Origin of the sequence: Rhodococcus sp. A14 (assembly GCF_011603105.1) — a bacterium.
Lineage (GTDB): Bacteria > Actinomycetota > Actinomycetes > Mycobacteriales > Mycobacteriaceae > Rhodococcus_F > Rhodococcus_F opacus.
On record NZ_JAAOQS010000020.1, the window covers coordinates 1 to 56,454 of the forward strand.

General features: G+C 67.7%; 55 protein-coding genes, 1 tRNA gene and 2 pseudogenes (1 of these 58 only partly in view). 33 read left to right on the plus strand and 25 right to left on the minus strand.

Translation table 11 applies throughout. The features are described from left to right. On the plus strand, positions 1-143 hold a 143-nt coding region (locus G9373_RS13340), incomplete at its 5' end, for a biotin/lipoyl-containing protein (RefSeq protein ID WP_164061674.1). Between the two features lie 39 nt (positions 144-182). Here G9373_RS13340 and G9373_RS13345 read toward each other — a convergent pair. Beyond that, positions 183-1,088, minus strand: coding sequence for a helix-turn-helix domain-containing protein (locus G9373_RS13345; protein ID WP_133985844.1), 906 nt, complete (start codon positions 1,086-1,088; stop codon positions 183-185). Positions 1,089-1,204: 116 nt separating this feature from the next. Here G9373_RS13345 and G9373_RS13350 point away from each other — a divergent pair, with 116 nt between their 5' ends. Together G9373_RS13350 and G9373_RS13355 are read left to right on the plus strand one after the other, a co-directional pair. Then, a complete protein-coding gene (locus G9373_RS13350; RefSeq protein WP_005563995.1) occupies positions 1,205-2,110 on the plus strand; it encodes an oxygenase MpaB family protein in 906 nt (301 codons plus the stop codon). Between the two features lie 134 nt (positions 2,111-2,244). After that, complete coding sequence (locus G9373_RS13355) at positions 2,245-2,649, plus strand: hypothetical protein (RefSeq protein WP_005263374.1); 405 nt, start codon at positions 2,245-2,247, stop codon at positions 2,647-2,649. Positions 2,650-2,679: 30 nt separating this feature from the next. Here G9373_RS13355 and G9373_RS13360 read toward each other — a convergent pair whose 3' ends face one another. After that, positions 2,680-3,357 (minus strand): TetR/AcrR family transcriptional regulator, encoded by a 678-nt coding sequence (locus tag G9373_RS13360; protein ID WP_005263375.1) that lies wholly within the window; start codon positions 3,355-3,357, stop codon positions 2,680-2,682. Positions 3,358-3,393: 36 nt separating this feature from the next. Next, entirely contained in the window at positions 3,394-4,239 is an 846-nt protein-coding gene (locus tag G9373_RS13365) for an SDR family oxidoreductase (protein WP_005563991.1), read from the minus strand. 41 nt (positions 4,240-4,280) lie between these two features. Here G9373_RS13365 and rraA point away from each other — a divergent pair, with 41 nt between their 5' ends. The 4 genes and pseudogenes from rraA (at position 4,281) to G9373_RS13385 (ending at position 6,876) form a co-directional block, all read left to right on the plus strand. Continuing rightward, on the plus strand, positions 4,281-4,751 hold the full coding sequence (gene rraA / locus G9373_RS13370; protein WP_005563989.1) for a ribonuclease E activity regulator RraA: 471 nt from the start codon (positions 4,281-4,283) through the stop codon (positions 4,749-4,751). Positions 4,752-4,879: 128 nt separating this feature from the next. Next, positions 4,880-5,166, plus strand: a pseudogene (locus G9373_RS13375) (hypothetical protein); the annotation flags it as partial. A 100-nt stretch (positions 5,167-5,266) separates the two neighbouring features. Continuing rightward, entirely contained in the window at positions 5,267-5,500 is a 234-nt protein-coding gene (locus tag G9373_RS13380; protein WP_167115435.1) for a hypothetical protein, read from the plus strand. 20 nt (positions 5,501-5,520) lie between these two features. Then, positions 5,521-6,876 (plus strand): dipeptidase, encoded by a 1,356-nt coding sequence (locus tag G9373_RS13385; RefSeq protein WP_167115438.1) that lies wholly within the window; start codon positions 5,521-5,523, stop codon positions 6,874-6,876. On the opposite strand, the gene G9373_RS13390 is transcribed toward G9373_RS13385, so the two are convergent. Next, complete coding sequence (locus tag G9373_RS13390) at positions 6,867-7,094, minus strand: RNA-binding S4 domain-containing protein (protein ID WP_120660031.1); 228 nt, start codon at positions 7,092-7,094, stop codon at positions 6,867-6,869. The genes G9373_RS13385 and G9373_RS13390 overlap by 10 nt on opposite strands. Positions 7,095-7,204: 110 nt before the next feature. Here G9373_RS13390 and lysX point away from each other — a divergent pair, with 110 nt between their 5' ends. From lysX to G9373_RS13410, 4 genes are read left to right on the plus strand one after another with little or no spacing between them, the layout of a single operon-like run. Further along, complete coding sequence (gene lysX, locus G9373_RS13395) at positions 7,205-10,549, plus strand: bifunctional lysylphosphatidylglycerol synthetase/lysine--tRNA ligase LysX (protein WP_167115441.1); 3,345 nt, start codon at positions 7,205-7,207, stop codon at positions 10,547-10,549. Beyond that, entirely contained in the window at positions 10,546-11,226 is a 681-nt protein-coding gene (locus G9373_RS13400; protein WP_054247538.1) for a DUF998 domain-containing protein, read from the plus strand. Before lysX ends, G9373_RS13400 begins: the two co-directional genes overlap by 4 nt. Before the next feature lie 14 nt (positions 11,227-11,240). After that, positions 11,241-12,059: an alpha/beta fold hydrolase gene (locus G9373_RS13405; protein WP_167115500.1), complete on the plus strand. Its 819-nt coding sequence runs from the start codon at positions 11,241-11,243 to the stop codon at positions 12,057-12,059. 5 nt (positions 12,060-12,064) lie between these two features. Next, on the plus strand, positions 12,065-12,664 hold the full coding sequence (locus G9373_RS13410; protein ID WP_167115445.1) for a histidine phosphatase family protein: 600 nt from the start codon (positions 12,065-12,067) through the stop codon (positions 12,662-12,664). Here the strand turns inward: G9373_RS13410 and G9373_RS13415 are convergent. Together G9373_RS13415 and G9373_RS13420 are read right to left on the minus strand one after the other, a co-directional pair. Further along, positions 12,642-13,466, minus strand: a complete 825-nt coding sequence (locus tag G9373_RS13415; protein WP_167115448.1) for an NAD(P)-binding domain-containing protein — start codon at positions 13,464-13,466, stop codon at positions 12,642-12,644. The genes G9373_RS13410 and G9373_RS13415 overlap by 23 nt on opposite strands. After that, a complete protein-coding gene (locus G9373_RS13420; protein WP_240960484.1) occupies positions 13,463-14,359 on the minus strand; it encodes an NAD(P)-binding domain-containing protein in 897 nt (298 codons plus the stop codon). The genes G9373_RS13415 and G9373_RS13420 overlap by 4 nt, the downstream gene beginning before the upstream one ends. 140 nt (positions 14,360-14,499) lie before the next feature. On the opposite strand from G9373_RS13420, the gene G9373_RS13425 reads away from it, so the two are divergent. Continuing rightward, the gene (locus G9373_RS13425) at positions 14,500-14,877 is read left to right on the plus strand and encodes a helix-turn-helix domain-containing protein (RefSeq protein ID WP_007301385.1); all 378 of its coding nucleotides are present in this window, start codon (positions 14,500-14,502) and stop codon (positions 14,875-14,877) included. On the opposite strand, the gene G9373_RS13430 is transcribed toward G9373_RS13425, so the two are convergent. The 3 genes from G9373_RS13430 to G9373_RS13440 all read right to left on the minus strand — a co-directional run bounded on the left by G9373_RS13430 (position 14,874) and on the right by G9373_RS13440 (position 18,228). Continuing rightward, complete coding sequence (locus G9373_RS13430; RefSeq protein ID WP_167115454.1) at positions 14,874-16,097, minus strand: Hsp70 family protein; 1,224 nt, start codon at positions 16,095-16,097, stop codon at positions 14,874-14,876. The two genes, G9373_RS13425 and G9373_RS13430, sit on opposite strands and share 4 nt — an antisense overlap. Before the next feature lie 71 nt (positions 16,098-16,168). Next, the gene (locus G9373_RS13435; RefSeq protein WP_206032131.1) at positions 16,169-17,638 is read right to left on the minus strand and encodes an Hsp70 family protein; all 1,470 of its coding nucleotides are present in this window, start codon (positions 17,636-17,638) and stop codon (positions 16,169-16,171) included. A gap of 59 nt (positions 17,639-17,697) precedes the next feature. Further along, positions 17,698-18,228: a class I SAM-dependent methyltransferase gene (locus tag G9373_RS13440; RefSeq protein WP_133985839.1), complete on the minus strand. Its 531-nt coding sequence runs from the start codon at positions 18,226-18,228 to the stop codon at positions 17,698-17,700. A gap of 38 nt (positions 18,229-18,266) precedes the next feature. Between G9373_RS13440 and G9373_RS13445 the strand changes: the two genes are divergently transcribed. After that, positions 18,267-18,839, plus strand: coding sequence for a dihydrofolate reductase family protein (locus G9373_RS13445; RefSeq protein WP_054247544.1), 573 nt, complete (start codon positions 18,267-18,269; stop codon positions 18,837-18,839). On the opposite strand, the gene G9373_RS13450 is transcribed toward G9373_RS13445, so the two are convergent. The 3 genes from G9373_RS13450 to G9373_RS13460 all read right to left on the minus strand — a co-directional run bounded on the left by G9373_RS13450 (position 18,814) and on the right by G9373_RS13460 (position 20,379). After that, on the minus strand, positions 18,814-19,515 hold the full coding sequence (locus G9373_RS13450; protein WP_054247545.1) for a dienelactone hydrolase family protein: 702 nt from the start codon (positions 19,513-19,515) through the stop codon (positions 18,814-18,816). The genes G9373_RS13445 and G9373_RS13450 overlap by 26 nt on opposite strands. 11 nt (positions 19,516-19,526) lie before the next feature. Beyond that, entirely contained in the window at positions 19,527-19,820 is a 294-nt protein-coding gene (locus tag G9373_RS13455; protein WP_005249047.1) for a putative quinol monooxygenase, read from the minus strand. A 61-nt stretch (positions 19,821-19,881) separates the two neighbouring features. After that, positions 19,882-20,379: a hypothetical protein gene (locus G9373_RS13460; RefSeq protein ID WP_005263402.1), complete on the minus strand. Its 498-nt coding sequence runs from the start codon at positions 20,377-20,379 to the stop codon at positions 19,882-19,884. Between the two features lie 31 nt (positions 20,380-20,410). Between G9373_RS13460 and G9373_RS13465 the strand changes: the two genes are divergently transcribed. Next, positions 20,411-21,319 (plus strand): SDR family NAD(P)-dependent oxidoreductase, encoded by a 909-nt coding sequence (locus G9373_RS13465; RefSeq protein ID WP_005263403.1) that lies wholly within the window; start codon positions 20,411-20,413, stop codon positions 21,317-21,319. A gap of 9 nt (positions 21,320-21,328) precedes the next feature. Here the strand turns inward: G9373_RS13465 and G9373_RS13470 are convergent, their stop codons facing one another. Then, positions 21,329-22,168 (minus strand): SDR family oxidoreductase, encoded by an 840-nt coding sequence (locus G9373_RS13470; protein WP_120660038.1) that lies wholly within the window; start codon positions 22,166-22,168, stop codon positions 21,329-21,331. Position 22,169: 1 nt separating this feature from the next. Next, positions 22,170-22,613 carry a hypothetical protein gene (locus G9373_RS13475; protein WP_037206799.1) on the minus strand — a complete coding sequence of 148 codons (444 nt, stop codon included), beginning with the start codon at positions 22,611-22,613 and terminating at the stop codon, positions 22,170-22,172. 116 nt (positions 22,614-22,729) lie between these two features. Between G9373_RS13475 and G9373_RS13480 the strand changes: the two genes are divergently transcribed. Further along, positions 22,730-23,395, plus strand: a complete 666-nt coding sequence (locus G9373_RS13480) for a hypothetical protein (RefSeq protein WP_005561110.1) — start codon at positions 22,730-22,732, stop codon at positions 23,393-23,395. A gap of 32 nt (positions 23,396-23,427) precedes the next feature. Here G9373_RS13480 and G9373_RS13485 read toward each other — a convergent pair whose 3' ends face one another. From G9373_RS13485 to G9373_RS13510, 5 genes are all read right to left on the minus strand, one after another. Next, a complete protein-coding gene (locus tag G9373_RS13485; RefSeq protein WP_005561111.1) occupies positions 23,428-23,877 on the minus strand; it encodes a thioesterase family protein in 450 nt (149 codons plus the stop codon). Positions 23,878-23,899: 22 nt separating this feature from the next. Further along, positions 23,900-24,814: a cutinase family protein gene (locus tag G9373_RS13490; protein ID WP_039953080.1), complete on the minus strand. Its 915-nt coding sequence runs from the start codon at positions 24,812-24,814 to the stop codon at positions 23,900-23,902. 181 nt (positions 24,815-24,995) lie between these two features. Then, positions 24,996-26,447 carry a glutamate synthase subunit beta gene (locus G9373_RS13495; RefSeq protein WP_005263409.1) on the minus strand — a complete coding sequence of 484 codons (1,452 nt, stop codon included), beginning with the start codon at positions 26,445-26,447 and terminating at the stop codon, positions 24,996-24,998. Beyond that, positions 26,440-31,068, minus strand: coding sequence for a glutamate synthase large subunit (gltB, locus tag G9373_RS13500; RefSeq protein WP_120660040.1), 4,629 nt, complete (start codon positions 31,066-31,068; stop codon positions 26,440-26,442). The genes G9373_RS13495 and gltB overlap by 8 nt, the downstream gene beginning before the upstream one ends. Positions 31,069-31,374: 306 nt before the next feature. After that, entirely contained in the window at positions 31,375-31,923 is a 549-nt protein-coding gene (locus G9373_RS13510) for a TetR family transcriptional regulator (protein WP_005263411.1), read from the minus strand. Between the two features lie 54 nt (positions 31,924-31,977). Here G9373_RS13510 and G9373_RS13515 point away from each other — a divergent pair, with 54 nt between their 5' ends. The 10 genes and pseudogenes from G9373_RS13515 to G9373_RS13555 all read left to right on the plus strand — a co-directional run bounded on the left by G9373_RS13515 (position 31,978) and on the right by G9373_RS13555 (position 42,803). Next, the gene (locus tag G9373_RS13515) at positions 31,978-33,000 is read left to right on the plus strand and encodes an FAD-dependent oxidoreductase (RefSeq protein ID WP_054247549.1); all 1,023 of its coding nucleotides are present in this window, start codon (positions 31,978-31,980) and stop codon (positions 32,998-33,000) included. A gap of 300 nt (positions 33,001-33,300) precedes the next feature. Continuing rightward, on the plus strand, positions 33,301-34,161 hold the full coding sequence (locus G9373_RS13520; RefSeq protein ID WP_005565362.1) for a hypothetical protein: 861 nt from the start codon (positions 33,301-33,303) through the stop codon (positions 34,159-34,161). 71 nt (positions 34,162-34,232) lie between these two features. Then, the gene (locus G9373_RS13525) at positions 34,233-34,910 is read left to right on the plus strand and encodes a hypothetical protein (RefSeq protein ID WP_167115458.1); all 678 of its coding nucleotides are present in this window, start codon (positions 34,233-34,235) and stop codon (positions 34,908-34,910) included. Further along, entirely contained in the window at positions 34,907-35,674 is a 768-nt protein-coding gene (locus tag G9373_RS13530) for a hypothetical protein (RefSeq protein ID WP_133985837.1), read from the plus strand. The genes G9373_RS13525 and G9373_RS13530 overlap by 4 nt, the downstream gene beginning before the upstream one ends. A 58-nt stretch (positions 35,675-35,732) precedes the next feature. After that, positions 35,733-36,110, plus strand: coding sequence for a hypothetical protein (locus tag G9373_RS13535; RefSeq protein ID WP_167115462.1), 378 nt, complete (start codon positions 35,733-35,735; stop codon positions 36,108-36,110). After that, the gene (locus G9373_RS13540; protein ID WP_054247675.1) at positions 36,110-36,733 is read left to right on the plus strand and encodes a hypothetical protein; all 624 of its coding nucleotides are present in this window, start codon (positions 36,110-36,112) and stop codon (positions 36,731-36,733) included. Before G9373_RS13535 ends, G9373_RS13540 begins: the two co-directional genes overlap by 1 nt. Next, a pseudogene (locus G9373_RS48175) lies at positions 36,730-39,464 on the plus strand (putative T7SS-secreted protein); the annotation flags it as partial. The gene G9373_RS13540 and the pseudogene G9373_RS48175, both read left to right, overlap by 4 nt. 3 nt (positions 39,465-39,467) lie before the next feature. Beyond that, positions 39,468-41,531: an RHS repeat-associated core domain-containing protein gene (locus tag G9373_RS46395; RefSeq protein ID WP_240960485.1), complete on the plus strand. Its 2,064-nt coding sequence runs from the start codon at positions 39,468-39,470 to the stop codon at positions 41,529-41,531. After that, on the plus strand, positions 41,513-41,836 hold the full coding sequence (locus G9373_RS13550; RefSeq protein ID WP_167115464.1) for a hypothetical protein: 324 nt from the start codon (positions 41,513-41,515) through the stop codon (positions 41,834-41,836). Before G9373_RS46395 ends, G9373_RS13550 begins: the two co-directional genes overlap by 19 nt. A 613-nt stretch (positions 41,837-42,449) precedes the next feature. Continuing rightward, positions 42,450-42,803, plus strand: coding sequence for a hypothetical protein (locus G9373_RS13555; RefSeq protein ID WP_005565372.1), 354 nt, complete (start codon positions 42,450-42,452; stop codon positions 42,801-42,803). A 231-nt stretch (positions 42,804-43,034) separates the two neighbouring features. On the opposite strand, the gene G9373_RS13560 is transcribed toward G9373_RS13555, so the two are convergent. Next, the gene (locus G9373_RS13560; RefSeq protein WP_183102216.1) at positions 43,035-43,430 is read right to left on the minus strand and encodes an SRPBCC family protein; all 396 of its coding nucleotides are present in this window, start codon (positions 43,428-43,430) and stop codon (positions 43,035-43,037) included. A gap of 111 nt (positions 43,431-43,541) precedes the next feature. Between G9373_RS13560 and G9373_RS13565 the strand changes: the two genes are divergently transcribed. Next, positions 43,542-43,937: a VOC family protein gene (locus G9373_RS13565; protein ID WP_206032133.1), complete on the plus strand. Its 396-nt coding sequence runs from the start codon at positions 43,542-43,544 to the stop codon at positions 43,935-43,937. Here G9373_RS13565 and G9373_RS13570 read toward each other — a convergent pair. The 5 genes from G9373_RS13570 to G9373_RS13590 all read right to left on the minus strand — a co-directional run bounded on the left by G9373_RS13570 (position 43,927) and on the right by G9373_RS13590 (position 46,575). Next, a complete protein-coding gene (locus tag G9373_RS13570) occupies positions 43,927-44,610 on the minus strand; it encodes a helix-turn-helix domain-containing protein (RefSeq protein ID WP_054247677.1) in 684 nt (227 codons plus the stop codon). The genes G9373_RS13565 and G9373_RS13570 overlap by 11 nt on opposite strands. Positions 44,611-44,650: 40 nt before the next feature. Next, positions 44,651-45,112 (minus strand): RDD family protein, encoded by a 462-nt coding sequence (locus G9373_RS13575; protein WP_005565380.1) that lies wholly within the window; start codon positions 45,110-45,112, stop codon positions 44,651-44,653. Beyond that, entirely contained in the window at positions 45,109-45,762 is a 654-nt protein-coding gene (locus tag G9373_RS13580) for a hypothetical protein (RefSeq protein WP_005565381.1), read from the minus strand. Before G9373_RS13580 ends, G9373_RS13575 begins: the two co-directional genes overlap by 4 nt. 54 nt (positions 45,763-45,816) lie before the next feature. Continuing rightward, entirely contained in the window at positions 45,817-46,212 is a 396-nt protein-coding gene (locus G9373_RS13585; protein WP_054247679.1) for a DUF6292 family protein, read from the minus strand. Positions 46,213-46,489: 277 nt separating this feature from the next. Continuing rightward, a tRNA-Leu gene (locus tag G9373_RS13590) sits at positions 46,490-46,575 on the minus strand. A 255-nt stretch (positions 46,576-46,830) separates the two neighbouring features. On the opposite strand from G9373_RS13590, the gene G9373_RS13595 reads away from it, so the two are divergent. The 7 genes from G9373_RS13595 to pknB all read left to right on the plus strand — a co-directional run. Beyond that, the gene (locus tag G9373_RS13595; protein WP_005263441.1) at positions 46,831-48,135 is read left to right on the plus strand and encodes a DUF3662 and FHA domain-containing protein; all 1,305 of its coding nucleotides are present in this window, start codon (positions 46,831-46,833) and stop codon (positions 48,133-48,135) included. A 256-nt stretch (positions 48,136-48,391) separates the two neighbouring features. Further along, on the plus strand, positions 48,392-48,856 hold the full coding sequence (locus G9373_RS13600; protein WP_005249074.1) for an FHA domain-containing protein: 465 nt from the start codon (positions 48,392-48,394) through the stop codon (positions 48,854-48,856). Then, positions 48,853-50,322, plus strand: coding sequence for a PP2C family serine/threonine-protein phosphatase (locus tag G9373_RS13605; protein ID WP_167115468.1), 1,470 nt, complete (start codon positions 48,853-48,855; stop codon positions 50,320-50,322). Before G9373_RS13600 ends, G9373_RS13605 begins: the two co-directional genes overlap by 4 nt. Next, positions 50,322-51,776 carry an FtsW/RodA/SpoVE family cell cycle protein gene (locus tag G9373_RS13610; RefSeq protein ID WP_005249076.1) on the plus strand — a complete coding sequence of 485 codons (1,455 nt, stop codon included), beginning with the start codon at positions 50,322-50,324 and terminating at the stop codon, positions 51,774-51,776. The genes G9373_RS13605 and G9373_RS13610 overlap by 1 nt, the downstream gene beginning before the upstream one ends. Continuing rightward, positions 51,773-53,260: a penicillin-binding protein 2 gene (locus G9373_RS13615; RefSeq protein ID WP_005263445.1), complete on the plus strand. Its 1,488-nt coding sequence runs from the start codon at positions 51,773-51,775 to the stop codon at positions 53,258-53,260. Before G9373_RS13610 ends, G9373_RS13615 begins: the two co-directional genes overlap by 4 nt. Positions 53,261-53,262: 2 nt before the next feature. Continuing rightward, positions 53,263-54,648: a protein kinase gene (locus G9373_RS13620; RefSeq protein WP_005561059.1), complete on the plus strand. Its 1,386-nt coding sequence runs from the start codon at positions 53,263-53,265 to the stop codon at positions 54,646-54,648. Beyond that, positions 54,645-56,454: the 5' portion of a Stk1 family PASTA domain-containing Ser/Thr kinase gene (pknB, locus tag G9373_RS13625; RefSeq protein ID WP_005263449.1), read on the plus strand. 110 nt of this gene lie beyond the right edge of the window; only the first 1,810 of its 1,920 coding nucleotides appear in the window; its start codon is at positions 54,645-54,647; its stop codon lies off the right edge, out of view. Before G9373_RS13620 ends, pknB begins: the two co-directional genes overlap by 4 nt.

The following is a 56,454-nucleotide window of genomic DNA, read 5'->3' on the forward strand; positions in this document are numbered from 1 at the left end:
CCGAGGGCGACCTCATCGCCGTCCTCGAGGCCATGAAAATGGAAAACCCCGTCAACGCCCACAAGGCCGGCACCGTCACCGGCCTCGCCGTCGAACCCGGCGCCGCCATCACCCAGGGCACCGTCCTGGCAGAACTGAAATAGCGTGTGAGTACTTGTCAACCGCCCGCGGTTGACAAGTACTCACGGGTGGCGGCCGTGCATGGCGGCCGTCACCCGCGCCGCGGCGTCCCGGACCATTTCACCGATCTCCGCCGTGCGCACACCCGACATCGGCCGGGACGCGTCGGCGACACACAGTACGACTGCGGGTTCACCGTCACGGTCGAATGCCGCGGCATTGATCGACAGCGGCTGGTAACTGCCCTCCGGGTCGATGTCACCGACCACGGCATCCGCCGACAACAGTGTGCGGGCCTCTCGCAGCGCGACGGTCGAGCGATGCCCGCCCACACCGCGACCGCGGAGTTCCGACACGGCATCCGCAAGCGAATGCTGTTGCTGCTCCATGCATTCCATCGCGTATCCGCGCTCCCGGACGAGCGCGAGGGCCGGCTCGTACGTCGCCCGCAGCACGTCCACCTCGACACCCAGATTCTGCCCGCCGAGGGCATACCATTCCTCGCGCTGCTCCGGCGGATACCAGGCCGCGATCCCCGAACCGATGGGCGGCGCGAGCAGCACCTTGTCGCCGAGCCGCAGGCCCAGGGTTCCGCGGCGTCCCCCGACCGGTTGCACCACCTCGGCGACCACCACGTCGCTTCCCGATTGCACGAACGCGATGGACGCCATGTCCGACGCGTCGGCCAGTTCGTGCATCACCGACCGCGCGAGGTCGACGACGTCCGCGGCCGTCGTCGCTGCACGTCCGATGGGGATGAGCGCGGGACCGAGACGGTAGGTCTTGCGGGTGGGGTGCCGGATGAGCCACCCCGCCTCGGTCAGGGCCACGACCATCGGGTAGCAGGTCGCCTTCGCGACACCCAGGTGCCGGGCGATGTCGGCGAGGCTACGGGGCGTCTCCGGTTCGTCCGCGAGGAGTTCCGTCAGCATTACGATCCGGTCGGTCTGCGGTGAATTTCGCGCCATGTGTTTGCATAATGCCACTCTGGCGTCGCACTGTGAACGGCGTTACAGTCGAGTCGTCTGAACGATCGCTAAATCACGTGGACCCTCCGTCACAGCCGCTGCAGGAAGTGAAACCCATGAAACGCTTCGATCTACGTCGCCGGACCGACCGACTCGATCCCGAGACGCAGTACGAAGAGATCGCTCGCATTCTCGCCACGCAGGAATTTCCCTGGGACATCAACCAGGCCCTCAGCTTCGCGCTGTTCCGGACGTACGCCGTACCGACCATCGGGCGGTTGCTGTTCGAGACGGGTGAATTCACCGAACGCGTGCAGAAGCGCTACGACGACACCGGCCTGATCCTCGATGCCGTCCTCGAGCACGGCCTCACCAGCGATCCCGGTCGCGCCGGGATCCGCCGGATGAACCAGATGCACGGCTCCTACGACATCTCCAACGACGACATGCGGTACGTGCTGTCGACGTTCGTGGTGACCCCGGTGCGTTGGATCGACGACTTCGGCTGGCGGAAACTCACCCGCAACGAGATCGTCGGATCCACCAACTACTACCGTGCGCTCGGCAAGTACATGGGCATCAAACAGATTCCCGAGACGTTCGAGGCGTTCGAGAAATTCCTCGACGACTACGAGCGTGAACGCTTCCTCTTCGACGAGGGTGGCCGCGCCGTCGCCGACTCGACGCTCGCACTCCTCTGCACGTTCCCGCCGAACAACCTTGCGCCCGCCGCCCTGATCAAGCGATTCTCCTGGGCGCTCATGGACGATCCGCTGCTCGACGCGTTCGCCTACCGCAGGCCGTCCCGCCTCGCGCGAACTCTGTCGCGGGGTGCGTTGAAGGCCCGCGCCCGCCTCGTCCGGTTCTACCCCGTGCGCACGGTGCCCAAGTTCGCCCGCGACCTGCCGAACATTCGCAGCTACCCGACCGGGTACGAAGTGGAGAAACTGGGCACCTTCCCCAGAACCTGCCCCGTACAGCACACCAACGGTACGGTCGCGCGGGAAAACACCGCATCCTGAACCGCTTTGGAGGTGTGATCGACGGAAAGCCCTGTGTTCGAACTATTCTCGGACACTCGGCGAATGGCGGCGGGTATTACCTGGTTCTGCCGTAACGTGGCTGCGCGTAGAGACCGTCGACAGGAAGGGATTTTGTGCACTTCTCGCGAGGGACCCTGACCATTGCCGCACTGGCAGGAGCGGCCTCACTCGCTCTGGCGCCCACGGCAACCGCCGCAACCACCTATCAGATCTCCGTCGTTCCGCCGCTCGGGACCGTCTACGCCAACAATCTGGTGACGCTCGGCGCGCTGGTCACGCCCACCCCGACCGGCACCGACGGATCCACTCCGGTCGAACTCGAGATCACCGAGCCCGACGGCGACGTGAACACGCGAACCATCCCACTCACCCTCGGTGCCGGGACGGCAGCGATCCGGACGCACGAGGCCGGCCGCTACACCGCCGTGTTCACCTACGCCCCACCGAACGGCACACCCGCCGAGACGACGACGCAGTTCGACGCCGTCGCGTCACCGGGGCTGGGCCTGGGTAGCTGACCACCGGAACCTGCCGAGGCGCATCGCCGGTCAGACGCCGGCGGTGCGCCTCTTCTTCGGTTTGACGGGAGCCTCGGTGGATCCCACCGTCTTCATCGCGATCTCGACGTACTTGCGGGCCACCGCGTCCGGGGTCAGCTTGCCCTCGGCGTGATACCAGCGCGGAATCGACTGGCACATACCGAGAAGTGCCCGCGTCGTCTCCGCGGCATCCGACACGTCGAAGAGCTCCCTCTTCTTGCCTTCCTTGACGATCTCGAGGACCAGTTCCTCCACACCCTTGCGGACGGTGCGGTAACGCTGCCGGTTCTCCGGGCTCAGGTAGCGCACCTCGCTCTCGAGGGCCGCCAGACGGGATCGCATGGTCATCCGCAACACGATCGCCTCGATGACGTTCGCGAGTCGCTGCACGGGATCGTCGCCGCCGTCGGCGCTCGCGGCGTGGGCGCGCTCGAGAACGTCGCTGGTGGAGAGTTCCAGGAGCGCCAGGAGAACGGCCTCCTTGTTCTCGTGGTGGTAATAGAGGGCGGGTACCGTGACACCGACTCGGCGGGCGATGTCGCGCACCGACGTGCCGTGGAAACCGTGTTCGTAGAACGCGTCGAGGGAGGCGCTGAGGATCGGCGTCAACTTCGTGGGTTCGAGGCGGCGCCAGTCCGCTGCGTTGCCGACCTCGGTGGGCGTCGCACCCTTGGATGAGCTGACCATCAAAGACCTATCTACCGCTCGCTATGCCAGGACGGGTCAAGTGTAGCTGTTCAGATAGTCGGCGAAGGTCTGCGGCGGCCGCCCGGTGAGCGCCTCGACGTCCCCCGTCACCACTGCCAACTCACCGGCCGCGATCGCTGCGTACGAGGTCACCCACCCTGCGACCTCGAAGTCCGGCGCCCCGAAGTGGGCGCGGGACGCGTACGCCTCGTCCAGAGTCTCGTTCTCGAAACGCACCGAACGTCCGGTCACCCTCGTGATCGTCTCGGCGGCCTCCGCGAGGGTGAACGCCTCCGGCCCGGTCAGCCTGTAGGTGACGCCGTCGTGGTCGCCGTTGCCGGTGGTGAGGACCGCCGTCACGGCATCGGCGACGTCGTCGGGCGCCACCGCGCTGACCCGGCCGTCCCCGGCGGGTCCCCGGATGACGCCCTGATCGTCGGCCATCAGCGGGATCATCGACTGATACCAGCTGTCCTGCAGGAACGTGTACTTCAGCCCGCTCTCCCGGATGTGCTGCTCCGTGAAGTAGTGGTCGCGGCCGAAGGTGAACGTGCACTCGGGCGCCGCGCCGAGAAACGACAGGTAGACGATCCGCTCCACCCCGGCGGCACGGGCGGCGTCCACCACGGTGCGGTGCTCCTCGCGGCGGGTGGCGCTCTCGTGACCCGAGACCAGGAACAGCAGCCGGACGCCGTCCAGCGCGGCGGTCATCGCCGGACCGTCGGCGTACGTGGCCACCGCGAACGCGGAGTCGAAATGCTCGGCCAGCGGCTCGAGCCGCTCGGCGTTCCGCCCGATCAGCCGGACCCCGGCGCCACCGCCGAGCCGCTCGAGCACCTTGCCGCCGATCGACCCCGTGGCTCCTGTCACTGCAATGGTCATGGCCCGCATTCTCCCAGCGCCGGCCCTCTATCCTGACGCGTATGACTGAACCCGTGGCAACCGCTGACCTGGCAGACGAGATCGGACCCGACATCCGGAGCTGCGACACGCAGTTCATCCAGTTCGGCGGCCGTGAAGTGTTCTCCGGCCCCATCACCACCATCAAGTGCTTCCAGGACAACCTGCTGGTCAAGCAGACCCTCGGCGAGCCCGGCAACGGTGGCGTCCTGGTGGTCGACGGTGACGCCAGCATCCACACCGCCCTGGTCGGCGACATCATCGCCGGACGGGGCGTCGACAACGGCTGGGCAGGCGTGATCGTCAACGGTGCGGTCCGCGACTCGGCGATCCTGAAGACCCTCGACATCGGCGTCAAGGCGCTGGGCACCAATCCCCGCAAGAGCACCCAGACCGGCTCCGGTGAGAAGAACGTCCCGATCGAGATCGGCGGCGTCACGTTCAATCCCGGCGAGACCGTCTACAGCGATCAGGACGGCGTCGTCGTCCGCTGATCCGGCGAGAACCGAGCGGCGGTTCGGTATCTCTCGATGCCGAACCGCTGCGAGGCTCCGAGCGCCGACGCAATAATCCGGAGGAATTCAGCGGTCGTTCGCACGACCCGCTCCTAACTCGATGGCCGTACGGGCTGGCCTGCGTGTTCCTGTATGTCGTCCCCGCCATCGTCTTCCTGCTTCTACTACCCGACGCTCCTGGCCTACCTCGCGAGCACCTTTGCGTACGTGATCAATCCGGCGCTCGCCGCGAACGGCCTGTACACGGCCATCATCATCGTCACCCTGTTCTGGACCGGTGAACGCCGTGCACGTCTCCAGTCTGCGGCGACCGGCGAGCGAATTCCCTCGCGCGATGTTCGTCGCCATGGGGCTGGTCCTCGGAATCTTCGCGTACTGGATTCTCTCCGCCATCACCACGCAGGTGTATCTCGTGGTGCACCGGCTGATGTTCACGCTGCGCACACCGTCCTGGAAACAGGACTGGCGGCCGACCCGCTCGCGGAGGAGGCGTGATGACCACATCCGGTCGTATGGGCCCCGACGACCAGTCCGTGAACACCGCCCCGGTCGACGACCTGCACAAGAGGCCCGAAAACACCCACTGGATCCTGTATTCCGTCCTCGCCGCCGCGTTCGTCGGACTCCATCGTCGAAGTGAGCGACTGGTGATCGCCGTGCACTGCCCGGACAGGTCGGCGAATTTCGAGTCCGCCGTCGCCGATCTGAAACTCGTGGACGAGAATTAGGGGAACCCGAGGAGGCGTTGATGTCCGACGAAATCCGTTCCACAGTAGCCGCGCTGATGCCCACGGCGCGTGACGAACTCGCCGAACTGGTGGCCATGCGGTCGGTGGCCGATCCGCGGCAGTTCCCACCGGAGGAATGCGTTCGCGCCGCCGTGTGGGTCAGGGACGCCTTCATCGGAGCCGGGATCGGACACGTCGAACTGCTCGAGACGTCCGACGGTTCACACGCCGTCGTCGGACACCAGCCCGCGCCGGACGGGGCCCCGACGGTACTGCTCTACTGCCACTATGACGTGCAACCGCCCGGTGACGAGAAGCTCTGGCACACCGACCCCTTCACCCTCACCGAGCGGGACGGCCGCTGGTACGGGCGCGGCGCAGCCGACTGCAAGGGCAACATCGTCATGCACCTGCTGGCGCTGCGCGCACTCGGCACCCCGTTCCCCGTCGGCATCAGAATCGTCGCCGAAGGATCCGAGGAAATGGGCACCGGCGGGCTCGAGAACCTCGTCGAGGCCAGGCCCGAACTCTTCGACGCCGACATGATCCTCGTCGTCGACACCGGAAACGCCGCGGTCGGCAGCCCGACCGTCACCACAACGCTGCGCGGCATCGCGAACGTCGTGGTCCACGTCGAGACCCTGACCGGGGAGGTGCATTCGGGCATGTTCGGCGGACCCGCCCCCGACGCGCTGGCCGCCCTCGTCCAGATGCTCGCCACCCTGCGTGACGCGGACGGCAACACCGTCGTCGACGGGCTCGAGTCGGACCAGAAGTGGACGGGCGTCGACTACCCCGAGGCGCAGTTCCGCACCGACGCCGGCGTGCTCGACGGTGTGCGTCTCGCCGGTTCGAGTTCCGTCGCCGACGCCGTGTGGGCCCGGCCGGCCCTGACGATCCTCGGCATCGACTGCCCGCCGGTGGTCGGCTCGGCCGCCGCCATCCAGCCGCGCGCATCGGCGCGCCTCAACCTGCGGGTACCACCCGGTATGGACCCGCAGAAGGCGCAGGACGCGCTCGCCGCGCACCTCGAGAACGCCGCCCCGTGGAATGCGCGGGTGACGGTGGAACGCGAAGCGGTGGGCTCCGCGTTCCGCGCGACCACCGACGGCCCCGGATACGCGGCCCTCGGCGCTGCGATGGAGGAGGCGTTCGGGAAGGAACTCGGAACCGTCGGGCAGGGCGGCTCCATCCCGCTGTGCAACGTCTTCTCCGCCGTCGACCCGACAGCGGAGATCGCCCTGATCGGGGTGGAGGAACCGCGCTGCCTCATCCACGCCCCCAACGAAAGTGTGGATCCCGGCGAAATCGAGAATCTCGCCGTCGCCGAGGCGCTGTTCCTGCAGAGGTTCGCGACCGCCGACCGTCAGGACTGAGAACTCACCCGAGCCGTCATCCCACCGATCTCCACGACATCCCCGTCCCGCAACTGCCGCCCCCGCCGCACCTCGACGTCACCGTTCACCGACACGAGTCCGTCGGCGATCACTTCCTTCGCCTCCGCACCCGACTCGATGAGGTTGGCGAGCTTGAGGAATTGGCCGAGACGGATGGATTCGTCGCGGATCGGGACGGCGTCGTGAATGTCGGACATGCCTCTATCTTCCCTCTTGACCCAAATCGCGGCCCGACGGCTCACACTGAACACTGGAACACCTGTCTCCCGTGATCGGTACGTATCTCTCGCCGGGAAGGAAACGCTCGATGTCAGCTAGCACCGAGACACACCACGCGTCCGAGGCGGCCGTCCGCACCGCACCACGGCCCCGACCCGCACTCGGCTCGAAGAACGGGCGCCTGCACCAGGTTCCCCACATCGCGGGACTGATCCTGGGCGTCTTCTCGGTGCTCGTGTTCCTGTGGAGCATCTCGCCGGTACTGCGCTACTACGTGCACGTGCCGCGGGAATACGTCGACACCTACTATTTCGACGCTCCGGACACCAGCCTGTCGTGGGCTCTGGTGGTCGCGCTGCTCGCGGCGGCGCTGGCGAGCCGCAAACGCATCGCCTGGTGGCTGCTGACGATCTATCTGGTTCTGATCCTGATCACCAACGTGATCGTGAGCATCACCGACCGGAACGTGAACGCGATGGTCGCCGCCGTGGTCCAGGTGGTGCTGATCGGCATTCTCATCGCGGCCCGGCCCGAGTTCTACACGCGGGTCCGGCGCGGGGCGGGCTGGAAAGCCCTCGGCGTGCTCGTCGTCGGTCTCGCGATCGGCACCCTCGTGGGCTGGGCGCTCGTCGAACTCTTCCCCGGCACGCTGCCGCAGGGTGAACGTTTCCTGTGGGCGCTCAACCGCGTGACCGCCCTCGCCGCGGCCGACAACGAACAATTCAGTGGGCGCCCGCACGGATTCGTCAACACCCTCCTCGGCCTGTTCGGCGCAATGGCGCTGCTGGCCGCCGTCATCACCTTGTTCCGCGCCCAGCGCTCCCACAACGCGCTCACCGGCAACGACGAATCGGCGCTGCGCGGGCTGCTGCTGCAGTACGGCGCGGACGACTCCCTCGGCTACTTCGCCACCCGCCGCGACAAGGCCGTCGTGTTCGCGCCCAGCGGGAAGGCGGCCATCACCTACCGCGTCGAGCTCGGCGTGTGCCTGGCCAGTGGCGATCCGATCGGCGACCCGGAGGCGTGGCCCCACGCGATCGAGGAGTGGCAGGCACTCGCATCCCAATACGGTTGGGCCACCGCCGTGATGGGCGCCAGCGAAACCGGCGCCACCGCCTACAACAAGGCCGGTCTCACCGTGCTCCAGCTCGGCGACGAAGCCATCCTCCGCACCCGCGAATTCAACCTCAGCGGACGCGACATGCGGCAGGTCCGCCAAGCCGTCACCCGCGTCCGGCGTCAGGGCGTCACCGTCCGGATCCGCAGACACCGGGACGTCCCCGCGGAGGAGATGGCCGAAGCCATCCGGCTCGCGGACGCGTGGCGCGACACCGAGACCGAGCGCGGTTTCTCCATGGCCCTCGGCCGGCTGGGTGACCGCCTCGACGGCGACTGCCTGCTGGTGGAGGCGGTCGCCGAGGACGGCGAGATCGACGGCATCCTGTCGCTGGTGCCGTGGGGACCGACCGGTGTCTCGCTCGATCTGATGCGCCGCAAGCCGACCTCGCCCAACGGGGTGGTGGAGCTGATGGTGTCCGAACTGGCCACCACCTCGGACCAATTCGGCATCACCAAGGTGTCACTGAACTTCGCGGTGTTCCGCTCCGTCTTCGAGGAGGGCTCCCGCATCGGGGCCGGACCCATCCTGCGGATCTGGCGCTCGATCCTCGTCTTCTTCTCCCGCTGGTGGCAGCTCGAGGCGCTCTACCGCTCCAACGTGAAGTACCAGCCGGAATGGGTGCCGCGGTTCCTCTGCTTCGAGGACAATCGGGAATTGCTGCGCGTGGGATTCGCGTCGGCCGTCGCGGAAGGATTCGTGACCCTGCCCCGGTTCGGCCGCTCCGGAACCCGGGACGCCATCGAGCACACCGGCACCCACGCCGCGGTCCCCGCCGCACTCGTCGCCGCCGAAGGACTGCACTCCGACGGCAGCGCACCCGGCGAAGGCGTCGCACCGACCGCGACCGGACCGAAACGTCCCGAGCAGGTCCGCGTCCGGCTCGACAAACTGGCCGACCTCGCCGAACAGGGTATCGACCCCTACCCGGTCGCGTATCCGCCCACGCACACGGTGACCGAGGCCGTGGAGTCGCCGGAGGGAACGACGGTCCGAATCGCAGGGCGCCTGCTCCGGATCCGCGACTACGGGGGTGTCGTGTTCGCGGTGGTCCGGGACTGGTCCGGGGACATCCAGATCCTCGTCGACGAGGCCCGGGTCGGCACCGATCGCATCCGGGCGTTCGCCGCCGAGTTCGACCTCGGTGACCTCGTCGAGGTCGCCGGCGTCATCGGATACAGCCGCCGCGGAGCGCTGTCGCTGCTCGCGAACGAGTGGCGCATGACCGGCAAGTGCCTGCATCCCCTGCCGGACAAGTGGAAGGGCCTGTCCGACCCGGAGACCCGCGTCCGGCAGCGGTACGTCGACCTCGCCATCAACTCCGATGCCCGCCGCCTGCTCGAGGCCCGCAGCGCCGTCGTGAAATCGCTGCGCGATTCGCTCGGCGGCCGCGGCTTCCTCGAGGTGGAGACCCCGATCCTGCAGCAGGTGCACGGCGGTGCCAACGCGGCCCCGTTCCTGACCCACATCAACGCCTACAACCTGGACCTGTACCTGCGGATCGCACCGGAGCTGTACCTCAAGCGGTTGTGCGTCGCAGGAATGGAGAAGGTGTTCGAGATCGGCCGCGTCTTCCGCAACGAGGGCGTCGATTTCAAACACAACCCGGAGTTCACGATCCTCGAGGCGTACGAGGCGCACAGCGACTACGAGAAGATGATGGTGCTGTCCCGGGAGCTCATCCAGACCGCGGCGACGGCGGCGTACGGACGCGAGATCATCATGCGGCCCGGCCCCGACGGCACGCTGGTGGAGGTCGACATCTCCGGCGAATGGCCCGTCAAGACGATGCACCAGGCGGTCGCCGAGAAGCTCGGCGTCGACGTCTCACCCGAGACGCCCCTCGCGGAACTGCAACGGCTGTGCGACGAGCACGAGATCCCGTACCAGTCCACCTGGGACGCCGGCGCCGTCGCGCAGGAGATGTACGAGCACCTGGTGGAGGACTACACCGAATTCCCCACCTTCTACACCAATTTCCCGACGTCGATGTCACCGCTCACCCGGCCGCACCCCACGATTCCGGGGGTCGCCGCGAAGTGGGACCTCGTCGCGTGGGGCATCGAACTCGGCACCGCGTACAGCGAACTCACCGACCCCGTGGACCAGCGGAACCGGCTCACCGAGCAGTCGATGCTCGCCGCCGGCGGTGACGAGGAGGCGATGGAACTCGACGAGGACTTCCTGCAGGCCCTCGAACACGCCATGCCCCCGACCGGTGGGCTCGGCATGGGCGTCGACCGGGTGGTCATGCTCATCACCGGCGGCAGCATCCGTGAAACCCTCGCGTTCCCCCTGGCCAAGCCGAGGCAATGACCTCCCGTGGCCGGGTCGCCGTCGCTGCGCTGCTGATCCTCGGCGCCGTCGGCTACGCGTCGTGGCTGCTCGAATTCGTCCTCGACACCGGAATCGATCCGCTACGGGGGTTCGCGAGCGAACTCGCCGCCGCGGACCAGCCGTACGGATTCTGGTTCCGCACCGGCGACCTGCTGACCGGATGCGTCGTCGCCGTGGCCGGGGTACTGGGACTGTCGCGGTACTCGCAGGGCTGGGTGACGGCGGTCGGGTGGATCGCGCTGATCGTGTTCGCGCTCGCGACCATCGCCGATTCGCGCCTGCCGATGAGTTGCGCGGCCACCAACGACCCTGTCTGCGCTGCGCGTGAGGCCGCCGGGCACCTGCCGCTCACCCACGACCTGCACGCCGTGACCAGCGCGTCCGCCTCGACGGGAGGCGTGGTGTCTTCCCTCGCGTTCCTGTTGGCCGCGTTCCGCTACCAGTGGCCGACCTGGTTGAAAGTTTCCGGCGTGGCCGTGGCGACGGTGTTCGTCGGCGGCACGGTATGGACGCTGACAGCCGCGGGACTCCGCGGCGAACAGGACGCCTGGCTCGGACTCGGTCAGCGCGTCCAGCTGCTCGCCTTCTGCGGATGGCTGATCTTCGTGGCGCTCAGCGTGATTCACGTCACCCCGGAAAGGGCTGGTTCCACGTGAAACGTCCTGGGGAAATGGTCGCGGGAGTGCACGTGGTGGTGGACGGCGAGGGCCCACCCGTCGTCCTCTACGGCGGCCTGGGCGGGAACTGGTTCGACTGGGACGAGGTGGTCGAACTGCTGTCCGAGACCTGCCTCGTGGTGCGGATCGATCGTCCCGGGTACGGACTCAGTCCCCCGTCCGCCGAGCGCCCGTCCGCCCGTGGCGAGGCGGCGAGAATCGCCGACGTTCTCGACGCGCTTTCCGTGACCACCCCCGCGGTGCTCGTCGGCCACTCGCTCGGCGGCATCTACGTCGAGGCCTTCGCCCGGCTGTACCCCGACCGAACCGGCGGCGTGATCCTGCTGGACGCCACCATCACGGCCCACCCGCACCGCGTGATCCCGACCCGATGGCGTGTCACGATGGGCAGACGAGCGGCCCGAACGGCCAGCAGGGTGGGGCTGCAACGCCTCCTGGGCCCCACGGTCCGCCGGATCCTGAACCACTCGACACCCCCCGACGGGATCGCGCCGGGCACCCGTCGATGGGTCGAGCGGATCTACCGCGAGCCCGCGTACCTCGAGTCCTCGATCGTCGAGAACGCGTCGTACCCGGCGCTGGCCCAGGAGCTGGCCGCGCTGCGCGAGACCACGACGATGACGGCACCCGTCGTCGTGGCCGCCGCCCACACCGGACGCCCGACGCCCTGGGGGTCGGCGTGGATCCGCATGCAGCGACAGTTCGCGGAATTCCTCGGCGCCGCGTTCCGCGTCGTGCGTCCCGCGCACCACCACGCCATGATCGATCAGCCCGGCCAGATCGCGGTACTGGTGCGGGAGCTGGCAAGCTGATCGACGTGCAACTGCTACTGATCCGCCACGCGCTGCCCGAGCTCGTCACCGCGTCCGACGGGCGCGCGGACCCCGCACTGACCGAGGAAGGTCACGCCCAGGCCAAGCGGCTGCCTGCCGCGCTGGCCCCGTACCGTATCGCCCGGATCGTGAGCAGCCCGCAGCGCCGCGCACTCGAGACGGCGGCGCCGGTCGCCGAGGCCCTCAACCTTCCCGTCACCGAGTACGTCGGCCTCGCGGAGTACGACTACGACCTCGACCACTACATCCCGTTCCACGAGGCGGAGGCGCGGGCGCCCGAGGCCTTCGCCCGGATACGGGCCGGCGAGTTCCCGAAGTCCGTCGACGCCGACGCGTTCCGGACGCGGGTGTTCGACTCCCTCGGCCGCATCGTCGACGAGTCCGGCCACGAGGACACGGTCGCCGTGTTCGCCCACGGCGGCGTCATCAACGTGTTCCTGCAGCAACTGCTCGGGCTCGACCGACCCCTCGTGTTCCCGATCGAGTACGTGTCCGTGACCCGGGTGCTCGTCTCCCGCAGCGGTGAGCGGCGAGTGGCGTCGGTCAACGAGACCGGTCACGTCAGGGACATGCTGCGTCGATAGAACCCGCGAGAACCGCACGCACGGCGGTCGGCAGAGCGGTCGGCACGCCCGCTTCGGCGCCCGCACGTGCGATCGTGTCGATCGCCGCCGCGGTGAATTCCGCGCTCTGCACCGGCTCGTACTGCGCGGGAGTGTCGATTCCGACCGCGAACTCCGCGAAGCTTCCGGTCATCGCCTGAAGGAACGGCGCCGCCATTGCGGCGAGTTCCCCCGCGGTGCCGCCGGCGCCTCGAACCATCGCGGCGCCCTGCTCGAACCCGGCGAACATGGCGTACATCGCGCCGAGCAGCGCGAGGTCGTACATCGCCGCAGCGCCGGCGTCGTCGCCGACGAATACCGCACGCCCGAACAGTTCCAGCACCGGCCGATTCCTGTCGAACGCCTCCGCCGCGCCGCTGTAGAGCACGAACGTGTCGCCGCCCCCGATCATGTCGGGCACCGCCATGATGCCGCCGTCGACGTACTCCACTCGCGCCGCGCCGGCCCACCGCGACATCGCACGCGCCTGCTCGGGAGTGGTCGTCGTCAGGTTCACGAGCGTTCGACCAAGCAGGTCACCGGCGACGGGCTCGATCAGCTCGTGCACCGTCTCGTCGTCCGCCACACAGACGAGCACCAGCGGCGACGCCTGCACCGCCGCGGACACCGACCCGGCCGGGTGCGCACCGGAGTTCGACAGCGTGTCCGCTTTCTCCGGCGTGCGGTTCCAGACGGTGACCGTGCGACCCGCCCGCAGCAGCGCGACCACAAGAGCCCGTCCCATGGCGCCGAGCCCGAGAACGGTGACGTCGGTGCCGGTCATACGACACCCCGGGCGGACTGCGACGGTGCGACAATCGCCTCGTACACGCTGCCCGAACCGTGCCTGCCGAAACCCAGGTCGAGGGCACGCCGGTACAGCTCCCTGACCGCCGCCGGAAGTCGCGAGTCGATTTGCGCGTCCTCGGTGGTGACCGTGATGTGATCGATTCCAGCGGCCATCATCGCGAGGCTCGCGCCGACGTCGGGGTACTCCCGTCGGTCGATCTCCTCGGCTGCGCCCTCGAGGAAGAACGGCATCTGCGCGAGCAGGTCGGAGGCATAGGGCAGGAACGTCCCTGCCTGCACCCCGGCAGATTTCATCAGTGCCGCCGCATGACTCGCGCCGACCAGCGTGGTCATGAACAGATCGAGCAGCGCCTGGTACCAGAGCAGGGCCAGACCCGGATCGGCGCCGACGTACTCCGGCCGCGCTAGGAGCCCGAGCGTGTCGGACCACCGGTCGAGCACCGCGCGCGGTCCGCTGTAGAACGCGTACGCCGTGTCGTCGCCGACCAGCGTGGCCGGAACCATGATGCCTCCGGTGAGGAACTCGGCGCCGTGCCGGGCGGCCCACGCGGCAGCACGCTCGGCCTCGCGGGGAGTGTCGGAGCTGAGGTTGACCAGGACCTTGCCTGCGAGCCGGTCGGCGGCGGGTTCGAGCAGGTCGTACATCGCCCGGTAGTGGGTGAGGCTGACGATCACCAGATCGGCGGCGTCGAGCGCGTCCTCCGCGCTGGTCGCGCGGCGGGCACCTGCCGCGACGACGGCGTCGGCGCGTGACGCGGTGCGGTTGAACACCATGACCGGCACGGCGTGATCGAGGAGCGTTCCGGCCATGGCGCGGCCCATCGGCCCGAGCCCGACGACGGTGACGGAAGGCAGTTGTGCAGGCATGATTCGCTTTCGGAAGTCCGTGCCCGAGTGACCGGGCAACGCTGCGGAGCAACGCCTTCTCCAGTCTCAGCGCGCGCACTACACTCGACAAGTACCCACTTCAAAGTCAGGTACTTACCAAAAAGTCAGTGAGGAGCGTCATGCGCCGACAGCAACGTCCCTACTCCTGCGGAATCGATGCGGCGATCGACGTCATCGGCGGCAAATGGAAGGTGCTGATCCTGTGGGCCCTTCACACCGGTGAGCAGCGGTTCGGCGACCTCAAGCGCCTGGTACCCGGCATATCGGAGAAGATGCTGATCCAGCAATTGCGGGAACTCGAAGCCGACGCCATCGTGCATCGCGAGGTCTACCACCAGGTTCCGCCGAAGGTCGAATACTCGCTGACCGAACTCGGAGTCTCCCTCAACCGCTCCCTCGAACCGCTCGGCGCCTGGGGCGCCGAGCACATGGACCACATCGTGGCGGTCCGGGAGGTCGAGGCGAACGGGGACAGCCTCGACCCGTCGAGCCGCTAGAGGCCCGGAATCCGCGGCAGCGGAGGGAGCGGCGGGGGCGGCGGAAGTGTCGGCAGCTGAATCTGCGGCAGACCGGGAATGAGTGGGCGCGGAGCGGGGGCAGGCGCGGGAGCGGGCTCCGGCACGCTTGCCTCCTCCTCGGCCGGGCCCGGAACCGACACCGCGGCGGACGGCGGTGGCGTCGACACCGGTGCGGGTGCGGGCGACGGGGACACCTCCGCGTCACTCGGCTGAGTGGCGACCGGACGTGCGTCGCCGTCGGAGCTCTGCAGGTGGCTGCCGCCGACGCCGAGGCCGAGACCGATCACGGCGACGACAGCCAGCGCACCGCCCGCCAGCGCGCCACCGCGGATCACCGGTTTGGCGAATCCCCCGGCGCCGATGCGGTGCGACGTGCCCGAGTGCTCCTGTGCCAGCAGCGCAGCGCCCTCCGCGGCCACCAGTTCCGGCTGCGCCGGCACGATCACCGGGAGCGCCAGCCACGACTCCATCAGAGACGCGACCAGCGGAATATGCGCGCCGCCCCCGATCAGAACCACCGCGTCGGCAGCCCGCCCGGACGATTCGATCACCTCGCGGGCCAGGCGCGCCGACGCCTCGACGTGGCGCACGATCAGCGAGTCGAGGATGTCCTGCGAGAGCAGGAGCAGGCCGCCGTCGCCGGGCACGCAGACCGCGCTGTTGGTCGACAGCTCTTCCTTGGCGCGACGGCAACGGGCGTCGAGCGCCGACTCCGCGGCCGCATCGGCCGGTGGCGCAATGCGCTTCTCGTCGAGCTGGTGGTCGCGGATCAACCGGTCGACGACGTCGCCGCTGATCTCGTCGGTGCGAGCCGTCCCGAGCACCGTGCCGGTGAGTCGGTCGACCACGGTGACGGTGAGGCCGGAGCTGCCGAGGTCGTAGAACACGAGCGTCGAATGGTCGCCGAGCTGTCCCGACGCCTCGAGCATGCGGAGCGCGGCCGTCACTTCCGGGACCAGCCGGCAGTCGATCGCGGCCTGCACGGCAGCGGCCTGCGCCTCGTCCCGGTACGCGACACCGAAGACCTGCACGTCGTCGGCGCGCTCGGCCATCACCGTTCCGATGGCGTCGGCAACCACGTGCTCCGGGTGCTCGCTCGCGGCGTCCACCGGGAATGACCGGAAGACGGCCCCCTCGTCGTCCGGATACGCCACGCGCACAGCGCTGGCACCCACCGATACACCGAGAACTGAAACCATGGAACGACTATAACGGTTTGATCACGGAACGCGTGTCGGGGCCTCGCGGCCTCCACCTTCGTTATATGCGCTCAGAGTCCGGGTATCCGGGGAAACTCCGGCATCGGGAGCGGCGCGGGCGGCGGAATCGTCGGGAGCTGAAACTGCGGCAGACCTGGAACGAGCGGAGCGGGTTCCGGCGTGGTCGGCGGAGCCGACGACGCGTCGGACGGCACGACACCCTGTGCCTCAGGAGCCGCCGGCGCCCGAGTCGGGCTCTGCGGCTGCTGCTGGTACGTGGTGCGCACCTCGGTCTGCGGCGGGATCACCGGCTGCTCGTCGACCACCGACGGGGCGGCTTCCGAAGGCGGGGCCACTTCCGCGGTCGTCGTGGGCTGCGGCGGTATCACTTGCCGCGCTGCCGGCGCCTGCGTGTTCGAGTGCGTGGCGGCCGGTTGCGCGTCCTCCTCCGCACCCTGCAGGAGGTCGGTGCCGACGCCGAGTCCGAGACCCACCGCGGCGACCACGGCCACGACACCTCCGGCGAGGACGAGGCCACGACGCTTCCGGATCGGTGCCGACTGCGACTCGGGCTCCGGCTCCCTCTCGGATTCGAGCTCCAGCTCGGACTCGGGCTCGAACTCCGGCTCGGGCTCGAACTCCGGCTCGAACGGGTGGTCCGGCGCCACCGCCGCGACGAACTCGTCGGACGTCGGACGCGCCAGCAGGGCCGCACCCTCCGCCGCCACCAGTTCCGGCTGCGCGGGGACGATCACCGGAAGGTCGAGCCAGGACTCCATCACCGATGTGACCAACGGAATATGTGCGCCACCGCCGATCAGCACGGCGGCGTCGGGGAGGCGTCCCGAGCGGCGAATGACCTCCCGGGTCAGGCGCGCCGACGTCTCGACCGGGCCGACGATGAGCGAATCGAAACTGTCCTGCGACAGGAGAAGAAGACCGCCCTCGCCCGGCATGCACACCGCGCCGTTGGTGGACAGCTGTTCCTTCGCATCGCGGCACCGCGCGGCGAGCGCGAGCGCGGCTGCCGCGTCGGCGGGGTGCGCGAAGCGGTGCAGTTCGAGTTGGTTGTCACAGATGAGCCTGTCGACGAGATCGCCGCTGATCTGGTCCGAACGCGCACTGCTCAGCACCATGCCGGTATCCCGGTCGACGACGGTGACGGTGAGACCCGAACTGCCGAGGTCGTAGAACACGAGCGTCGAGTGGTCGCCGAGTTCTCCGGACATCTCGAGCATCTGGAGTGCGGCCGTCACCTCGGGGACCATCTGGAAGTTGCCGATCTGGAGCCGGGCCATCGCGGCCTGCACGGCACCGGCCTGCGCCTCGTCCTGGTACGCGACACCGATGGCCCGCACCTCGTCGGCCTCGTCGCGCTCGGCGAGCACCGTCCCGATGGACTCGGCGGCCAGTTCCTCCGGCCGTTCGAGTGCTGCGGTCACCGACCGCGATTGGAAGATCGGCGTTTCGAGAGTCACGGCGTCGTGGCACGCGAAGCGCACCGCGCTGGCGCCTACCGATACACCGAGAACTGAAGTCATGACGCAGACTATAACGGTTCGGTCACGGGTCTCGCGCATGAAGCAGACCGGACGGCACGTCAGGCGCTTTTCGGCCGTACCCCAGTGACGCACATCGGGTTCCCGTTCGTGACATCGACGTCGAAACCTGCGGAAACCAGAGCCCGCGTGGCGGTATCCGCAACACGCCGCGACTTGTCACGGTCGTGTACGGACACCGCTCCGCCGTACACGAGGTGCAGGATTCCGCCCGGTCGGAGCGCCTCCCACAGGACGCGTATCTCGGCGGTCGCGTCACGCACCCAGAACACGTTGACGTTGACCGCGAACGCCTTGTCGAAGGAGGCCTGATCGCAACGAAATCCGGCGAGGTCGGTGTTCCGGAGCACCACCGTCCCCGTCGAGACGTGGGCGTCGTTGCGCCGCGCCGCCCGTTCGATCGCCGTCGTCGATCGGTCGAGCGCGGTGATCCGTCCGCCGTCGAGTTTCTCGGCGACGAGAGAAATCGCTACACCCGGCCCGCAACCCACCTCTAGGATCCGATCGCGAGGATTCACGTCGAGACGATCGACCGCCCACAGCAACCGACCGGGAATGCCCGCAGCCCTCACGGCATACCACCTATCCGAAGCGCCCCAGTAAGGACACCATGCGGGACCTCACCTACTTCGTCGGCATCACCATCGACGGCTTCATCGCCGGCCCGGACGGCGACATCGGTTTCTTCCCGATGCACGACGACATCCTCGGATTCATGGCGCAGGAATACCCGGAGACGATTCCGACACACCTGCGGGAGCAGTTCGGCGTCGACGGCGCCAACAAGCAGTTCGACACCGTGATCCAGGGCCGCGCAACGTACGAGCCCGCCCTGGCCGTCGGCATCACGAGCCCGTACGCGCACTTGCGTCAGTACGTCGCTTCCCGCACTCTGACCGAAAGCCCCGATCCCGCCGTCGAGATCGTCGCCGACCCGCTCGAGAAGGTCCGGAAGCTCAAGGCCGAGAACAGCGCGCTGGGCGTCTGGGTGGCGGGCGGTGGCGAGCTCGCGGGCACCCTCCTGCCGGAGATCGACGAACTGGTCGTCAAGCACTATCCGGTGGTGGCCGGCCGCGGAACTCCGATGTTCGGCGGCGACTTTCGGCCCACCCACTTCGATGTCGTCCACCGGGAGGCCTACCCGAGCGGGGCCGCGGTCAGTCGGTTCCGGCGGCGCGTGTGACGTCGACGTGGGTGCCGAACCACTGCAGCGTTCGTGCCCATCCGTCCCGGGCGGCCTCCTCGTTGTACACGGCGGGACGGTCGTCGCAGTGGAAGCCGTGTTCGGCGTCTGCGTAGCGGACGATGTCGGTGTCCACCGGCGCGTGGGCGACCGCGGCGCGCAGCTCCTCGACTTCCTCGGTCGGAATCCCCTTGTCGCGGTCGCCGAACAGGCCGAGCCACGGCGTACTCAGCTGCCCGGCGACGTCGAGTTGCGATGGATACCCGAAGCGTCCGTTCGCGACGCCTCCGCCGTAGAAACTCACTGCGGCCCCCAGGTCGAGGCGCGTCGCCGTGTGGAACGCGACCGTTCCGCCCATGCAGAATCCGACGATCGCGGTGTTCCGCGGGTCGATCGAGGCCGCCGACAGGGTCGCGACGGCCCCGTCGACGTCCTCGTCGATGTGCGCGGCGGTGAGCTCACCGATCAACGACATCGCCGACTTCATGTCGTCGTACTCCAGCACCGGATCGCCGCTCCGGTGGAACAGGTGCGGCGCGACCGCGTGGTACCCGGCGGCGGCGAAGCGGCGGCAGACGTCGACGATGTGCCCGGTGACGCCGAACGCCTCCTGGATGACGACGACACCGCCGCGGACGGGACCTTCAGGGGTGATGCTGGTGAGTGGTGTGGTCACGAACTACGACTCTAGGAAACCGGCTTCAGCGGGTGGATCGCCGGTGCCCCGGCGAGGTGCTCACCGAACGTCCCGAGCGCGGCCTGGAAGTGCGGCGACTTCATGTGCGCGTCGACCGCCTCCTGACCGGTCCACACCTCGACGGTGACGAAGGTTCCCGCGACCGCGGCTGATTCGAACACCTCGTACGAGATGCAGCCCTCTTCCTTGCGGCTCTCCGCGGCCAGCGCGGACAGTCCGTCGCGGACGGTGTCCTCGGAACCGGGCTTGGCAGGAATGGTCGCTACGACATGCAGATCGGACATCGACTCCCTTTCGTGAACGCCACCTCGTGTGGCCCGTCTCACGTAAGCACAGTTGGGTCGGCTAGGAAACCCGAAGTCGCGTCAAATAATCGGTGACCTTCGGTTCGTCCCAGCCGTGCGCTTCACGGAGACCGTCCGCGATGGTCGCGAGATAGGCGGGTGCCGGTGCGTTCCTGGCGACGACGTCGCCGCGGGCCCGGGTGGTGAACGTGCACATGGGAACATCGTGGCGGGCTCCGAGAGTGACCAGGCGGTCGTAGCAGGCGGGTTCCTGCGCGTGGATGTCCTCGAACTGCTCCTGTGTCACCAGGAATGCGCGGGCCGCGACGGTGCCGGGCGCGTCGGGGTCGTAGAACGCGCGGCCGCCGCCCCAGATCCGTGACTCTCCCGCGAAGAACACCGAGCCGGGTATCACCACCGGTACCGACTCGCGGGGGGCGCTCGCGTCACGGGCGCCCGTGTGCACGAGGTTGCCCCCCGCCGGGCAACCACCACGCAGGTAGCAGGTCAGACGCGTCGTCGCCATGTTCGATCCATAGCTGACGTACCAGATCAGCACACACACGACCGTACTCGGACAAGATGGTCACATGAGTCTTCTCGGCGAAGTAAGAGGCTGGCGCAGCGGTACTCGGAAGCATCACCGCCTGCGGGACCTCGACGGCACTCTCGTCGTCGTCACCGGTGGCGGCAGCGGGATCGGCCGCGAGACCGCGCTGGCGTTCGCGTCCGAAGGCGCTGTCGTGGTGGTCGCCGACCGCGACCTCGAATCCGCGCAGCTGACCTCCGATCTCATCAACTCCGCCCAGATGAAGGGCGGCGGTGCGGTGGCCATCTTCGGCGGCGGCTCCCACGCGTATCAGGTGGACGTCGCGGTGGAGGACGAGGTGCAGCGCTTCGCGGAGAAGGTGCAGGCCGAGCACGGCACCCCCGACATCGTGGTCAACAACGCCGGAATCGGATATTCGGGCACGTTCACGAAGACCCCGCAGAAGGATTTCGAGCGGGTGATGGACGTGAATTTCTGGGGTGTCGTCTACGGCTCCCGCGCGTTCTCCCAGCAGATGATCGACCGCGGAACCGGTGGGCACATCGTCAACCTGTCGTCCGCCGCGGCTTTCACGCCGCAGAAGCGACTCACCGCGTACGCGACGAGCAAGGCCGCGGTGTTCATGCTGTCGGACTGTCTCCGTGCGGAATTGGTGAACCACGGCATCGGCGTCAGCGCCATCTGTCCCGGACTGGTCCACACCAACATCGTCAAGGCCACCGACTTCGCCGGCGCCACACCGGAGGAGCAGACGAAGATGCGGGACCGGGCCGACAAGCTCTACCGCAGACGCGGTTTCACCCCGGACCGGGTGGCGACGCAGATCGTGAGGGCCGTCAAGCACAACAAGGCCGTCGTCCCCGTCACGCCCGAGGCCAAGTTCGGGCGTGCGCTGAGCCGCCTGGCCCCGGGCAGCATGCGGCTCGGCGCACGCTTCGACCTCGGCTGATCCGAAACGTCAGGGGGTGGGTGCCTGCACCCGACCGGTGTAGGCGTCCATGCTGTGGTACACACCGAGCCGGTCGGCCAGACGGTCCCAGGCACGCACCGGCAGCACGGCTTTCGCCACCCGCGACAGATACAGCGACCGCGGCAGCATCAGCAGAGGCTTCCCCTGCTTCATCGCCCGCCACGACCGGGCCGTGACGTCCTCCGGGCTCAGGATCGGGGCGAACAGGGGGTTCTTCACACCGTCGAACATGCCGGTGGAGATGTAGCTCGGGCACACGGTGGTGACCTTGACGTGCCCGTGGCCGGCCTGGACCAGTTCGAGTCGCAGCGAATCGCTCCAGCCCAGGGCAGCCCACTTCGACGCCGCGTACACGGCCATTCTCGGTGTCGCCACGGTCCCGGCGGCGGAGGCGATGTTCACGATGCGGCAGTCCCGGCCGCGGTCCTCGATCATGGCGGGCAGGAACTCGTTCGTGATGTACATCGGTGCGAGCGTGTTGACGTCCATCACGAATCTGGTGTCCGACTCGTGGTCGTGATCCCAGAAGTACTTGCCACGCACCACCCCGGCGTTGTTGACGAGCACGTCGGGACGACCGACCGCGTCCCGCACCTCGGCGGCCGCCGTGCGGACGGATTCGAGGTCGGCGACGTCGACGACGTGTGCGCTGACGGTGCACCCCGATTCGCGCAGTTCGTGCGCCGTGCGTTCGAGCGCGGCGGCGTCGATGTCCCACAACACCACCGTTCCGGCGCGGTCGGCGGCGGCGAGCCGGGCGAACAGACGCCCCATCCCCATGGCCGCCCCGGTGATCAGGACCGTCTTGCCCGCTACCGAGAATCCCACGTCATGCTCTCCTGCGGTCGAGACCGGCCGCGCCGGCCGGCTCGTGGTAGAGGGTTTCGATCCGATCCTTCAACGTGGCCTGTGCACGTCGCAGCGCCTGCCACACCACGGGTGCGGCGACACCGCCGAGCAGTTGTCCGGCCGGTCTGCCGGGAGAGTGGTAGCGGAAGGCGACGGTGAGCTCCGTTTCGTCCGGGCTGACCGCGTCGAACGTCCAGACCGATCCGTGCACGCCGTGATCGGCCTCGACGACGAGCCGGCGACCCGGGTCCGATGCGACGACCCGGGCGCGGGACGGCAGCGTGATCGCACCGGGCACGGTCGCCGGATCCGCAAGGTACTCGAAGGCCATCGCGGGCGGAACGACGATCACCGTGGTGCTGCGTAAGCCGATCATCGAACGCCCGGAACTGCGGGGGCCGGACAGGCAGAGCTGAATGGACAAGACGGATATCCCAACGTGTCGACGTCCGAGGCAGAGAATGTGTGGTACATCGATGTACCGCATACTGCCGACGGTATACGGAAACGCAGCGACAGGGAAGACTACGATTCGATTCGATGACGAAACCCCAGCAAGACGCCGGTGACGGGCGCGCTGCCCGGTGGCGCGGCCAACGCGAGAAGCGGCGCTCGGAGTTCGTCGAACGGGCACTCGTCGCCATCGACGCAGAAGGTCCCGACGTGTCGGTCGCGACGATGGCCGTCTACGCCGAGGTCGCGCGAACCCGCATCTACCGGCACTTCGACGACAGCACCGACCTCAAGAACGCCGTCGCCCGGCGGGTCGCGGCGATGATGCTCCTCGAATACGCCCCCGTGATCACCGTCGACGGCGCACCGCACGCCATCCTCACCCGCGCCGCCCGCACCCACCTCGACTGGGTCACCGAACACGCCAACCTGTACCGCTACCTGATGTCGTTCTCCCCCGCGGCCGGAGAGGTGCGGCGGGCCATCAGCACCGCGGTCGCCGACATGCTCCACCCCTACCTGGACGCTCTCGGCGCGCCCGCCACCGCGACACCGCTGGCCAATGCGCTGATCGGGATGGTCGAGTCGGTGTCCGCGGAGTGGATCGATCGACCGGGCGGCACCGACGTCGGCGCGCTGACCGAACAGCTGGCCGCGTGGGCGTGGGCGCTGGTCGACGCCACGATGCGCAGCCGCGGCGCGGTCCTCGACCCGGACCGTCCCCTACCGGCCCCCGACGACCTCCGCACGTGAGTGGGAAAGCGTGCCGGAACACACATTCCCACTCACGTGCGGGACCAGCGGGTCAGGTACTCGCGCTCGGTGGCGGTGATGCGGCGTAGCCGCTGGGCATCCACGTCCGCGACGGCCATCTGAGTGGTGGCGGTGACGGCAGGCGGGTCGGTGATCGGGGTACGGGCGCCCCGGACTTCGTAGCCGATGGTGAAATCCACCGCCCGGTGCTTGGCGATCCACATGGTGATCCGCAGGGGACTGTCGGAGTGCCGCAACTGTCCTCGGTACTTCACGTGGATGTCGGCGATGAACGCGCTCGTGATGAGCGACGAGTTCTCGCTGCCCTCGCTGAGCAGCCAGTCGATCCGGGCCTCTTCGAGCAACGTCACCATCCGCGCATGGTTGATGTGCTGAAAGGCGTCCATGTCGGACCACCGAACGGTCACGAAGGCGTCGTAGCCGACGACGGCGGCAGGGGTGTCAGTCACGTTGGACATCATCCCCTGCCGCCGTCGGCCGAACTCACGCGATGTCGCGCAACCAGTTCCTCAGCCACGTCGTGGCGGGCGTACCCGATCCGTCGACCGCGTACCTGGTGTAGTCCTGGTGAGCCTGCGACTTGTAGAACTGCTCCAGCTCGTCGATGCGCTTCTCGTTGGACTGCTCGTCCAGCTGAGCCATCAGGGCCGGCACACCGCCCACAGCGAGGATGTCGTTCCAGATCGCGAGCGCTTCCTGCTGGTAGCGCCCGAACAGCGTCGGCGTCGGATCCGACGTCTGCGCGAGGAACCCGGCGAGCCGCGTCACGAAGTCTTCCTTCGGCGTGGAGCAGTACAGGTCGCCGTACGCGCAGAAGGTGCGCGTGTTCTGGCTGACCCAGCCGAACCCGCCGATGCGGGGACCACCGGCGCCGCTGCCTGCGACGGCAGGGCCGACGAGCGCGTCGGTCGGCGACCGCCGCGGATCGGACACGAGTCCGACGGCCGCGATCTTGTCCGCGGGCACCACACCGAGGCCGGTGCCGATCTCCGCAGCGAGATCACCCGCCGCGTCGGCGCCCTGGCTGTACCCGATGATCGACAGCTTCGTGTCGGGGCACTGCTGCGACATCGACGACAGCATGCCCTTGGCATTGCTGACCGCCTGCGCCTTCGAGCGCCCGTACACCTCGGACTCCCACGGGAAGGCCGTGGCGGCGTACGTGACGTAGTCGGTGCGGATCGACGACGGCAGACCGTTCGTCACCGCGGACAGCAGACCCGGCGTGGGCCTGACATTGTCCTTGGTGGACGTTTCCCACGTCCCCGGAATCGCGACCACGTACAGACTCGGGCAGGGGTCCGCGTTCGCCACTGCGCTCGTGCCCGCTACTCCCGATACCACCGGGATGGCTGCCGCAGCAGCCACTGCGGTCAGAAATGCGACAACCCGTTTCATTGCCATGGCCTCAACCTGTTCTCCCCTTCGCCGTCCTGCAGACGGGATGCTGCCAGGGCGACGTGACCTAAAGATGCACGATCGGTAAATGAACGTTACCGACCGAACGTGACCCCCGCACGATAAACCGACACCCCGGTAGGAAAACCTACCGGGGTGCGGATTGTACGAGCAGTTACATCTACCGCTGCGGGGCGGTGGTGGTCTCGATCGGAGACGGCAGCGCCGACTCGCCCTCGAGGTACGCATCGACCGCGGCGGCCGCCGAACGACCCTCGGCGATGGCCCACACGATCAGCGACTGACCGCGTCCCATGTCGCCGGCCACGAAGACGCCGTCGACGTTGGTGGCCCACTTCGCGGAGCGGGCGACGTTGCCGCGCTCGTTGAGGTCGACGCCGAGATCGGTGAGCAGGCCCGGCTTCTCGGGTCCGACGAAGCCCATCGCCAGCAGCACGAGGTCGGCCTCGAGCTCGAAGTCCGAACCCTCGACCTTCTCGAAACGACCCGACTTCATCTCGACCTCGTGGGCCTTCAGTGCGGTCACCTTGCCGTCGGCACCGACGAACCGTTCCGTGTTCACGGAGAAGAGGCGTTCGCCGCCCTCCTCGTGCGCGGACGCGACCCGGTACATCAGCGGGTACGTCGGCCACGGGGTGTGCTCGGCGCGGGTCTCGGGCGGTCTCGGCATGATCTCGAACTGGTGAACGCTCTCGGCGCCCTGACGGTGCGAGGTGCCCAGGCAGTCCGCGCCGGTGTCGCCGCCGCCGATGATGACGACCTTCTTGCCCTCCGCGGTGATGGTCGGCTTCTCCAGGTCGCCGAGCTGCACACGGTTCGCGATCGGCAGGAACTCCATCGCCTGATGGATGCCGTCCAGCTCGCGGCCGGGGATCGGCAGGTCGCGGGCCTCGGTGGCACCGCCGGCCAGGACCACGGCGTCGAACTGCGCGCGCAGTGCGTCCGCGGTGATGTCGACTCCGACGTTGACACCCGTCTTGAAGACGGTGCCCTCGGAGTTCATCTGATCGAGACGGCGGTCGATGTGCCGCTTCTCCATCTTGAACTCGGGGATGCCGTACCGCAGCAGCCCGCCGATGCGGTCGGCCCGCTCGAACACGGTGACCATGTGCCCGGCGCGCGTCAGCTGCTGCGCTGCAGCGAGCCCCGCAGGACCGGAACCGACGACGGCGACCTTCTTGCCCGTCGAACGGGTCGGGTGCACCGGCTTGACCCAGCCCTCGTCGAAGGCGCGGTCGATGAGCTCGACCTCGACCTGCTTGATGGTGACGGGGTCCTGGTTGATGCCCAGGACGCACGACGCCTCACAGGGTGCGGGGCACAGCCGCCCGGTGAACTCCGGGAAGTTGTTGGTCGCGTGCAGACGCTCGATGCCGTCGTGCCACCGGTCCTTGTAGACCAGGTCGTTCCACTCGGGAATCAGATTCCCCAGCGGACAGCCGTTGTGGCAGAACGGGATACCGCAGTCCATGCACCGGCTGGCCTGAGTCTTCAGGGTGTCCGGCGAGAACTCCTCGTAGACCTCGTTCCAGTCGAGCAGGCGCAACGGCACCGGCCGGCGAACCGGAAGTTCGCGTGACGTGTGCTTCAGGAAGCCGCTTGGATCACCCACGAGCTGCCTCCATCACTGCCTCGTCCACGTTCTTTCCATCCTTCTTCGCGGCCTCGATGGCCAAGAGCACCTTCTTGTAATCGCGGGGCATCACCTTCGCGAAATGATTGACCTGCTGCGACCAGTCGGACAGGATGCGCGCGGCAACCTCCGAGCCCGTCTCGTCGCGGTGACGCTCGATGGCGGACTTCAGCCAGGTGAAGTCGTCACCCGTCAGGTCCTCGAGATCCACCAGTTCCGTGTTGAGGTTGTCCTCGAACACCTTGTCCGGGTTGTAGACGTACGCGACGCCACCGGACATGCCGGCACCGAAGTTACGTCCCGTCGCACCGAGGATGACGACCTTTCCACCGGTCATGTACTCGCAACCGTGGTCGCCGACTCCCTCGACCACCGCGGTGGCGCCGGAGTTACGGACCGCGAATCGCTCGCCCACGACACCGCGGAGCAGAGCCTCACCGCTCGTGGCACCGAACAGGATCACGTTGCCGCCGATGATGTTGTCCTCGGCGACGAAGCCGGGCGCGGTCTCCAGCGGCGGGCGCACCACGAGGCGTCCACCGGACAGGCCTTTGCCGACGAAGTCGTTGGCATCGCCGTGCAGGCGCAGGGTCATGCCCTTGGGGACGAACGCACCGAAGCTGTTCCCGGCCGAACCGGTGAACGTGATGTCGATCGTGTTGTCCGGCAGGCCCTCGCCGCCGTACACCTTCGTCACCTCGTGGCCGAGCATGGTGCCGACCGTGCGGTTGACGTTGGTGATCGGCGACTCGAACGTGACCTTCTGGCCCTTGTCGAGAGCGTTGCGGCTCTGAACGATCAGCTGCTGGTCGAGTGCCTTGTCGAGGCCGTGATCCTGGGTGCCTGTGCAGTACAGGTCCTGGTCCATGAACGCCGACTCGGTCTCGTGCAGGATCGGCGACAGGTCGAGGTTGCCGGCCTTGGTGCCCTTCCAGTGCTCGAGCGCCTTCGTGGTGTCGAGGACGTCGACCTGTCCGACGGCCTCGTCGAGGGTGCGGAAGCCGAGCTCGGCGAGGAGTTCGCGCACCTCTTCGGCGATGAAGAGGAAGAAGTTCTCCACGAACTCCGGCTTGCCGTTGAACCGCTTGCGCAGAACGGGGTTCTGCGTGGCGACACCCACGGGGCACGTGTCGAGGTGGCAGACCCGCATCATGATGCAGCCCGACACCACCAGCGGGGCGGTCGCGAAACCGAACTCCTCGCCACCGAGCAGCGCGGCGACCATGACGTCGCGGCCGGTCTTGAGCTGGCCGTCCACCTGCACGACGATGCGGTCGCGCAGACCGTTGAGCAGCAGCGTCTGCTGGGTCTCGGCGAGGCCGAGCTCCCACGGGGCGCCCGCGTGCTTCATCGACGTCAGCGGGGTGGCACCGGTGCCACCGTCGTGACCGGAGATCAGCACGACGTCCGCGTGTGCCTTGGACACACCGGCGGCGACGGTGCCGACACCGACCTCGGACACCAGCTTCACGTGGATCCGGGCCTGCGGGTTGGCGTTCTTCAGGTCGTGGATCAGCTGCGCGAGATCCTCGATCGAGTAGATGTCGTGGTGCGGCGGCGGCGAGATCAGCCCGACGCCGGGCGTGGAGTGCCGGACCTCGGCCACCCACGGGTACACCTTGTGCGCCGGCAGCTGGCCGCCCTCACCGGGCTTCGCTCCCTGCGCCATCTTGATCTGGATGTCGGTGCAGTTGGTCAGGTAGTGCGACGTGACACCGAAGCGTCCCGACGCGACCTGCTTGATCGCGGACCGCCGCCAGTCGCCGTTCTCGTCCGGGGTGAAGCGGGCCGGGCTCTCGCCGCCCTCACCGGAGTTGGACCGGCCGCCGAGGCGGTTCATGGCGATGGCGAGGGTCTCGTGCGCCTCGGCGGAGATGGAGCCGTAGCTCATCGCACCCGTCGAGAAGCGCTTGACGATCTCGGTGGCGGGCTCGACCTCGTCCAGCGGGACGGGCTCGCGGACGCCCTTCTTGAACTCGAAGAGGCCGCGCAACGCCGCGAGGCGCTCGGACTGGTCGTCGACCAGCTTCGTGTACTCCTTGAACACCTCGTACTGCCCGGTGCGCGTGGAGTGCTGCAGCTTGAACACCGTGTCCGGGTTGAACAGGTGGTACTCGCCCTCACGACGCCACTGGTACTCGCCGCCCACCTCGAGCTCGCGGTGCGCGCGCTCCTCGGGACGGTCCAGGTACGCGTTGGAGTGCCGGACCGCGACGTCGGCGGCGATCTCGTCGAGGCCGATGCCGCCGAGGCTGGACTGCAAGCCGGTGAAGTACTCGTCGACCAGTTCCTGCGACAGGCCGATGACCTGGAACAGCTGGGCGCCGGTGTAGGACGCCAGGGTGGAGATGCCCATCTTGGACATCACCTTGAGCACGCCCTTGCCCGCGGCCTTGATGTAGTTCTGGATGGCCTTGTCGAGGCTGACGCCTTGCAGTTCGTTGTTCTGCACCGCCTCGTCGACGGTCTCGAACGCCATGTACGGGTTGACCGCTGCCGCACCGAACCCGATGAGGAGCGCCATGTGGTGCACCTCGCGGGCGTCGCCGGCCTCGACGATGAGGCCGACCTTCGTGCGGGTCTTCTCGCGCACCAGGTGGTGGTGCACGGCCGACGTCAGCAGCAGCGACGGGATGGGCGCGTACGTCTCGTTCGACTCACGGTCGGACAGGACGACGAGGCGCGCACCGCCGGCGATGGCCTCCGACACCTGGTAGCGGACGTCGTCGAGGGCCTTGCGCAGACCCGCTCCGCCCTCGGCCACCGGGTACAGACCGCGGACGATGACGCTGCGGAAGTTCGGGAATTCACCGTCGTCGTTGACGTGAATGAGCTTCGACAGGTCGTCGTTGTGCAGGATCGGCTGCGGCAGGAAGATCTGCCGGCAGGACTCCGCGGTGGGGTGCAGCAGGTCGTGCTCGGGGCCGATGGTGCCGCCGAGGCTGGTGACGACCTCCTCGCGGATGGCGTCGAGCGGCGGGTTCGTGACCTGCGCGAACAGCTGCGAGAAGTAGTCGAACAGCATCCGCGACCGCGAGGACAGCACGGCGATCGGGGTGTCGGTACCCATGGAGCCGAGAGCCTCGGCGCCGGAGAGCGCCATCGGCTTGACGAGGAGGTTGACCTCTTCGTTGGTGTACCCGAACATCTGCTGACGCAGCACGACGCGCTCGTGCGACATGTAGGTGTACGGGCGGTCCGGCAGGTCGTCCATGTGGGTCAGACCCTGGTCGAGCCACTCCTGGTAGGGGTGCTCGGCGGCCAGTTCCGACTTGATCTCGTCGTCGCTGATGATGCGACCCTCGGCGGTGTCGACGAGGAACATGCGGCCGGGCTGCAGCCGGATCTTCTTCACGACGGTGGCGGGGTCGATCGGCAGGACGCCGACCTCGGAGGCCATGACGACGAGGCCGTCGTCGGTCACCCAGAGACGCGAGGGGCGCAGGCCGTTGCGGTCCAGGACGGCGCCGATGACGGTGCCGTCGGTGAAGCACACCGACGCCGGTCCGTCCCACGGCTCCATGAGCGACGAGTGGTACTGGTAGAACGCCCGGCGGGCGGGGTCCATGCTCTCGTGCCGTTCCCAGGCCTCCGGGATCATCATCAGCACGGCGTGCGGCAGGCTGCGGCCACCGAGGTGCAGCATCTCGAGCACCTCGTCGAACCGCGCGGTGTCGCTGGCGCCGTTCGTGCAGACCGGGAAGATCTTCTCCAGCTGGCTGCGCCGATCCTTGCCGGGCCCAACCTCTCCTGACCCACCGAAGATGTCGCTGTCGATGAGCGCCTCACGGGCACGCATCCAGTTCTCGTTGCCGGTGACGGTGTTGATCTCACCGTTGTGGGCCACGCGCCGGAACGGGTGGGCCAGCGGCCACGACGGGAAGGTGTTGGTCGAGAAGCGCGAGTGCACGAGGCCGAGGGCCGACTCGACGCGCTCGTCCTGCAGGTCCAGGTAGAAACCCTTGAGCTGCGGAGTGGTCAGCATGCCCTTGTAGACGAACGTCTGGCTCGACAGGCTCGGGAAGTACACGGTCTCGCGACCGGGGCCGTCCTTGCCGGCGCCTTCGCTGCCCAGCTCGTGCTCGGTGCGCTTACGGACCACGTAGGCGCGGCGCTCGAGGTCGAGACCGGTGAGGGCGTCGTTCTCGCTGCCGATGAAGATCTGCCGGAACGTCGGCATGGCGTCGCGGGCCAGGGCGCCGAGCGACGAGTCGTCGGTCGCGACCTCACGCCAGCCGAGGACCTTCAGGCCCTCGCTCTCGACGATCTTCTCGACGGCGTCGGCTGCGCGCTGCGCGTCGGCCTTGCTCTGCGGCAGGAACGCGATGCCGGTGGCGTACGTGCCTTCCGCGGGCAGCGGGAAGTCGACCACGGCGCGGAAGAACTTGTCCGGGACCTGGAGGAGGATGCCGGCGCCGTCACCCGTGTTGGGTTCGGAGCCCGCGGCACCACGGTGCTCGAGGTTCACCAGCGCGGTGATCGCCTTCTCGACGATGTCCCTGCTGCGGCGGCCCTTCATGTCCACGACGAACGCGACACCACAGGAATCGTGCTCGTTCGACGGGTGATACAGCCCCTGGGGGCCTGGAAGTTGCTTCATACCTAGCCTTCGTATGCCAAAAGATGCACCGACGACCAGCAGCGCTGATGGCCATCAACTTGCAATGCAGGTGCCGTCACGACGTGATCGGCACCACCGATCGGCTATCGCCCTTTTGCAGCACGCTGGGTGTGGTCCTCGCACCGGGCGACGTGGCTTTTCGGTCGGGTCGGACTTTCGTGGGTCCAACGTGTAACGAAAACGATAATTCAGAACCCCCGACGAAACACAACTTAGGTTGGCCTATTTACCCTCTGAACTGGGCATTGTCGAGGGCGGACCTCGTCCGACTGCACTGAGTACATGTTAAGTGAGAGCGCCGAGCACCGCTGTAATTCCCGCAGTCGGATCGAAATCGAGATCCGGGACGGTGAGTTGATGAAGGATCACACCGTCCAGGTAGTCGGTGACCACCACTGCGTCGGAAGCCGGGTTCCTCGATCCCACGAGTTCCAGCATCTCCGCACCCCACTCTACGAGCGCGCGGCGCGCCGATCCGATCTTCGCGTCCAGTCCCGGCGTCACGGAGGCCTCGACGAAGAGTGCGTAGCGGGCACTCGTGCGCACGCGGTCCGGACCAGTGGAGAAGCTCACGAACGCAACCAGGGCCTCGACCAGGGCGTCCGTGCCGGCCGGCCGGAGTTGCGCGAACTTCTGCCAGTCCTCCCGGTCACGTTCGACCAGCCGTGTGACGATCCCCTCGAGCAGCGCGCCCCGGCTGCGGAAGTAGTTGGACGCGGACCCCTGGGGCATCCCGGCCAGTTCGTCGACGCCCCGGTGCGTGAGGGCCCGGACCCCTTTGGTGCCGAGAAGCGTGATGGCGGCGTCGAGCACCTTCTCCCGTTTGTCTGCCATACCCCGACACTACAACGGTAGTAAATCCACTACACCCGTAGTAGCGTGGTGGTCATGACGCACTCCGCAGCAGTCCTCGGCGGCGGCATCGGCGGACTCGCCGTCGCCCGCTACCTGTCCCGCGCCGGCTGGCACGTCGAGGTCTTCGAGCGTGCCGACACCCTGCCCACGTCGGGCACCGCGCTCGGCATGTGGCCGCAGGCGCTCGACGCGCTGGACGCGATCGGCGCAGGTGACCGAGTGCGCACGCTGGGATCACCCCAGCACCGCGGTTCGCTCCTGCGCCCCGACGGATCCGTGATCGGCACTATCGACAACCGCGACCGCACCGCCTACCTGCTGTCGCGGCCCGCCCTCCTGGCCACACTGGCCGAGACCCTGCCCGACGGAATGATCTCGTTCGGCACACCGGCCCCGGCCGTCGACGCGCTGACGGACCACGACGTGGTGATCGGCGCGGACGGTCTGCGCAGCCCGACCCGCCGACAACTGTTCGGCGAGAAGTTCGAGCCGCGGTACACAGGAGCGACCGCCTGGCGCGGGTGGGTGCCCGGCCATCGCGACACCGTCAGCGAAACCTGGGATGCGGACGCACTTTTCGGTATCACCCCGCGCGACGGTGATCTCGTCAACTGGTTCGCGTGCGTCCGCACCGACGCCGGGCACCCCGGCGGCCTCGACTACCTCCGCTCGCGGTTCGGGAACTGGCACGCCGACGTCCGGGCAGTGCTGGATGCCGCCACCCCCGACGCGATGCTCCACCACGACCTGTACGAGTCCCCCGCGCTGCCGTCGTACGTGTCGGGCAACACGGCCCTGCTCGGCGACGCGGCCCACGCGATGGCACCGAACCTCGGCCGGGGCGCCTGCGAGGCCCTCGTCGACGCAGTCGCGCTCGGCCGATTCCTCACCGCCGACACCGACATTCACACCGCGCTACACCGTTACGACCGCACGCGGCGGCCCGCGACGCGGCGGCTCGTGCGTGGATCGCGCGTCATGTCCTCCCTCGCGATGACCGGCCGTCTCCGTCCGCTGCGCGATCTGACGGTGAAGCTGGCCGCGGGCCTGGCCTGACCGGAATGCGGGGGCGCGGGAACGCTTGCCCGTCTGGTACTTTGCCGCGGTAGGGGGACGAGAAAGAACCGGGGGCGGTCATGGGGGCGGTGGACGACGGCTGCGGCAGTGCGCCGGCAGCACGGACGTATCTCATCGGGGAAACAACACATCCACCTCGTCGGTGGAGGCATTCTGCTGTGCTCGCTTCCCTCTTTCGGTGCCTCTGAACTGCACCACTCTTGCGTTTGCTTCGTCAGCACCAGTCCGTTCGATCACCATGTCCGTTCGACTTCAGGAGTCAAAGACTTGAGAATCCGCATGCACGCTCTGGCAGCCGCGATTTCGGTGTCCGCCGCCGCACTGCTCGGTGCCGCGACGGCACACGCCGCTCCGACCACCCCGCCGTCCACGTCGCAGCCGGGCGTCACCGACCCGCGGGACGCGCCCACCACGTCGCAGCCCGGCGTGACGGACCCGACGACGCCACCCACCACGTCGCAGCCCGGCGTCACCGACCCGGCGGCTCCGGCCGCGACGACGCCCGCTCCCCCGCAGGCTCCGCTGGCGGTGCCGGGTGCCGAGACGGTTGTGCCCGCTGCTCCTGACCTGGCAGCGCCCACCGCCGAGGGAGTCGTCGACGAGGGAGTGGTCGACGAGGCACCGGCCGCCCAGCCGGCGACCGTGTGGATCGACCCCGACGACATGCCGAAGGCGCACCAGGCACCCGTCGCCCCCGCCCTTCCCGTGCCGAAGCCGGTGGTCGAGGTCAATGCGGCCGTCGACACACTGGTCGGCGCGGTGCCGGTTGCCGCCAACGGACGCCAGTACGGCAACCCCGAGGGATACGTCGGCACCATCGGCTGGCGCATCGGTGACGCCACCGGCACCGCGGGCATCGCCGTCGACCCGTTCTCGCCGACCGCGGCCACCGTGTCCGCGTTCTCGGCCGATTCCAACGCCGAGCACCCCACCAACTGGTCCGCGCCCGTCGACGTCACACCCGCCGCCGCCGCGATCGCGGATGCGGCCCACCGGTACCCGGCCTTCGGGGAACTGGTCCAGACGATCGCGTCCCTGCCCGCACCGCAACTGCCGCAGCTGCAGTCCACCGACAGCGGTCCGGCCACCACGACGATCGGCGGCGTGAACGTGCGCAGCCAGGCGACGCTGCACGTGTGATCCGATTCCCTCGCGTGGAGCCCGCCAGGGGTCGGCTCCGCGCGAGGGAATGAGGTGTGGAGGATTCAACTGTGACAGAACCGCCGAACAGGGCACCCCTCGACCGCTTCTCGCACTGGTTCCCGCCCTTCGCGTCGGCCCCGGCACCGCGGTCGACGACTCCTGCCGCGGAAACCGAGCAGCAACCCCCCGCTCCGACGTGGCTGGCCCCGGGCGACGAGCCCGATCCCACCCCACCTGTTCGCAGCGGTCGCGGCAAGCAGACACTCGCGGTCGCCGGAGCCGCGGCAGCGGTGATCGCCGGGATCGCCGGTGTGGTCGCCGTGTTCACCTCGACGTCCGGTGATGCGAGCGGAACCCCCGTCGCCGCTGCCGATTCGGGCTGGTGCGTCGAATCCCGCGACGGCTCGACGGTGACCGGCAACGGTCCGGGCGGGACCTCCGACGGCGTCGCCGCGATCCTGGGCTTCGACCACGCGTACTACGTCGCACGGAGCGGCGCGAAGGCCCGCGAGGTGGTCGCCCCCGACGCGCCGGTGGGGTCCGCCGAGACCATCCAGGGCGGCATCGATTCGGTGCCCGAGGGCACCGAGCACTGCCTCGCCATCACCGAGACAGAACCCGGCCGCTACGCCGTGACGCTGTCGGAGCTGCGACCGGACGGGTCGGCGAAGAAGTACGAGCAGGTCGTGACCACCGCGGACCGCGACGGTCGCACGTATATCACATCCATTGGAGACGCGAAGTGACCGACCAACTGCTGCAAGCACTTCCGGTGTCAACCCTCGTCCTCGGGGCGTGTGGCGGAGCCGGCGCCACCACGACGACGCTCGGGCTCGCCAACACCGCGGCAGCTCGCGGCGGCGCGGTCGTGGCCGTCGACGCGACACCCGCGGGCGGCGATGTCGCCGAACGCGGCGCCGACGCCGTGCTCTCCGTGAGCGGCCTCGAGCAACTGGTTGCGGCCGGCCCCGTCGCGGACGACGTGTTCGACGGGTACTGCTCCCGCACGAGCGCCGGGACCCGCATCCTGAACCGCATCGGGAATCAGACCGCATCAGAACGTGAATTCCATACTGTCACAGGGACACTCCGCGCTCGCGGTGTGAGTGCCGTTCACGACCTCGGTCACCGGTTGCGTGCCGCGTACCTTGCGCCGCTGCTGGCCACTCCGTCGCCCATCGTCCTCGTCGTGCCGTGCCGGGCGGACGCGTTCAACCGTCTCCGCTCCGCGTTGCAGTCGATCGGTGACACGCTCGGCGAACCAGGGCTCGCCCGCACCGTCGTCACCGTGTCGAATCAGGACGCCACCGGCTGGCAGGTGGACGTCGACCTCCTCCGCGAGTACCTGGGCGGACAGGTGTGGGGCATCGAGACCATCCCCTACGACGAACATCTGGGCATGGGGATCGTCATCGAACACAGCAAGCTGGCACCGGACACCCGGGCCGCGTACGAGCGGGTGTCCGCGGCAGCGTCGGCGGTAGCCGAAGGTCGGCCGGAACGGGTCTGAGCGGGGCGCGTCCAGTACCCTCCCGGGCGGGGAGGGTATTCGACATCAGGGGGCTGTCATGGGGGAATCCGTCGGCGACTGCAGCGCGTTGCTCGCCGAAATGGACGCGTTCCGTCAGGGTTTCGGCCAGCCGGCGCTGCTGACCGACGCCCTCCGTTCGGCGCTGCTTCTCATTCCGCTGACCGGCGACGGCCGGCTGCTGACCAGCACGTTCGGCGGACTGAATTGGGTGTGCGCCTTCACCAGCAAGCAGGAATACGCCCGGTATCTGCTCGCCCGCGACGAACAGGGCGGGCCGTGCCGCTTCCACACCGTGTTCGGGTGGCGGTTGCTCGACATCCTCGTCCCGTCAGTTCCCGGCCCGACCGGGGTCGTCATCGACGTCGCCGGTGCCACACCGATGGCCCTCCCGCCGGCAGTCGAGGAGGTGGCCTGATGGGTGACCACCTCGAAGTCGACCCGTCGGTGCTGATCCAGGCGGCGCAGGGCATCACGGCGATCACCGAATCACTGTCCGGGCTCGGGACCGGCGAAACGGCATCCGTGGGGCGCGGGTTCTCCCTCCTCGCCCTGTCGCCGATGGAAGCCGGGAAGCAGGAGGTCCAGACGAGTCTCGAGGAGTTCGCGGAACGGTGGTCCTGGGGAGTCCGTCATCTCGTGCAGTCGGCCAACGAGATCGCCCGCGTCCTCGATCTGGCTGCGGGCAGCTACTACACCACCGAACAGGTCTACTCGGATGCGCTGAAAACGGTGTGGACCAACAGCGTCGGCAACCCCCACCTCAGCGGCGACGAGATCAGCGACCGCACGTGGGGCGAAACGCTCGCGGACAATCCGATCAACCAGACGCTCAACGCCGATTACAGCCTCGAATCGTTCGAGGCGGCAGACCAGACCATCGCAACCAACAACGAGGTCATCGCCGCCGTCGGCCCGCAGGCCCTCGCCAATGTCTCCCCGCTGGCGGACATGCTCGATTCGGGCACCACACGAACCTGGGACACCGACGCAACGGAGCAGGCCGCCGAGATCATGTCGGCTGGTGGCGGTCCGTCGTGAGCTGGCTCAGTGATACGTGGGACGACGCGAAGGGTGCGATCGACGACTTCGGCGACGCCGCCGAGAATGCGATCGAGAGCACCGTCGAGAACGTCGGGCAAGCTGCCGATTCGGGCCTCGATGCCGCGGCGGGACTCGCGCAACGGGTCGGCGCCGACGGCATCGCAGATACCCTGACCGATCTCGGTGACGACATCGCCAGTGCCACCGGTGGACCCGTCGACGAACTGGACCTGGGACAGACCGAAGAACCGGAGCAGCTGATCCGCGGTGAGCCGTCGGCCATCGCCGAAGCGACCACCACGCTGACCGACCTGGCCACGAGCATCGGCTCCACCGGTGACGCACTGCGCACCGTCGACGCGGCCGATTGGACGGGCAGCGCGGCTGACGGATTCAACGAGATCTTCGACAAACAACCCGCACTGTGGCACGACGCGGCCGACGCGATGAACTCCGCAGCCCGGACACTCGTCTCCTGGGGTCATACCGTCGAAGCCGCCCAGGCCCGCGCCGCCGACGCGGTGGCGCGATGGAAGCAGGCCGAGGCGGAGGAGAGGGCAAAGAAGTCCGCCTACAACGCACTCACCGGTGAGCAACAGGCAGACCACCCACTCGTCGACACCTGGACCGCGATGCGCGAGGAGGCCCGCGAAATCCTGCGCGGCGCCCGAGCGGACCGCGACGGCGTGGCCGGCCAGGTCTCCGGTGCACTGACCAGCGCCACCGCGACAGCCCCCACGGAGCCGCCCTTCACCGAACGGTGGATGAACAACCTCACCGACACCACCGACGGCGTGCACCTGGGCGTCGCCAACTTCTACTCCGGTCTGCTCACCGGACTCAGCGGAATCGTCCAGTTCGTCCGGCAGATCAACCCGACCGACACCTACAACATGACGCATCCGGCCGAATACCAGGCCGGCCTGTCCAACCTCGCGACGGGAATCGTGGTCGCGGCCGCCGACCCCGGCACCATGGTCTCGACGATGGTCAGCGACATCCGGAAGAACCCACTCGAGTTCGCCGGAAGCCTCACCGGCGACGCAGTGCTCACCGCCGCCACCGGCGGTGCGGGCGCGGGAGTCGCAGGCGCTCGCACCGCGGTCCGCGTGCTCGACACCGCCGGCGACCTCGGCATCGGTGCCCGACTCCTCGACGACGTCGCGGACGTCAGCCACATCCCGAAGCCCGACACCCCGCACGTCGACTCGCCCACTCCGCACGCGGACACGCATCCGACGAGCACCGACCCGGCACCGACTCCCGAACCGCGCAGTCCCGAACCTGCCCATCCCGGCCCCGCCGAGCATGCCGGTGCGGATTCGGGCGCGAACGACGCCGCTCACGACGCCGGCCCCGAAACCGATCGCACGAGCAACCAGAACTGCGAAGGCCGCGACCCCGTCGACGTCGCGACCGGTGAATTCCTGCTCCCCGAAACCGATCTGACACTTCCCGGTGTGCTGCCACTGGTGTTCGGCCGGCGGCATCGTTCCGGCTATCGGTTCGGTCGCTGGTTCGGTCCGAGCTGGTCGGCCACCGTGGACATGCGCGTGGTGGTCGAGGAACCGGGGGTGACGCTGCTCGCCGAAGACGGTGTCATGCTCACGTATCCGCACCCCGAGGTGGGGACGCCGGTGATGCCGGATTCCGGGCAGCGCTGGCCGCTGTCGCGGACCGACACCGGCGGCTACCGGGTTCACGACCCCGACCGCGGACTCACCTGGCATTTCACACCCAAGCCGGAACTGGACGGTCTCGACTCCGCGCTCGGCAACATCGCAATCAGTGCGATCACCGACCGCCACCGCAATCGCATCCTCTTCCGGTACGACACTTCCGGGACCCCCGTCGAGGTGTCGCACTCCGGTGGCTACCGGGTTCTCGTCGACACACGGTCCGGCCGGATCGTGGGGTTGTCCGTCGTCGACGGAGACACTGCCACCCCGGTTCGCCGGTTCGACTACACCGACGGGCAACTCACCACCGTCGTCAAGGGCGACGGCGGCTCGACTCGGTACACGTACGACGCGGAAAACCGCATGCTGTCGTGGGTCGACGGCAACGGCAACCGCATGGTCAACACGTACGACGCGGACGGGAGGGTAGTCCGGCAGAACGGCACCGGCGGCATCCTCGACTCCGAGTTCGACTACCGCACCAACGCGGAGTCCACGGGCTCCGTCACCGTCGTCACCGACTCGACCGGCGCGGCGACGGTCCACGGTTTCGACTCCGACCTGCGGCTGCGGGACCTCGTCGACGCCGCAGGGTCACGCACCCACACCGACTACAACGCGCGGCGAGAACCGTTGCGAGTCGTCGGACCTGACGGCGCGACGACGAGCTACCTCTACACCGCCGACGGAGACGTCGCCCGGATCACCCGACCCGACGGACACGCCGTCGCCATCGACTACGCCGGCCCCCGCCAACCGGCGACGATCCACCATCCCGACGGCACGATGTCGCGGCAAGAATGGGATGAGCAGGGAAACCTCGTCGCCGTCGTCGATGCGGCCGGTGCACGCACCCGGTACGGGTACGACGCGTCGGGAAGCCTCACCTCGATCACCGACGCGGCCGGGGGTCGCACATTCGTCGAATCCGTCCGGGCCGGACTGCCGGCCGCCGTCACGGATGCGAACGGCGCCGTCACCCGCATCACCCGGGACGGGTTCGGCCGACCCACCACCGTCACCAACCCCACCGGGGAGACCACCACCTACCGATGGTCGGCGGACGGTCAGCTCGTCGCGCGCACTCACCCGACGGCGCTGTCGAGACCTGGGCGTACGACGGGGAGGGCAACCTCCTGGTCCACACGGACGCGGTCGGCGCCACCACCCTCTACGAGTACGGCGCGTTCGACCTCCTCGCCGCCCGCACCGATCCCGACGGCAGCACCACCACGTACGGCTGGGACACGGAGCGAAGACTGACCTCCGTCACCAATTCGCTGGGCGCCACGTGGTCCTACCGATACGATGAGGTCGGCCGGCTCGCCGAGGAAACCGATTTCATCGGCGCCACAACTACTTACACGTACGACACCGTGGGTCGCGTCGCATCGGTCACCCCCGCCACCGGCATCACCCGCTGGCACGCGTACGACATTCTCGGCAGCGTCACCGACGTTCGCGCCGACACCGGCGAACATCTCCACTACGAGCACGACCTCGCGGGACGCGTCACCACCGCCGTCTCCGGCACAGGCGACCGCGCGGTCCATTCCCTCACGTTCACGTACGGCCCGACCGGGCAGTTGGTCAGCGAGACGGTCGACGACAGCCCGGCGTTGCGGTTCGAATACGACGCGGTCGGTCGGCGCACCACGAGACACAGCCCCACCGGAAGCGATACGAGTTGGCAGTGGGATCCCACGGGGCATCTCCTCGGACTCACCACCGAAGGCCACCACCTGGCCTTCGGTCACGACGCCGTCGGCCGATTGACCGACTGTCGCGTCGGAGAACTCGTCGTGCGACGAAACCACACCCCGCGCGGCCAGCTCGCCAACCAGGACGTGATCGCCCATCCCGCATCGACCCTGAATCTCGGACTCGAGCCGAGCGTCCAGCCCCGGGCGCTGAGACAGGACAGTTACGCATACCGGCCGGACGGATACCTCGTCGACCACACCACCCAGCGGGACGCGTCCAGGTTGGTCCGACGCAGTTTCGACCTCGACCCGGCCGGTCGGATCACCGCTGTCGTACAAGACGGCCATACCACCGAGCAGTATCGCTACGATCCGCTCGGCAACATCACGGATTCCGGTTCGGATCGTCGCGAGTATCTCGGCAATCTGCTGGTCCGCGACGGCCGCACCCGATTCCACTACGACGCCGTGGGACGTCTGATCCGGAAGACCACCACCCGGCTGTCACATGCACCTGACGTGTGGCACTACCGCTACAACGCATTCGATCAGCTCACCGACGTCACCACCCCCGACGGCCGGCACTGGCAGTACACCTACGACGCCCTCAGCCGGCGCACCACCAAACAACGACTCGACCACGACGGCACCGTCGCCGACCTCATCCGATACACGTGGGACGGCACGCACCTGCTCGAGCAGAGCTCCGGCGACACCACCACCCGATGGAATTACCAGCACGGCAGCTACACCCCGCTCACCCAGGCCGTCAGCCGCACCTCCGACATCGACCGTCTGTCGGATCAGGGCACCGTCGACAGCGAGTTCTACGCCATCGTCACCGACCTCGTCGGAACACCCGTCGAACTCGTCGATCCCCGCACCGCCGACCGCGTCGCCGACGCCACCACCGACCTGTGGGGAAACACCATCTGGCACGGCGCCACCGACACACCCCTCCGCTTCCCCGGCCAATACCACGACCCGGAAACCGGACTCCACTACAACCTGCACCGGTACTACAACCCCGACACCGCCCGATACCTCACCCAGGACCCGCTCGGACTCGCCCCCTCACCCAACCCGAACACCTACCCTCACAACCCCACCGGATGGACCGACCCACTCGGCCTGGTGCCGGCGGCGTGTGATGGGACAAACGGGAAAGCGTTCGAACATGACTACGACTATCACCCAAGGATTCGAGCAAGAGGACTCGAGGATCCGACTGGGCACAACTTTCCGTACTCATTTGATGACGAGATACTGCGGCGGCAACCGATAGTTCAGAACGACGGTTCTCTGCTCTATCGCGCCGATGGTTTCCTCAATGGACAGCCGGGATATTATGAGATTGCTGCAAATACGGATCGAAATCTCATTTTTCACCGAACATGGAGGTCTGGGAGTTGAAGTATCTAAAGCTTTCGGCTGATTTTCTGGCTCTATCACTGGTCGACCAACAAGATGGTCCAACCAGCCCCTCAGAACTGGGACTGTCCACGGAATTGCAGAATATGCTCACCGATTGGAATTCCGATTACCAGACAATCATACCGTTGAGTATGTCGGTACGGTCGAGCGAGCAGTGGAACTCTATCATCTGTTCATTAGACACTCGGGGCCTCAATCTTGCGCAAATGATCGCCGATAAACTAGTTGATGATGCCAAGGTTGAATACTATAGCGAAGGCTTGCTGAAAAGAATCGATCACTGAGACGCCGTCGAAATTATCCCACGCTTGATCTTTTCGAATGCGTTCCGTGCCGAAACCGAGCAACGGCTCGGTGAACTACGGAGAACATTGCGAGATCGAAGCCGAGAGTGGTGGCGCAGGGCAGTTACTATCGATACTGCAACTCTGGTCGCAGTTGCAGATGAATATCGGGTCGGGAGATGCTTGAATTTTTCAAATTGAAGCCGGACAGGAATGGAATCCCGAATAGTGGACAAATTTGATGCCCTGATACCCAGCGAGATCCACAATCGAGAGGGGCTTATCGAGTTCATCGTCAACTCTCAGCTGAAGTGGCAAACAGTTCCGAAGAGTTCGAGAACCTCACCACTCATGACTATCTGTCAGCTGCGGCGGCATGGACGGAGGAAATGACGGCTACTTCGACAACCTTGGCCTACCTCTGCCGATAAATCCTAATTGGAGCTTCATCGCCACGATTCCGACTGCCGCACTTCGGTACGAATAGCGGAATCTCGTGCCAACCGGAGGGCACGTCGAGGTCAGTCACATCCGCGAACGTTTTAGCTATGTGCGTCCGCAATTGCGTGCGCAGATGACCAATTGGTGCGCGGGTGTGTAAGACTCGACATCCGTGTACCACCCATTCGAAATACCCGCTCCTGACGAACTGGCGAGATTTCATCAGATAGCGTCCCAGCCGTTGCCTGATATCCCGGGCGGCTATATCCTTCGCGCATCAACTGATCGCGGTGGAGATGTCGAACTCGTCGTCGACCCTCTGGGCCGGTCCATCAGGCTCAGGTTTTCGGTTCTCTCACATCTTGTCTTCGACCTTTTTCGCGAAGGCGCAACGCGACTCCGACTAGCCGAAACCTACGGTTCACTGGTCATTGCAATAGAATTCGAAGCGGGCGAAATTGCCGGGACCTTGTACATCAACGTCGGCGGCACGATTAACATTAAGGATTCGCTCTTGCTCCATTAGGGACACCACATGCCTCTCGAGACATCCGCACATGGTTTTGCTGTTTGCACCCGCGATTGCGTCCGCATTTGGCTAATCGGTGTGCCAATGTGCGACAGGAGGGCTTTCACTGACGCCGAGCGGCAATAGCTGAGCGAAGTCACCACATCCGCACACGTTTTGGTCAGCTTCACACGCAATTGCATGCGCGTTTGACCAATCGGTATGCAAACGCGAGGTCCCGCGGCCCCCTCACGCCTCCAGCAACCCCTTCAACCTCTGCAGGTCGGCGTTGACGGCCGCTGCGTCCTGCGCGAATTCGTCGGCGGTGACGCCGTCGCGTCGCCGGATGGTGAAGACGACTTCGCTGTGGTCGCCGTCGGGGATGACGCGCACGGGGTTGTAGACGGTGTCGCCGCTGGGGAGGGTGACGTCGTGGTCGAGGACGCCGTAGTCGTTGGCGGGTGCGAAGGTCACGGCGACCTGTCCCATCGGGGAGTCGGCGAGCCAGCGGTCGCCGTCCCGGGTGATGTTGGTGCTCAGGCCCGAAGCCCAGGCGGGGAGGTTGGCGGGGTCGCTCGCGTAGGCGTACACGGCGGCGGCGGTCCGAGCGATGAACACACTGACATGGGTTGATTCGGTGGTCATGACACCCAGCATCCCCGCTACACGGCACGGGTGATTGAAGAAATCGGACTCCGGTGCTCGATGTCCGAAACCTTCAATGCGGGTCCGCCTGAGATCGTTAGCGTTCTCGGTATGACCGCAACATTCAGTGCCATCGAACTGGTCGTCCACGACCTGCCCACGTCGCTCGCGTTCTATCGGCGGCTCGGACTCGACATTCCCGCCGACGCCGATCAGGCACCGCACGTCGAATTCGAGTTTCCCGGTGGGGTCCGCCTGCTGTGGGACACGGTCGAGACCATCCGCTCGTTCACACCCGACTGGACCGAACCGACCGGCGGGCATCGCATCGGACTCGCCTTCGACTGCGGAACGGCCGCCGACGTCGACACGCTCTTCGACGAGTTCACGGGCGGCGGCTACACCGGTCGGAAGAAGCCGTGGGATGCACCGTGGGGCCAGCGTTACGCCACCGTCGACGATCCCGACGGCAACCCCGTCGACCTGTTCGCCGCGCTCACACCGTGACCAGCTGACCGAACGTGCGGCCGGTCAACTCGTGCGCCTCGCGGATAAGGTGGGCCTGATCGGCGAACCCCGCCATGCCGGCGGCCTGAGCTGCGGGAATGGATGAATCCGCCAGCCCCAGTGCCGACTGCAACCGAAGGATCCGGGCCAGCATCTTCGGCCCGTAACCGAATTGCCGTCGGCACAGGCGGTGCAGTTGGCGCTCGCCGACACCGATCCGGTCCGCGACCTCACGGACGGACGTCTGCTGCTCCAGAAGTCGCGCGATCGCGGGGATCCTGCCGTCCGGCGGCGGCCCGAGGAGCCGGCGAGATCTCGCGAACTCCTCGAGCGCCCGGCCCGGATCGGCGTCGTCGGCGATCCTGCCCAGAAACTCCGTGGTGGCGCGGTCTGTCAGCACCTCGGCGAGCGGCACCCGCAGATTGGTCAGCTCCTCCGCCGGCGTCCCCAGGAGATCCGGCAGAGTGCCTGGGGAACAACGTAATCCGACGTAACGGTCGCCGTCGCGGCTCCGGGTGAGATACGGCCGGGAGTCGGGGCCGGCCACGACGACGTCACCGTTCATCCAGATGAGGTCCATACAGCCGTCGGGCAGGATGGCCGCGTCACCCCCGGCTGCGGTCTTCTGCCACACCACAGCGCCGGGGAACACCGACCGCCGCTCCGTGTACATGACCCCATGCTAGGCAGCTGCTATGACACTCTGCGTGGCGTCAGATCTCCGGCTCGCCGACATGCAGATCGGGCTCCCAGTCGTAGATGACGGCGGTCCGCAGCAGAATGTCCTGCAGTGACCGGCGGCGGCCGTCGACTGCCGCCCACAGCAATCCGAACCCGAACATCACGCACAGCACCGCCCGGAGAAGGGCCCGCAGCCAGCCGATCAGTTCACCGTTGCGGCTGACCACCCGCAGCCCCATCGTCACGGCACCGACGGTGCGGCCGCTCACCGACCAGCATGCCGTCAGGTACAGCACCGCCACGCCGATGAACAAGGTCGCGGAGAGCACGGCATTGGCATCGGGGAACGAGAACTCCTGCGGCGAGAACAGCAACCGCAGGAACAACACTCCGACATAGATGCCGCCCATCATGGCCAGGACGACCGCCAGGTCGATACCTGCGGCCAGTCCGCGGGTCACGATCCCGGCCGCACGATGCGCCGGCGTGCTCATGCATCGTCCGGTTCGTGCCCGCGCCCGAACCACTTGCCCACGAACCCGGCGACGGCGTCGTCGGCCTGCATGCCCTGGTTTCGCACGCCGCGGACCGCCTCGTTCGACATCGAGTCAGTCGACTCACGGATGATGCGCGGCAGGTCCACGCCCTCGATCACGGTGTCGGCCAGAACCACCAGGTCGACCCGCCCTATGACGGAGTCCACGTCGACGCGGTCGACGATCGCATCCACGTCGATCCGTGCGGCGACGGCGTCGATATCCACTCGATCGAGGATCTGCGGGATGTCCACCCGGGCGGCGATGGCATCAATGTCCACCCGGTCGATGATGCGCTGGATGTCGATGCCCTCGGCGACGACGTCCAGGTCGACGTGATCATGCACGATCGCGGTGAGGTCCACCTCCTGAAGAGCGACGTGCACGATTCTCCGGAGTACCGCGTGCAGCAACCGATCCGCGAGTTCGTCCGCGCTGCGGAGTGTCTGGGTGCCGCGTTCCTCGAGGGTGACCAGCAGCGGATCGACGCCCGGCAGGAGTCGCGCCGTGTCGACGCCGAATCCGATCACACGTTGCAACGCACCGCCGGCAGTCGCGGCGACGCCGGCCGCGAGGCGCAGCGGATCGGGGGCTTTCCTGCCGTCCATAGTCATAATCCAAGCCGGTCTGCGCCGGGGATGCAGGGGTTCCCGGAATCTGAGTCACCCGCGGGGTGCGCCGGGGCCGTGCACGATACGTGGGGCGGGCTGTCCGGACGCCGGCCGAGGGGCCCAGTCGGCGAGTTCGGCGATCAACTCGGCGATCCGATCCGAGCAGTGCGCGGGATCCGGTGCCGGTCCCAACCCGAGTCCCTCGACCACCAGCACGTTCCCCTGGGTGAGTCCGTGTACCCCGAGCGACCACCCGAAGTGGCGGTTCCAGGCCAGAACGGCCTTCCGGCCGCGGTAGTAGGGGATCTCGCAGGACAGGGTCACGACCGCGTCGAAAGCGGGGGTGCACCACCAGTCGACCGACAGGGCGCCCACCGTCGTCGCGACGGAACCGACGTACTCACCGACATTCGCCGAGCTGGTGGCCCGGACCTGGCTGATGCTCATACACAACCCACTCTCGATTTCGCAGAAACCCAGCGGAAGGAGCCGGACGGCAGGTTCACACTCGAGTCATTCGTCACGGACCGTCCAGAGGACGGGTTCAGGTCCGGAGGGGCCGGAGGTTCGCGACGAGGCTTCTACTCCATCGTCGGGCTGCGACGGGGCGCCCGGTAGCCACCCTGGGGTGGGGATACGCCACCCCGCTCCTTGCGGGGAAAACACAAAGGCCACGAACTCATGAGTTCGTGGCCTCGATGTCGCGATTCCGGAGAATCACTTGTGGTGGGCGAAGGGGGACTTGAACCCCCACGTCCCGAAGGACACTGGCACCTGAAGCCAGCGCGTCTGCCATTCCGCCACTCGCCCGAGCGACCCGGAAACATTAACACGAGGTCGCCAGAAATTACGATTCGTACAGGTCAGGACCCGAAAAGGCCACAAAAACACCCGTCCAGACAAAGACCGTTATCATGCAATGGCGTAGACCCGTGTCGTGGCCCGAGGCAATGACAGTACCGTGGGATACACGCACGGCAGTGCCGCGACACGGACATGTCCCGTCACAGCCACCGCGCACCGAGGACAGAAGGCCCGACAGCCAGGCACCGTGAGGAGGTTCCGATGGGGATAGTTCAACGTTTCGAGCGGAAGCTCCAGGGAGCCGTGGGTGACGCGTTCGCCCGGGTCTTCGGCGGCGGCGTGGTGCCACAGGAGGTGGAGGCCGCGCTTCAACAGGAAGCCTCCGACCGAATCCAGCAGTTGGACGGTGGGCACCTGCTCGCGCCGAACAGCTATGTCATCGCCATCAACAACTCGGACCACGAAGAACTTGCCGCCGACAGAGACTTGACGGTCAAGGCCTTCGCCCGACACCTCGAAGACTTCATTCGCGACCAGGGCTGGCAGACGTATGGTCCCATTCATGTCGCGTTCGAACCGTCGCCTTCACTGCACACCGGGCAGTTCCGCACCCGGGGTTCGGTGGATCCGGATGCCGGCCGCCCAGGGGCGGCCACGCCGGGGCGACCCGAACCGCCAGGCGGTCCCGCACCGCGACCACAGGCACCGTTTGTACCCGTCACGTCGAATCCAGGAGCTGGCCCCATGACGCAGAACTCAGGCTACGACCCCAGCCGCGAACCAGCGGGCAACCGCAATCCCGATCCCCAGTACGCGCGCAACGGTCATGCCCATGCAGGTCAGGACCAGCGGTACCCGCAGGGCTACCAGAACGGTTACGACCGCGGCAGCTACCAGCAGGGCGGCTACGACCAGCAGCAGTACCCCGACGACCAGCGCGGCGGGTACCCCCAGGATGCGGCGTACGGCCAGGCGTACGACCAGGGCGCGCAGGCTCCCGGCTACGACCAGCCCGCGGACGCAGGCTACGACTACCAGCAGGGCGGCTACCAGCAGGGCTACGACCCGCAGGCATACGACCAGCAGGCGGCTCCGGCCCGCTACCCGGACGGTTCCTACGCCGACGCCGGCTACCAGCAGCCGCAGGGCTACGACCAGGGTTACGACCGCGGCGGGTACCAGCAGGGCGGCTACGACCAGCAGGCGTACGACCAGCAGGGCTACGCCGACTACGACCAGGGTGGTTACGGCCAGCAGGCCTACGCGACCGACGGCCACACGTTCACGGCGACGCTGCAGCTCGAGGACGGCAGCGGACGCCACTTCCAGCTGCGTGAGGGCAACAACATCATCGGCCGCGGCCAGGAGGCACAGTTCCGCCTGCCCGACACCGGTGTGTCGCGCCGCCACATCGACATTCGCTGGGACGGACAGGTCGCGATGCTGTCCGACCTCGGCTCCACGAACGGAACCACCGTCAACGGTGCCCCCGTGCAGGATTGGCAGCTGGCCGACGGAGACATCATCCGGGCAGGTCATTCGGAGATCCTGGTCCGAATCCTCTGAGGCTCCACCGAATCAGGTCCCCCAGTAGACACCGCCGATACCCGATCCCGAACTCCCTCACCGAGACACAACCGAGACGGCTTCGATACTGGACCGACACCGCGTCGGAGCCCGTGTCGGACGTAACACGGTGGGGACTCCGTATCGTTGTGGGCTGTCCGTATCCTGATCGCAGGGTGCGGGTTGCCCCTATGATGCTGCCAGAAAAAGACGCTGGAACCTCGAACGTTCCGGCCACAGAAGGAGGTGGACTGCCGTGCAAGGTTTGATTCTGCAACTCACACGAGCAGGGTTCCTGCTCCTGCTGTGGCTGTTCGTCTGGACCGTTCTGCGGGCGTTGCGCGGCGACATCTACGCCGGCTCCGGCGTCCGTGTGCCGCCCCGATATTCGCGCAGCGGCAATGTGCTGCCGTCGCTGGGAAAGACCAAGACGGCCAAGTATCTGGTGGTGACGCAGGGCGGCCTCGCCGGCACGCGCATCACCCTCGGCACCCAGCCCGTCCTCATCGGCCGGGCCGACGACTCCACCCTCGTTCTCACCGATGACTACGCCTCCACCCGCCACGCTCGGCTCTCCCCGCGAGGCGCCGACTGGTACGTCGAAGACCTCGGCTCGACCAACGGCACGTATCTGGATCGCGCCAAGGTCACCACATCTGTCCGCGTGCCGCTCGGTACCCCCGTACGGGTCGGCAAAACGGTAATCGAGTTGCGCCCGTGACCCTCGTACTCCGCTATGCCGCCCGCAGCGACCGTGGCCTTGTCCGTTCCAACAACGAAGATTCCGTGTACGCCGGGGCCCGCCTGCTGGCGCTCGCGGACGGCATGGGCGGGCACGCGGCCGGTGAGGTCGCGTCGCAGTTGATGATCGCGGCCCTCGCGCATCTCGACGACGACGAGCCCGGCGAAGACCTTCTCGGCAAGCTCGAGGCCGCCACCCGGGAGGGCAACGACTCCATCGCCGACCACGTCGAGGAGGACCCCGAACTCGACGGCATGGGCACCACGCTCACCGCAATCCTGTTCTCCGGCAACAAGCTCGGGCTCGTCCACATCGGTGACTCCCGCGCCTACCTGCTCCGCGACGACTCCCTCGCGCAGATCACCCGGGACGACACGTTCGTGCAGTCCCTCGTCGACGAGGGACGGATCACCGCCGAGCAGGCTCACACCCACCCGCAGCGGTCGCTCATCATGCGCGCCCTCACCGGCAACGAGATCGAGCCGACGCTGACGGTCCGCGAGGCGCGTGCGGGCGACCGCTACCTGCTGTGCTCCGACGGACTGTCGGACGTGGTCAGCGACGAGACCATCGAGAACACGATGCGGGAGGGCTCGCAGGACGAGTGCGCCGACCGGCTCATCGAACTCGCCCTGCGCAGCGGCGGCCCGGACAACGTGACGGTCGTCGTCGCGGACGTCATCGACCTCGACTACGGGCAGAGCCACCCCATCGTCGCCGGTGCCGCCTCCGCCGACGACGAAGAGGACACCCCGCCGCCCAACACGGCCGCGGGGCGTGCCGCCGCGATGCGTCCGCCGCGGGCCACCCCGAAGCGGGTCGTCCCGCAGGTCGAGGAACCGCCGACGAAGAAGAAGCGTCACCGCATGTGGTGGGCTGCACTCGCGCTCGGTCTGATCGTCGTGGTCGCCGTCGCTGCCTTCGTGGGGCGGGCTCTGGTCCGCAACAACTACTACGTCGGCGCCGACGGCGAACGCGTCACCGTGCTGCGCGGAGTCCCCGGCTCGGTGCTGGGTTACTCGCTGCAGGAAGCGAATCTCGTCGGCTGTGTCAGCGATGCCGGCGACCTGACGTTGATGTCGCCGACCGAATCGCCGAACGGGTGCACCATCCTCGAGGTCGACGACCTCCAGCCGTCCGCCCGCGAGCAGGTGCGTGCCGGGCTGCCCTCGGGCAAGCTCGACGACGTCCGCAACCAGATGACGCGGCTCGCCCAGAACGATCTGCTTCCGGTCTGCGAGCCGGAGTCGTCCACCACCACGACGACGACGCCGGCACCGACGCCGGCACCCGTCCCGGAGACCACGCCGCCGCCCGCGCCTGCACCTGTTCCCCCGGCCGAGGTACCGCCCGCTCCGGGGCCGACCGCACCCCCGACTCCGACCGCCACCCCGGCGCCGACCGTGACCCAGGTTCCCGGTCAGAACTGCAGGACGGCTAGCTGATGTCGGTCGCAAGTGCATCACCGGGGGCGCAGTTTCCCAGTCCACCCGGCGGGTTCGCGCCAGCCCCCGTCCAGTCGACGCGTCGGGGCACCGAGCTGATCCTGATCGGTTTCGCGATCCTGATCACGACGATCTCGCTGGTGCTGGTCGAGGCCAGCCAGGAACAGAGCATCACCTGGGATCTCGCCAAGTACGCCGCCGCCTATTCGGCGCTGTTCCTGATCGCGCATCTCGCGGTGCGCCGGTTCGCTCCGTACGCCGACCCGCTGATCCTGCCGATCGTCGCGCTGCTCAACGGCCTCGGACTGGTGCTGATCCACCGACTCGACCTCGCCGACGCACAGTCCGCCGCCTACTTCGGGTTGCCCGTGCCGTCGCCGGACGCCAACCAGCAGGTGCTGTGGACGACGCTGGCCATCGCCGGTTTCGTGGCGGTGCTGGTGCTGCTCAAGGACTACCGCCTCCTGGCCCGCTACAGCTACACGCTGGGCCTCGCCGGACTGGTGTTCCTCGCCATCCCGGCGATCCTGCCGTCCAGCTTCTCCGAGGTGAACGGCGCGAAGATCTGGATCCGCCTCCCCGGCTTCAGCATTCAGCCCGGCGAGTTCGCGAAGATCCTTCTGATCATCTTCTTCGCGTCGGTGCTGGTCGCGAAGCGCGACCTGTTCACCACCGCAGGCAAGCACGTGTTCGGCATCGACCTCCCCCGCGCCCGCGACCTCGGACCCATCCTGCTCGCATGGATGGTGTCGGTGGGTGTGCTCGTGCTGGAGAAGGACCTCGGCACGTCGCTGCTGCTGTTCAGCACCGTGCTCGTGATGCTGTACATCGCCACCGAGCGCGTCGGATGGCTGCTGATCGGCGCCGGACTGCTCGGTATCGGCTTCTTCTTCGCCTACCAGCTGTTCGGCCACGTCCGGGTCCGCGTCAGCACCTGGCTCGACCCGCTGGCCGACTACAACAACACCGGCTACCAGATCTCGCAGTCGCTGTTCGGGCTCGCGACCGGTGGCGTCGCCGGAACGGGACTCGGCAGCGGACGGCCCGCCCAGGTGCCGTTCGCGAAGACCGACTTCATCGTCGCCACGATCGGTGAGGAGCTCGGTCTCATCGGTCTCGCCGCCGTCTTGATGCTGTTCCTGATCCTCGTCATCCGTGGTCTGCGCACCGCGCTGGCCGTCCGGGACAGCTTCGGCAAGCTGCTCGCGGCCGGTTTGTCGTTCACGATCGCGGTGCAGGTGTTCGTGGTGGTCGGCGGCGTCACCAAGCTGATCCCCCTCACCGGGCTGACCACGCCGTTCATGTCGTACGGTGGGTCGTCGCTGCTCGCCAACTATCTCCTCCTCGCGATCCTGATCAAGATCTCCGACGCCGCCCGTGAGCCGGCCGTCCCGAAGAAGAAGGGCCCCGCACCCATCGCCGACGCCCCGACCGAGATGGTGCCGCGCTCATGAACACACCTCTGCGTCGCGTCGCGATCGCCGTCATGGTGATGGTGGTCGCCCTCCTCGCCAACGCCACCTACGTCCAGGTCATCAAGGCGGACAACCTGCGGGCCGATCCGCGGAACTCGCGCGTGCTTCTCGACGAGTACTCGCGTCAGCGCGGCCAGATCTCGGCGGCCGGCCAGGTGCTCGCGGCGTCCGTCCCGACCGACGACCGCTACAAGTACCTGCGCACCTACCCGCCCAACCCGGCGGCACCGTCCAGCCCGCTGGCCAACGCACCGGTCACCGGGTTCTACTCGATGCAATACGGCAGCACCGGTCTCGAGCGGACCGAGGACCCGGTCCTCAACGGTTCCGACAACCGGCTGTTCGGACGACGCTTCTTCGACCTCGTGTCCGGGCGCGACCCCCGCGGCGGCAACGTGGTGACCACCATCAACCCGGTCATGCAGCAGGTTGCGTACGACGAGCTGACGGCTAAGGGCTACACCGGTTCGGTCGTGGCGATCGAGCCGAGCACCGGACGCATCCTCACGATGGTCAGCACCCCGAGCTACGACCCCAACTCGCTCGCCAGCCATGACGGCACCGAGACCACCGCGGCGTGGGAGGCCCTGAATGCCGACCCGGAGAAGCCGCTGATCAACCGTGCGGTGTCGCAGACGTACCCGCCCGGTTCCACGTTCAAGGTGGTGGTGACCGCCGCCGCGCTCGCCGCCGGAACCACCCCCGACACCCAGCTGACCGCGGCCCCGCAGATCACCCTTCCCGGCACCTCCACGACGCTCGAGAACTACAACGGCTCCACGTGTGGCGGTGCCCCCACCGCGTCGTTGCGTGAGGCGTTCGCGCGGTCGTGCAACACGGCGTTCGTCGAACTCGGAGTCAAGACCGGCACCGACGCCGTCAGCGACCAGTCCAGCGCGCTCGGCATCGGTGGGCAGATGCCCGGCGTCCCGTTCCCCGTCGCGGACAGCACGATCGGATCGATCCCCGACGACGCCGCACTCGGCCAGAGCAGCATCGGCCAGCGAGACGTCGCGCTCACTCCGCTGCAGAACGCGATGATCGCGGCTACCGTCGCCAACGGTGGCGTGCGGATGCAACCGCAGTTGGTATCCGAATTGCAGGGGCCGGACCTGTCCAACCTCGCGACCACCAACCCGGTCTCCGAAGGCCAGGCGATGTCGTCCCAGGTGGCGGCCACCCTGACCGACCTGATGATCGGTTCCGAGAACAACACCAGCGGCGAAGGCAAGATCCCGGGCGTCCAGATCGCGTCCAAGACGGGCACCGCCGAGCACGGGACCGACCCTCGGAACACCCCGCCCCACGCCTGGTACATCGGATTCGCACCCGCCCAGAACCCGACCGTCGCCATCGCGGTCATCGTCGAGGACGGCGGAGATCGTGCACTGGCCGCAACCGGCGGCTCGGTGGCTGCACCTATCGGCCGTGCCGTCATCGCAGCCGGACTACAAGGGGGCTGATTGTGGCACTGAACAACGGCGCGCTGATCGCCAATCGATACCGCCTGATCCGGCTCATCGCCACGGGCGGAATGGGACAGGTCTGGGAAGCGACGGACAACCGGCTCAACCGTCGTGTCGCGGTGAAGGTGCTGAAGTCCGAGTTCTCGTCCGACCCGGAGTTCGTCGAACGATTCCGCTTCGAGGCGCGCACCACCGCGCAGCTGAACCATTCCGGCATCGCCGGGATCTACGACTACGGCGAGGTCCGCGACGCCACCGGCGATTCCACCGCCTACCTGGTGATGGAACTCGTCAACGGTGAGCCGCTCAACGCCGTCCTCGCACGGGTGGGCCGTCTCGCGGTGCCGCACGCCCTGGACATGCTCGAGCAGACCGGCCGGGCGTTGCAGGTGGCGCACGACGCCGGTGTCGTGCACCGGGACGTGAAGCCGGGCAACATTCTGATCACCCCCACCGGCCAGGTGAAGATCACCGACTTCGGCATCGCGAAGGCCGTGGAGAACTCGCCGGTCACGCGTACCGGCATGGTGATGGGCACCGCGCAGTACATCGCCCCCGAGCAGGCGCTCGGGCAGGACGCGACCGCGGCGAGCGACGTGTACTCTCTCGGCATCGTCGGCTACGAGGCGCTGTCCGGACGTCGCCCGTTCGTCGGCGACGGCGCGATCACGGTCGCGATGAAGCACGTGCAGGAGGCACCGGCACCGTTGCCGAGCGACCTGCCGCCGAACATCCGCGAACTCATCGACATCACCATCGCGAAGGATCCGAGCACCCGCTACGCCAGTGGTGGAGAGTTCGCCGACGCGGTCGCGGCGGTCCGGGCAGGCAGGCGTCCCCCGCCGCCCGGCATGTCGGGTACCGGGGCGGCGCGGGTGCTGCCCCCGCCGATGACCGGCGCAACCCAGATGATGCCGCCCTCGCAGACCGCGTACGCGGGACCGGTCACGGGGCAGGTGCCGCCGGACGACTCGAACGGTGACGGCAAGAAGGGCGGGCTGACCAGCGGCCAGAAGGCCGTGGCCTGGGGTGCGGGTGGTCTGCTGGTGCTGGCGGCGATCATCGCGCTCGCGCTCGTCCTGTTCGACGGTGGTGACACGAAGGAACCGACGTCGCCGGCGATCACGTCGTCGCTGCGGACGATCACGACGACACCGCGGCCGACGACCACCACCACGACCGAGGAACCGACGACCACCACCGAGCCGCCGTATACGACGACCACCACCCAGCCGTTCACGACGACCACCACCCAGCCGACGACCACGACGACGACAGAGCCGACGACGACTACCACCACCACGACCACCACCGCACCCACGACGACGACCACGACGACCACGTCGGAGGAGTCAACTACTCCGACCCCACAAGGACTGCCATGACGACACCGCGCAACCTCTCCTCACGCTACGAGCTGGGTGAGATTCTCGGCTTCGGTGGCATGTCCGAGGTCCACCTCGCCCGCGACGTCCGGCTCAGCCGGGACGTCGCGATCAAGGTCCTGCGCGCCGACCTCGCCCGCGACCCCACGTTCTACCTCCGGTTCCGCCGGGAGGCGCAGAACGCCGCGGCGCTGAATCATCCGGCGATCGTGGCCGTCTACGACACCGGCGAGGCGGAAACCGACGCGGGACCGCTGCCGTACATCGTGATGGAGTACGTCGACGGTGACACGTTGCGGGACATCGTGCGCGGCGAGGGCCCGATGGCGCCCCGCCGCGCGATGGAGGTCATCTCTGACGTGTGCGCGGCGCTCGACTTCAGCCACCGCAACGGCATCGTCCACCGCGACGTGAAACCCGCCAACGTGATGATCAACCGGGCGGGCGCGGTGAAGGTGATGGACTTCGGCATCGCGCGAGCGATCTCCGACGCGTCCAGCCCCATGACGCAGACCGCTGCCGTCATCGGCACCGCCCAGTACCTGTCGCCCGAGCAGGCCCGCGGCGAGCAGGTCGACGCCCGCTCCGACGTGTACTCGCTCGGGTGCGTGCTGTTCGAGATCCTCACCGGAGAACCCCCCTTCAAGGGTGACTCCCCGGTCGCGGTCGCGTACCAGCACGTGCGGGAGGACCCACAGACCCCGTCCGTGGTCAACCCGGACATTCCGCGTGAGCTCGACTCGGTGATCCTCAAGGCGATGAGCAAGAACCCCGCCAACCGCTACCAGACCGCCGCGGACATGCGCAGCGACCTGGTCCGGGTACTCGGCGGGCAGCGCCCCAGCGCGCCGATGGTGATGAGCGACGAGGACCGCACCACGATCCTCGGTGCCGTCGACTCCGGCGCGGGGAACTACCGGCGCCCGCAGTCACCCACCCCGGCCACCGCGTCGAAGACGGACGGCGGCGAGCCCGACAAGAAGAAGAACCCGATGCGGGTGGCGTTGATGGCGCTGGGCGCCCTCATCGTCGTCGGCATCGTCGGCGCGTTCCTGTGGTCCGTGGGACCGGGTTCGAAGGCCGATCAGGTAACCATGCCGGACGTCACGAACCAGGCCGCGGACGACGCCGAGACGACACTGCAGAACCTCGGTTTCCGCGTCGCCCGGCAGCAGAAACCGGACGCCGTCGTGGCGACCGGCAACGTCATCACCACCCGGCCCGTCGGCGGGGTGCAGGTCGACGAGGGCAGCACGATCACCCTCGAGGTGTCGTCCGGACCCGAACAGGTGAAGGTCCCGCGGCTCGCCGGCCTCACCCAGCAGGAAGCGCAGCAGGAGCTGAACGCGGTGGGTCTGCGGCTCGACACCGCCGTCGCCCGCGCACCGTCCGACGTGTCCGACGTCGACAAGGTGATCGAGCAGAACCCGTCCTCCGGGGCGAGCATCTCCCTCGACTCCGAGGTCGCCGTCACGCTGGGCACCGGGCCGGAGCAGATCCGCATCCCCGACGTGACCGGCCAAAAGGTCGAGGTCGCGCAGGCCAACATCGAGGGTGCCGGATTCAAGGTGCAGATCCAGAACATCGATTCCGGTGTGCCGAAGGGCCAGGTCGTCTCCACCGACCCCGTCGGCGGCTCCACCGCAGCCAAGGGCGACACCATCCAGATCCGGGTGTCGAACGGCAACAATATCGAGATGCCGGACCTGACGGGCAAGACGGTGTCGCAGGCGCTCGCCGAGCTGCGCAGCGCCGGCTGGAGTGGGTCGTCGAGTTCGATCAATCAGACGCAGACGTCCACCCTGG

Bases quoted from the DNA above. Each gene is read 5' to 3' on its own strand.
- G9373_RS13345 (WP_133985844.1), bottom strand. From the start codon at position 1,088: ATGGCGCGAAATTCACCGCAGACCGACCGGATCGTAATGCTGACGGAA.
- G9373_RS13350 (WP_005563995.1), top strand. From the start codon at position 1,205: ATGAAACGCTTCGATCTACGTCGCCGGACCGACCGACTCGATCCCGAG.
- G9373_RS13360 (WP_005263375.1), bottom strand. From the start codon at position 3,357: ATGGTCAGCTCATCCAAGGGTGCGACGCCCACCGAGGTCGGCAACGCA.
- G9373_RS13365 (WP_005563991.1), bottom strand. From the start codon at position 4,239: ATGACCATTGCAGTGACAGGAGCCACGGGGTCGATCGGCGGCAAGGTG.
- rraA (WP_005563989.1), top strand. From the start codon at position 4,281: ATGACTGAACCCGTGGCAACCGCTGACCTGGCAGACGAGATCGGACCC.
- G9373_RS13380 (WP_167115435.1), top strand. From the start codon at position 5,267: ATGACCACATCCGGTCGTATGGGCCCCGACGACCAGTCCGTGAACACC.
- G9373_RS13385 (WP_167115438.1), top strand. From the start codon at position 5,521: ATGTCCGACGAAATCCGTTCCACAGTAGCCGCGCTGATGCCCACGGCG.
- G9373_RS13390 (WP_120660031.1), bottom strand. From the start codon at position 7,094: ATGTCCGACATTCACGACGCCGTCCCGATCCGCGACGAATCCATCCGT.
- lysX (WP_167115441.1), top strand. From the start codon at position 7,205: ATGTCAGCTAGCACCGAGACACACCACGCGTCCGAGGCGGCCGTCCGC.
- G9373_RS13400 (WP_054247538.1), top strand. From the start codon at position 10,546: ATGACCTCCCGTGGCCGGGTCGCCGTCGCTGCGCTGCTGATCCTCGGC.
- G9373_RS13405 (WP_167115500.1), top strand. From the start codon at position 11,241: ATGGTCGCGGGAGTGCACGTGGTGGTGGACGGCGAGGGCCCACCCGTC.
- G9373_RS13415 (WP_167115448.1), bottom strand. From the start codon at position 13,466: ATGACCGGCACCGACGTCACCGTTCTCGGGCTCGGCGCCATGGGACGG.
- G9373_RS13420 (WP_240960484.1), bottom strand. From the start codon at position 14,359: ATGCCTGCACAACTGCCTTCCGTCACCGTCGTCGGGCTCGGGCCGATG.
- G9373_RS13425 (WP_007301385.1), top strand. From the start codon at position 14,500: ATGCGCCGACAGCAACGTCCCTACTCCTGCGGAATCGATGCGGCGATC.
- G9373_RS13430 (WP_167115454.1), bottom strand. From the start codon at position 16,097: ATGGTTTCAGTTCTCGGTGTATCGGTGGGTGCCAGCGCTGTGCGCGTG.
- G9373_RS13435 (WP_206032131.1), bottom strand. From the start codon at position 17,638: ATGACTTCAGTTCTCGGTGTATCGGTAGGCGCCAGCGCGGTGCGCTTC.
- G9373_RS13445 (WP_054247544.1), top strand. From the start codon at position 18,267: ATGCGGGACCTCACCTACTTCGTCGGCATCACCATCGACGGCTTCATC.
- G9373_RS13455 (WP_005249047.1), bottom strand. From the start codon at position 19,820: ATGTCCGATCTGCATGTCGTAGCGACCATTCCTGCCAAGCCCGGTTCC.
- G9373_RS13465 (WP_005263403.1), top strand. From the start codon at position 20,411: ATGAGTCTTCTCGGCGAAGTAAGAGGCTGGCGCAGCGGTACTCGGAAG.
- G9373_RS13480 (WP_005561110.1), top strand. From the start codon at position 22,730: ATGACGAAACCCCAGCAAGACGCCGGTGACGGGCGCGCTGCCCGGTGG.
- G9373_RS13485 (WP_005561111.1), bottom strand. From the start codon at position 23,877: ATGATGTCCAACGTGACTGACACCCCTGCCGCCGTCGTCGGCTACGAC.
- G9373_RS13490 (WP_039953080.1), bottom strand. From the start codon at position 24,814: ATGAAACGGGTTGTCGCATTTCTGACCGCAGTGGCTGCTGCGGCAGCC.
- gltB (WP_120660040.1), bottom strand. From the start codon at position 31,068: ATGAAGCAACTTCCAGGCCCCCAGGGGCTGTATCACCCGTCGAACGAG.
- G9373_RS13510 (WP_005263411.1), bottom strand. From the start codon at position 31,923: ATGGCAGACAAACGGGAGAAGGTGCTCGACGCCGCCATCACGCTTCTC.
- G9373_RS13515 (WP_054247549.1), top strand. From the start codon at position 31,978: ATGACGCACTCCGCAGCAGTCCTCGGCGGCGGCATCGGCGGACTCGCC.
- G9373_RS13520 (WP_005565362.1), top strand. From the start codon at position 33,301: ATGCACGCTCTGGCAGCCGCGATTTCGGTGTCCGCCGCCGCACTGCTC.
- G9373_RS13535 (WP_167115462.1), top strand. From the start codon at position 35,733: ATGGGGGAATCCGTCGGCGACTGCAGCGCGTTGCTCGCCGAAATGGAC.
- G9373_RS13540 (WP_054247675.1), top strand. From the start codon at position 36,110: ATGGGTGACCACCTCGAAGTCGACCCGTCGGTGCTGATCCAGGCGGCG.
- G9373_RS46395 (WP_240960485.1), top strand. From the start codon at position 39,468: ATGGTCGGCGGACGGTCAGCTCGTCGCGCGCACTCACCCGACGGCGCT.
- G9373_RS13550 (WP_167115464.1), top strand. From the start codon at position 41,513: ATGGAGGTCTGGGAGTTGAAGTATCTAAAGCTTTCGGCTGATTTTCTG.
- G9373_RS13560 (WP_183102216.1), bottom strand. From the start codon at position 43,430: ATGACCACCGAATCAACCCATGTCAGTGTGTTCATCGCTCGGACCGCC.
- G9373_RS13565 (WP_206032133.1), top strand. From the start codon at position 43,542: ATGACCGCAACATTCAGTGCCATCGAACTGGTCGTCCACGACCTGCCC.
- G9373_RS13570 (WP_054247677.1), bottom strand. From the start codon at position 44,610: ATGTACACGGAGCGGCGGTCGGTGTTCCCCGGCGCTGTGGTGTGGCAG.
- G9373_RS13575 (WP_005565380.1), bottom strand. From the start codon at position 45,112: ATGAGCACGCCGGCGCATCGTGCGGCCGGGATCGTGACCCGCGGACTG.
- G9373_RS13580 (WP_005565381.1), bottom strand. From the start codon at position 45,762: ATGGACGGCAGGAAAGCCCCCGATCCGCTGCGCCTCGCGGCCGGCGTC.
- G9373_RS13585 (WP_054247679.1), bottom strand. From the start codon at position 46,212: ATGAGCATCAGCCAGGTCCGGGCCACCAGCTCGGCGAATGTCGGTGAG.
- G9373_RS13595 (WP_005263441.1), top strand. From the start codon at position 46,831: ATGGGGATAGTTCAACGTTTCGAGCGGAAGCTCCAGGGAGCCGTGGGT.
- G9373_RS13610 (WP_005249076.1), top strand. From the start codon at position 50,322: ATGTCGGTCGCAAGTGCATCACCGGGGGCGCAGTTTCCCAGTCCACCC.
- G9373_RS13615 (WP_005263445.1), top strand. From the start codon at position 51,773: ATGAACACACCTCTGCGTCGCGTCGCGATCGCCGTCATGGTGATGGTG.